Below are 55,913 nucleotides of genomic sequence, written 5' to 3'. Positions count from 1 at the left end.
TGGTCGTTGCGACCAAGGCTGATGCTGCGTGTCACGGCCCTGCCCGCGGCCTTGGCAATATTGTCCTTGTCGATCAAGGCTCCCGCCTCCGCGTCGCTGCCGGCAGCGGCGTCGTTGCCGCCTTTGCCTGAACCCGGCTGGTCGTTGTTTTTTTGCCGCCCGGCATTGGCCACGGCATCTTCAAACGCGCCGGCCGATGCACCACCAGCCTGCTCCTTGCCGCCCGCTCGTCCGCTTCCCGTGCCGACAGGTGTCGGGGGCATGCGCAGGGTGTCCTCAGCCCTCATTTGTCTTCTCCCTTCAGGAGAGCGTCGATCTCTTCGATCTTCGATCGTCCTTTCGCCACGAAGCCATCGTGCTTCGGGTCCGCCACCTCGTCTGCGCCGGATGCGGCCACGGTCTCCGGCGCAACCGCCGGGGTCTGCCCGCTACCAAAGGGGCTCATGCCGCTGCCAGTTTCCTCGCTTGCGGCCGACGCGTTCGCCTCAACCGGTCTATCGGGTTTAGACGCAAACGCTTGCGTGAGGCTTTCACCGACAGGTGGCCGGACGACGGCGTCCGCAACCGCCTTTGCAGCGTCGCGCAAGGCGCGGTCGCGCGGCGAAAGCTCCGCATCCGATATCGCCGCCAGGCTCGCCGTCGCGGCAAACACGTCATTGGAAGGCACCGAGGCCAATCCGGCATAGAAGCTGGCAAGCAGTTTCGGCTGCGGCGCGCCGTCTGCGCCGAGCGCCTCGGCGCGTTCAGACGCGAGCTTTGCGAGTTCTTGCTTGCCGGCGATCGCCGCGCGGCGGGCGACGCGAAGGAAGACTTCGCGCTGGCGCGGCGCGTCCATGAAACCCAGGATCTCCGAAATTCGCCCCTGCGCCCCGCCATCGAAATGGGCGACGGCGAGTTCGACGAAGACATCCGCGAACTGGCTGGCATAGGGGGAGGTCAGGTAGCGGCGGGCATAGGTCAGCGCATAGCGGAAGCCCTTGTCCGCGTCGCCCGCCTGAACCGCGAGGAAAACCGAGCGACGCAGGGCAGCCTCTTCGATGATCGTACCCGGGGCCGCGAGACGGGCCCAGTCGTAGTACTTCATCGCGCCCACAGGATCCTGCTGCGACGTCGCGTTGCCGAGGATGAGGTAGAGATAAGGGCCGATGCGGGCGCTGCGGTACTCAGGCGCGGCCTTGGACAGGCTCTCGACGATCAGGCCGCCCTTGCCATTCAGATATTGCGTCAGCGCCTCGGTGACGCGGGAATCGAAGTTCCCGGCCACATCGTGATCCGCAAGGTACTTCAGCGTCTCCGGATTGCCGCCGCTCATGGCATAGACCAGCGCCGCATCAACGTTGCGCGGATCACGGAAGACCGCCGCGTCGGCCGCACGCAGGCGCTTGTCGATGGCGCCCAGCATGAAGCGCTGCATTTCGATCGCCGAATGGTCGCCAAGGACGACCGAGTCCTGCACATATTGCAGCGACCGGATCATCTTGAAGGGTGCGAGCTCCTCGATATCGTTCGCCCTGGCACCCCCGGTTAAAACGGGGGTCGCCAGCACACAGCAGGCCATCAGAGCGGTTCGCAGGCGTCTCAGCATGGCGCTTAACCCGGAGCCGATTGCAAGAGGATCTCGATGCGGCGGTTGCCCGGGGCGTAGGGATCGCCGGGGATCTGCAGCCGCCGGTCGGCGAAGCCGCTGATCTGGCTGACGCGATCTTCCTTCAGGCCACCGCGGACGAGCATGTAATAGGCGCTCTGGGCGCGGGCGGCGGAGAGGCGCCAGTTATCATAAGTGCCATCCTTGAAGGGACGGCCGTCGGTATGGCCGCGGATTGCAACCGCGCCCTGACGCTCAGCCAGCAGATGGCCGATCTTTTCCATCGCCAGTACCAGTTCCTTCTGCGGCACGGCCGAGCCGATGGCAAACATCTGCGCATCGGTCCGCTCGCTGATCGTCACCATCAGGCCGCCTTCAGCGGGTGTCACGACAAGTCCCTCGGCCAGCTGACCCGCCTCGCCGGCAAGCTGCTTCTTCAGCTCGGCCTGGAGCTCGGCCGCCTGCTCCTTGGCGTCGGCCTCGGCGGCCTCGGTCTTCGGCTTTTCGCCGGCTGCGGCGTCCGCCGGGTCCTTGCCAGCTCCCGTATCGGTGTCCTTGCCGTCACCGGCCTGCTTGTCGGCCGCTTCTTGCGGCTCCTGCGACGCGTCCGCCTCAGACTTCTTGACGGCCGGCGTCGCGCCTGCGGGCTCCGTCGACTTGTCGGCAAGGGCAGCAACGGTTTCGGCCGTGTTGCCGGCGTCCTTCACTTCGACCTGCTTGGTCCAGAAGTCCGGATCGAACGGGTCACGATAGGCTTCGCCGCCATCGGCGCCGGTGGCCGGGCCGGACTGCGCCGCACCGCCCTCGCCCTTGACGCTGATGTTGGCCTGCTGGCCGACCTCGCGCGCAATCTCGGAAAGAACGGAATAGGGGTTTTCGAAGAAGTCGGCGTCGGAGTACTTCGTCTCTTCGCCCGATGTCGCCGTCAGCTGATCGCCGGTTTTGGCCGAGCCACCGGACTTTTCCTGCTCGCCATCAACCTTCGAACGCTGCTGCGTTTCTTCGCCCTGCGCATCCTTGGCCGGGTCCTTCAGGCCACGTTCGGCAGGCTTCTGGTCGGTCAATTGCACCGGGTTGAAATAGGAAGCGATCGCCGCCTTCGTCTCTTCGTTGGCGGCATTGATCAGCCACATCACGAGGAAGAAGGCCATCATCGCCGTCATGAAGTCGGCATAGGCGATCTTCCAGGAGCCGCCGTGGTGACCATCATGGCTGCCGCTGTGGCGCTTGACGATGATGATCTCGTGCTTGCCGTTGTGGTGGTTTTCGTCGCTCATGCGAGAACTTTCCGAACTGTATCGGCCCAGGCGGCCATGCGCGTCACGAGGATGGTGCCATCCATCTCGACGGCGAGATCGACATCGTCGGATTCGACGTGCCGCAAGGACGGCATGTCTTCTCCGAGCTGGCGCTTCAGCGCCTCAAAGAGAGACGCCGGGCCTTTGACGACGATGGTGCAGCCTTCGCCGGCCACAAGTCCCTGGCGCAGCATCTGCGCCATATCGGCAACGGCGCGCTGCATGAGGGCATCGCCCATGACGGGCGCGAGCACGCGGGCGGCCTGATCGCCGAGTGCGACGGCAAGCCCCTCGGTCATTTCGTCGATGCGCAGCGCGAGACGGTTCGCGGTTTCCTCTTCGAAGCGCCGCGTCAGCGCCTCGAGTTCGGCCGCGTGCGCCGCCTGAAGTTCGGCTATCTGCTTTTCGTGTTCGAAGACGAGTTCGGCGGTCGCCTCGGCCCGCCCTTCGGCGAAGGCGCGCCGGCGTTCGGCATCGATATCGATTTCCGGCATGGCTGGTCTCGCGCCGAGGCGCTCGCCATCGGCATAGTCGGTATCCAGATCGGGGAAATACTTCGGAGGCATCAGCGACAGCTCGACTTTCGGTGCGCTGAAGTCCTTGAGATAACGGGAGAGCATTGCACTCATGGCCGGCCCCCTGCAGCGGACCTGCGGCAATGCGGCGATCCCCATCTGCTTGAGAGGCGGCGCTCCCTGGCGCGGACTTCCATTGCTCCTGGCACTGCTGACATGTCTCCCTCGGGCCCGACCGTCGGATACGGCAGACCCAGCATTCTTGACGTACATCAGCGTGATCCGGGGTCGGTTGTTCCCGGAGCGATCTGATGCAGGCGGCGGCGCAAAGGTCATTTTGGCCGGCAGTCATCCGACAGGACTGCGAGGGAAGGCTATTCGGTCAAACTTGTGCGAAAATGAATGTGTTGGACCGCGCCAGGGCAATTAGCGCGGTCCAACCGTTTCCACCGGGTGCCGTGACCGACGACGTGGCAGAACTCAAAGTGCCGTTACCCGCATGCGGGGTGATGGGCTCAGTTTGGCGGATCGGCGGCCGCTTCCGGCCGCTGTCCTCCGCTGCGCCTTACTGCTGGAACAGGCGCAGGATATTTTCGGAATTGGTGTTGGCGATCGAGAGCGCCTGGATGCCCAGTTGCTGCTGCGTCTGCAGCGCCTTCAGCCGTGTCGATTCCTCGTTCATGTCGGCATCGACGAGACGACCGACGCCCTTGTCGATCGTATCCATCAGGTTGGCGATGAAGCCCTCCTGCAACTCGATGCGCTTGGTGATGGCGCCGAGCGTGGAGCCGGCGTCCGTCAGCTGGTTGAGGATACGTTCGACGACGCTGATCATATCGGCCATTTCGGCAGGCGTCGTCGATGCGGTCAGCTTGACTTCCGCCGTCGTACCGATTGGCGTCGTCGCCGGTGCGCCGATCAGGTGGTACAGGCGCGCGCCCGCCGTGCCGGGCGGAGAGGTGAGCTGGGAGGCGTCGTAGTTCCTGGTCAGGATGCCTCGGCTCGCATTCTGCTTGTCGATCAGCATCGACTGCGAGGTGTCGAAGTCGAGCGTCGTGACCGACACATTGCCGTTGGCGTCACGGTTGAACGAGGCCACGACGGACTTCGTGCCGACCGGAGCTGTGGCGGCGTTGTAGAGCCAGTTTTCGCTGGAGAAGGATGCGGACTGGGCGGCCGAGATAAGCTGGTTCTTGAGCTCGGTGATTTCCTTGTCGATCTTCAGCTTGTCGACGCCCGGCTCACTCGCCGCGACGAGCTTGCTCTTGATCGCGCTGACGACCTCGATCGACGAATTCATTGCCGCATAGGCCGTGTCGATCTTGGCGGCGCCGAGGCCGAGGGCGTCCTGAACGGTGGAGAGCGCGGCATTGTCGGAGCGCATGGTGGTCGCGATCGACCAATAGGCGGCGTTGTCGGCAGCCGTCTGCACGCGGTAGCCCGAGGAGATGCGGTCCTGGACTTCCGCCATGTCGGAGTTGATCGAACGCAATGTCTGGAGAGCCGCCATGGCGGCGGTGTTGGTCATGATGCTTGTCATTGGTCACCTGTCCCGAATGAATTCCTAAGGACATTCCGGAGTGTTACCGGCAGCGATGGGACTGGCATCATGCGAATCGCCCCTGTTTTGCCCTGGAGGCGACCCTTCGCTCTTAACCAAGATGTAACGATCTCATAGTTAACAAATGGTTAATGCCGTTAGGAAGTCGGTAACAAAGGTGAACAAAAATAAGGGAAGATGGACGAAGCGTTAAGATGCGTACCGTCACCCATGGAACGAATACCGGTGGCATGCGGCACGCCTGGCGGCCATTGAATACCGGAGCGCAAAACGAAAAAGCCGCACGATCCACGGGGGATGTGCGGCTTCTTTTCGAAGTGACGGGAGAGGATCGCCCGTCATGTTCGGTCGATCGATTAACGGAACAGCGACAGGATGTTCTGCGAGTTGGTGTTAGCGATCGTGAGTGCCTGGATGCCGAGCTGCTGCTGCGTCTGCAGGGCCTTCAGGCGGGTCGATTCCTCGTTCATGTCAGCGTCGACGAGACGGCCAACGCCCTTCTCGATCGAGTCCGAGAGGTTTTCGACGAAGCCCTTCTGCAGATCGATACGGCTGTTGAGCGCACCGAGGTCGGCGGCAGCGTCGGTCATCTGGGTCAGGATGGAGTCAACACCCGACAGAGCCTGCGACAGAGCGCCGCCCGTCATGTTGGTGATGTCGAGCGTCATGACGCTGAAGGTCAACGCTACGGTCGCACCGGTCGTGTCGGTGTAGGAGATGTTGCTGGAGAGCAGGCCCGTGCCGGTCGTGACGAACGCGCCGGAAGCGTTCATTTCGATCAGCGAGCTCTTGTTGGTGTCGTACTGCAGCGTCGTCAGGCTGACATTGCCCTTGGCGTCGCGGTTGAACGAACCAACGACCGACTTCGTGCCGGCAGCGTTGTTCGGGTCGGTGAAGACCCAGTTTTCGCCGGAGAACGAGGCCGACTTGGCAATGCTCAGAAGCTGGTTCTGCAGCTCCTTGATTTCCTTCTGGATCTTGCTCTTGTCAACGCCCGGCTCGCTGGCGGTTACCAGCTTCTTCTTGATTTCGTCGACGACGTCCTTGGAGTTTTCCATGGCCGACGAAGCAACGTCGGTCTTGGCAGCGCCGAGGCCGAGGGCGTCCTGAACAGCCGAGAGGGCCTTGTTGTCCGAACGCATGGTGGTCGCGATCGACCAGTAAGCAGCGTTATCAGCCGCGGTGGCGACGCGCAGACCCGAGGAGATGCGCTCCTGGGTGGTTTCCATCGAGGAGTTGATCGAACGCAGGGTGGCGAGTGCGCCCATGGCGGAAGAGTTGGTCAGAATGCTCGTCATTGGCTGAGTGCCCCTTGTTGGCAAAGATGAAATGGAAAGGGACATTCCGGGATTACCGGGAAACGACGGTCAGCCTCATGCCTGCTGACGCTTTAATCTGTTCGGGTCAACCCGTCGTTTCGATGGTTACAACAAACACCATCGTGGTTAACGAACCCTAAAACCCAGAGAAACTTTTCGAAGTTTTATCAGTGCATTGGCGACAAAGAAAAACCGCGCCTCTTGTGAAGCGCGGTTTCGTATCTTGCATCGGGTGCGGACCGTGGCCCGCCCCGTTTCAACCCGTCGATTAACGGAACAGCGACAGGATGTTCTGCGAGTTCGAGTTGGCGATCGACAGTGCCTGGATGCCGAGCTGCTGCTGCGTCTGCAGAGCCTTCAGGCGGGTCGATTCCTCGTTCATGTCAGCGTCGACGAGACGGCCAACGCCCTTCTCGATCGAGTCCGAGAGGTTTTCGACGAAGCCCTTCTGCAGATCGATACGGCTGTTGAGCGCACCGAGGTCGGCGGCAGCGTCGGTCATCTGGGTCAGGACCGAGTCAACACCCGACAGAGCCTGCGACAGAGCGCCGTTCGTCATGCTGGTGATGTCGAGCGACAGAACGCTGAAGGTCAGCGATACGGTCGCGCCGGTCGTGTCGGTGTAGGAGATGTTGCTGGAGAGCAGGCCCGTGCCGTTGGTGACGTTGGCACCCGAAGCGTTCACTTCGATCAGCGAGCTCTTGTTGGTGTCGTACTGCAGCGTCGTCAGGCTGACATTGCCCTTGGCGTCGCGGTTGAACGAACCAACGACCGACTTCGTGCCGGCAGCGTTGTTCGGGTCGGTGTAAACCCAGTTTTCGCCGGAGAACGAGGCCGACTTGGCAATGCTCACGAGCTGGTTCTGCAGCTCCTTGATTTCCTTCTGGATCTTGCTCTTGTCAACGCCCGGCTCGCTGGCGGTTACCAGCTTCTTCTTGATTTCGTCGACGACGTCCTTGGAGTTTTCCATGGCCGACGAAGCAACGTCGGTCTTGGCAGCGCCGAGGCCGAGGGCGTCCTGAACAGCCGAGAGGGCCTTGTTGTCCGAACGCATGGTGGTCGCGATCGACCAGTAAGCAGCGTTGTCAGCCGCGGTGCCGACGCGCAGACCCGACGAAATACGCTCCTGGGTGGTTTCCATCGAGGAGTTGATCGAACGCAGGGTGGCGAGTGCGCCCATGGCGGAAGAATTGGTGATGATGCTCGTCATTAGAGTGTCCCTTGATTACTTTAGACGATTTAGGGGACATACCGGACTTCCCGGTGATGGCGGATCGGCTTCATGCCACTCGGTTCCAACTATCTCGGAAGAAACCAAACCCGTCATGTGAAAGGGACTATCGCGTGCAAAGCTTGCGAATTGATTAAATGCCCAAGGCAGCTTGGGCCGAGATAACTTATACTTAACAAGACTTTAATGCTGCCACGGATGCAGAGATCACAGCCCCGCTGCCGCCAGCAAAGATGTGTCGGAGGGTGGTTCGCTCCTGCCTGAGGCAAGCTCCCCCGGGTAAACTCGGCTTCGAACAAGGACTAGCAAGCCGGCGCCGGTCGCCGCGCCTCTTCGACGGAGCTCTTAGTGAACGCCCAAGCCATCTTTTCGACCGCCTCCCGGCAATACCAGAAGGGGCAGTACACGGACGCGCTCAACCAGCTGAATGTGCTGATGGAGATCAACCGCGACACCAAGACCTATGTGCTTCTGGCGAAGGTCCTCGTGAAACTCGGTTTCAAGGCTGAGGCGGCCCGTGCCTACCAGCTCGCCGGTGAAGCCGGCGGCTCGCGGGCGGAAGATTACCTCACCGACGCCATGAAACTCTACTTCGCGAACGGGCAGGAGGACGAGGCACTGAGCATCGGACTGCCGCTTCTGGAGAAGGCCAAGACAGATGCCGAGATCGCCTTCATCATCGCCTCGATCTTCCTCAAGCGCGGCGAAAAGGAAATCCTGGGGCTTTTCAAGGCGCCGCTGACCCTGAGCACCAACCGTCTGCACAATGCGCTTGCCTTCAAGCTGTTGACCGCCGAAATCAACGACCTGCAAGATCGTGACGCGCTCGCCAATCTCTTCCGCAACAACCCGAAGAACACCACGCTGCGGTCGGCCCATCTCGTCTATGCGCGTGAGGCCAACGACTATGCCGAGGTCGAGAAGCACGAACGCGACATCCAACGGGCACTGAAAGCCGGGCAGACCGAAATTCTTGCAGCTGAAGCGCCCTACTATCACGCGACCTGGTGTGGCGACGAAAGCTTCAACCGGGTCGCCGGCGCACAGCTCAACCCGTTCCCGAGCAGCCTGACGGAAGTACGCCGCGCCGCGCCGCACCGCTGGGGCGAGCGCATTCGCATCGGTTATGTTTCCGCCGACTTCTGGGACGACCATGCGACGATGAAGCTGCTGAAGGCGGTGTTGATGGCGCACGACAAGACGCGCTTCGACGTCACCCTCTTCTGCCATACCAAGAGCGCGCTTGCGGCGCGCGACCAGGACATACGCGCAAGATGGGGCAGGATCGTCGAGATCGGCCACCTCACCGACGACGAGGCTGCGCATGTCATTCGCCAGGAAAACATCGACATTCTCGTCGACCTGAAGGGGCATACGCTCGAAAGCCGAGTCTCCATCTTCAACCGGGCCGCAGCTCCCGTGCAGGTGGGCTGGCTGGGCTTCCCTGGGACCACCGTCAACGTCGATCTCGACTACATCATCGGCGACCCTTGTGTGCTTCCGGACAGCAGTAGGGCGCATTATTATGAAAAATACTGCCGCCTGCCGGAGACCTACCAGCCCAACGATCCCTACGAGCGCGCCCGGCCCCGGGCGATGTCGCGCAAGGATGTCGGCCTTCCCGAGGATGCATTCGTATTTGCCTCCTTCAACGCAAATCGCAAGATTTCGCTTCAGACGGTCAATCTCTGGATCGACATCCTTCGCCAGACGCCCGGAAGCCTGCTGTGGGTGCTGTGCGACAGGGCGGATGCACGCACAAATCTGCTGGCCAAGTTCAAAAGCGCCGGCATCGATACCAAGCGCATCGTCATCTGCGGCAAGTTCGCCTACCAGAACCACGTCGACCGCGTTCCGCTCGCCGATCTCGGCCTCGACACCTATCCCTATAACGGCCACACGACCACATCCGAACAGCTCTGGGCAGGCCTGCCGGTGCTGTCCTTCAAGGGCACGAACTTCGCTTCACGCGTGAGCGAGAGCCTGCTGAACGCCATCGGCGTGCCGGAACTCGTGGCCACGGGGCCGGAGGACTATGTCAAGGAAGCTGTCGCGCTTTACAACAACCGTGACAAGATCGCCGACTATCGAAAGAGGCTGGACGAGAACCGGTTCCGGATGCCGCTATTCGATGCGGAGCGTTTTTGCCAGCACCTGGAAACGGGCTACGAAATGATGGCCGACCGCGCCAAGCGCGGACTGGCACCTGATCACATCGACGTTCCGGCATTGCCGCCGCGCATCGGGTCGTTCGAACGCTGAACGGCGATCATCCCTGAAAGACAAAAGGCAGCGCCGCGGCGCTGCCTTTTTTGTTGTCCCGTTTCGAGGATCGCAAAGCCCGATGGCGCGGATGATCCGGAGCGCCATGCGCCGAGGGCAAGCGCATCGCGGTTTTCGGGATGCGCGTCTTCTCTTTGAGCTTTTGATTTGTCGCCGTCGCTAGCGCGCCGCGCACTCTCCGTGCGACAGCTCTAACTGAAGGAGCGCACCAGACTGCCGACGAGGAGGTTCCAGCCGTCAATCAAGACGAAGAAGAGAATCTTGAACGGCAGCGAGATCGCCGTCGGCGGCAGCATCATCATACCCATGGCCATGGTGATGGTAGCGACGATCAGATCGATCACCAGGAACGGCAGCATGATCAGGAAGCCGATTTCGAAGCCGCGGCGAATTTCCGAGATCATGAAGGCCGGCACGACCGCGCGCAGATCGACCTTGTCGTCGACGACGACCGTCTGGCCCTTTTCCTTGGCTATGTCGATGAAGAGCTGCAGGTCCTTGTCGCGCGTGTTGGCGAGCATGAAGTCGCGGAAAGGCTCGGTGATCCGGGGGATCGCCTCCGCCTCGGTGATCTGGTTCTTCATCAGCGGGTCGATGCCGTCCCGCCAGGCGCGATCGAAGGTCGGCCCCATGACATAGAAGGTCATGAACAGCGCCAGCGAAACCATGATCATGTTGGATGGCGTGGTCGCCAGGCCCATGCCGGTGCGCAGGATCGCAAAGGCAATCACGAAGCGCGGAAAGCTGGTGACCATGATCAGGATGCCGGGGGCCACCGACAGCACGGTCAGAAGACCGAAGGTGCGGATGATCCACGAGGCGGCAGAGCCGTCGATAGGCGTATTCAGGATATCAGAGGGGAAGCTCTGGGCGCCGGCAATACCGGACATCGCCATCATGGCAACTATAAAGGCGACTAGCCGGACCATTTATCGAATCATTGGATGACGAAGGTTCTGAACATCACATTGGTTACGCGCCCATCGGAGCGCAGGTCAACCCGCTCCTGGATGTCATCCCGGAGATATTGAAAGCCGCGTGGTCCCTGGATTTGTTGCAGGGAAACGGTTTTCAGGTAGGCGGCGATATCCTGGTGGATCTGCTCGGCGAGTTTGGGGTCAGGCACACCGTCGAACTGCAGCGCCACTTCCAGGCGGATCCAGTTTTCAGAGGGATAGGCAAGGTTGGTGGTGATCGGGTCGAGTTGGACGACGCCGTTCGCTTCGGTCGCTACCTTCGGCAGGCCTTCTTCGCCGGTCGCATTGGCGGCCGGCTCCTTGGTTGCTTCCACCTGCTCCTTCGGAGGCGGTGGTGCGAGCAGGCCGCCGACCAGCCAGCCGCCGCCGCCGGCAACCAGCGTCAGCACGGCGATGGCCGCGATGGTCAGCACCTTCGACGGCGGCTTCGGAGCGTTGGAATCGAGTTCTTCCATCTTGCCGTTCCCTGCCGATCAGATCGGCGAAAATAGATCCATGAACTGCTGGCCGTAGGGCGGCTGCTGCACTTCGGTCAGGCGACCACGGCCGCCATAGGAGATGCGCGCCTCGGCAATGCGGTCGTAGGAGATGACGTTGTCGGCATCGACGTCCCGCGGCCGGACGATACCGGCGACGTTCAGGATGCGCAGCTCGTGGTTGACGCGCACTTCCTGCGAACCGCTGATCAACAGGTTGCCGTTTTCGAGAACGCCGGTGACAACGGCGGCAACGAGCACCCGCAGCTTTTCCGAACGCTCCGTCGTGCCGTCACCTTCGGTCTTGGTATTCGAGCCGTATTTCAGGTCGCCGGACCAGCCGAAATCGCTCGTCTGAGACTTGCCGCTGGCGCCGACGTTGAAGCCACTCGAGTTCTTGCGGCTACGGTCCGTCTTGTTGTCGAAGGTTGCGCCTTCGTTGATCTTGATGTCGACCGTCAGGATATCGCCGACATTGATCGCGCGCGCGTCCTTGAAGAGCGCTGCCTGCTGGTCGTTCCACAACGAATAGCCATTCACCATCTGGCGCGGCTGCTTCGGATACATGGCGAGCTGCGGCGTCTGCGAATATTGCAGACCGCTGCCGATCGGGCTCATCGACGGCGCGCGGCCGATTTCGTTGAGCGCTTGGTTCTGACATCCCGCAAGGAGGGCGGCCCCGGTCAGTATAGCCGTTAGACGCGTTTTCATGATGGTTCCTTCGAGGTGTTCGGGTCGCTGGCGCTCGAGATGATGTTGGTAAGGATCGCCGCCTTCTCATCGCTCATTTCGCTCAGGATCAGCGATGACTGGCGCGGTGGCAGCTGCATGACGATGGCGGCGGCAATCTCGGGCCTCACCATCTCAAGCTTGCCGGCGGCTGCGTCCGGCTTCATCGTCTTGTAGATGCCGACGAGGTTGAGTTCCGCCTGTTTCAGAAAATCGTTGCGGCGGTTCAGCCAGTCTTCGTATTCCTCGCGGCGCTTTTCGAGCGTGGCGATGCGCTCGTCGATGCTTGCCTGCAGCGTTTCGAGATCCTTGCGCTGCAGCACATAACGCTGGTCGCGCGCGGCGTCGGCGATGTTGGTGCAGAACTGCTGGATCTCGTTCTGGGTCGCGTCGCTTGCGGGCGGCGCCGTGACGTCCTGGGCAAAGGCGCCCGGCATCGAAAGCATGGACGCGACAGCCGCCGCGGCGAGCAGCAGCCTGCGGGTCCGGCCGAGAGAATGATTGTCGTTTGCGATCATTGCAGCACGAGCTCCGCCTGGAGGGCACCGGCCGTCTTGATGCTCTGCAGGATGGCGATGATGCCGTCCGGCTTGACGCCGATGTTGTTGAGTCCGGCGACGAGCGAGCGAAGGCTCGAACCGTTGAGGATCGCCACCGTGCCGCCGTCGGACTGCGCGTTGATCGTCGTGTTCGGTTCCATCGCCGTCTGCCCGCGCGAGAAGGGCAGCGGCTGCACCACTGTCGGCGTCTCGCTGACTTCCACGGTCAATGTTCCGTAGCTGACCGCCACCTCGTTGACCCGGACATCCTGGCCGATGACGATCGTGCCGGTGCGTTCGTTGATGACGACGCGCGCAGGCACGTCGGTCTCGATGACGATGTTTTCGATGTCGGCCATCAGCCGCGCGAGGTCCGCCATCTTCGGCTTTTCGACGAGAACGGCCTGGCTGTCGCGCGCTTCCGCAATGCGGCCGCCATATTGCTGGGCCGCGTATTTGTTGATCGCTGCGGCCATGCCGACGGCGGTCGAGAAATCAGGATTGCGCAGCTGCAGCACGAGGTTGAAGCCGTCCTTGAACTTCGACGGCAGCTCGCGCTCGATGATGGCGCCGTTCGGCACGCGACCGGACGTCGTGACACCCTGGTTGAGGGTTGCGGCGTCGCCCTGCGCGTTGAAGCCGGTGACGACGACGGAGCCTTGCGCGACCGCATAGATCTGGCCGTCCGCACCCGAAAGCGAGGTCATGACCAGCGTGCCGCCGCGCAGCGACGTGCTGTCGCCGAGCGAGCCGACGGTCACGTCGACGCGGCTGCCGGGGCTGGCGAAGGGCGGCAGGTTCGCCGTCACCAGCACGGCCGCGACGTTGCGCGTCCGGGACTCGCCGCCCTGGGTGGAGATGCCGAGATTTTGCAGCATCGCGCGGATCGACTGGTCGGTGAACGGCGACGAGCGCAGGCTGTCGCCCGTACCCTGCAGGCCGACGACGAGGCCGTATCCGATAAGCTGGTTGTCACGGCCCGCCTGAAGCGAGGCGACGTCCTTGATCCTGGATGCGCCGAAGGCGGGCGTCAGCGCCATGGAGAACGCGACAGCCAGCGACAGGAACCATTTGCATGCAAGCATTTTCATTTCGCCACCACATGGACAGTGCCGTCGGCCATCACCGTTCCGGAAACGATGACGCCGGTATCGATGTTGCGCGCCCGGATCAGTTCGCCGACGGCGGCGTCCTGGAGCGGCGATCCGGCAGCGCTGATGGTCAGGCCGCCATTGCTGAAGACGAGGCGCACGGTCGAACCGCGCTCGACGGCATATTGCTCGCGAAGCGCGCTCGCGAGGATCACCCGGCCGGGAAGAAGCGTGCGCTTGGTGACCTTGCCGTCGATCTCGCCCAGGGTTCTGATGTAGCCGTCGGCGAGATCAGGGTTGGTGACGTCGACGACTTCGACGCGGCTCGCATCGACGGTTTCGCCCGGATAGATGGTCTGCGTGGGGATCACCGCCGTCAGCCGTTCCGCATAGCCTGCCGAAGGCAACAGGAAAGCGGCGGCGAAGAGCGCGCCAGCCGCCAGCCGCCGCGCGCTGGCGCGGCCGGCCTTCGAAGCCTTGATGTCTGCGGATCGGCGAAACGTCATGTTTGCCCCCTCTTTCGTTACCTGAGGTTCTTGCTCACCGTGGCCGCCATTTCATCGGCGGCCTGAATGATCTTGGAGTTCATCTCGTAGGCGCGCTGCGCCGAGATCAGGTCGGTGATTTCCTTGACCGGATCGACGTTGGACGCTTCGAGATACTTCTGCTTGATCTGCGCGAAGCCCGGATCGGCAGGCGTGCCGACGATCGCGTCGCCGGAGGCCGGCGTCTGCTTGAAGAGGTTTTCGCCCTGCGGCTCGAGGCCCGCCTCGTTGACGAAGTTGGCGATCGTCAGCTGGCCGATTTCCTGCATGGCGGGGTCGTTGCCGATGCGCACCATCACCTGGCCGGAGCTCGTGAAGACGATGTCGGTCGCGTCCTGCGGAACGGTGATGCCCGGAACAACGGTGTAGCCGTCGATCGTCACGAGCTGGCCTTGCGCATTCTTGTTGAAGGCGCCGGCACGGGTATAGACCGTCTCGCCATCGGGCGTCTCGACCTGGAACCAGCCGCGACCGATCAGCGCCAGGTCGTACTCGTTGCCGGTCGAAACCATGCTGCCCTGGATGTGAAGGTTGCGTACGGCCGCCGTCTGCACGCCGAGACCGATGATCGCGCCTTCCGGAACGATCGCCTGGTTGGAGCGGTTCGGCACGCCCTGGGCGCGTTCGGTTTGATAAAGCAGATCGGAGAACTCGGCGCGCGCACGCTTGTAACCCGTCGTGTTGATGTTCGCGATGTTGTTCGCGATGACTTCGAGGTTCAGCTGCTGGGCGTTCATGCCGGTGGCGGCAATGGAAAGGGCCTTCATGTCTCGTTCCTTCAGATCTGCATGCGCGCGATTTCGAGGTAGGCGGTGACCACCTTGTCACGGATCGCGATCGCGGTCTGCAGCGACTGTTCGGCGCTCATCACCGCATCGACGACCTCACGGGTGTTTGCCTGGCCGCGAATGCCGTCGAGTGACATGCCTTCGGCCTTCTTCATGGCGCCGATGGCGTCGCTCGCCATGTCGCCGAGAACCGAAGCGAAGCTCTGCCCCTGCGGCACGCCCTGGGTGGCGGCCGGCATGCCGAAGATCGACGACGAGGATGACGTGGAGTGGGTGCCGTCGGTCTCTTTGGTGACCGAGAACGCGCCGAGGGATTTAACTGCATCGATCATTATTGCGAGGCTCTCAACAGGTCGATTGTCTGGGAAATCAGGTCGCGGGACTGCTTGATGGTCTGGAGGTTCGCCTCATAGGCGCGGTTGGCTTCGCGCATATCGGCCATCTCCACCAGGATGTTGACGTTCGGCAACTTGACCATGCCCTTTTCGTTGGCGGCCGGATTGCCCGGATCGAACTCGATGTTGAAATCCGAATCGTCCGTGCCCTGCCGCTCGATCTCGACCAGCGAGGCGCCGCTTGCGCGGTCCACTTCGGCAGCAAAGCTGATGGTCTTGCGGCGATAGGGATCCGCGCCCGGCGTATCGCCGGTGGAGCGGGCGTTGGCGATGTTTTCGGAGACGATGCGCAGGCGGGTCGATTCCGCCTGCAGGCCGGAGGCCGATACCTTGAGGGCCGAGGTCAATGGATCCATGGTTCTTACTTCCGTACCGCCATTAGCATCATTCGGTGAAAGGCCTTCACAAGGCCGGCGGAGAGCTCGTAGTCGCGCTTGATTTCGCCGGTCTTCATCATTTCCTGCTCGATCGCGACGCTGTTGCCGGATTGCTGGATCTGCACACCGTCGACCATGCCGACTTCAGCCACCTGAGAGGCTGCGAGGCCGTCCGTGAAGTGCATCTTGTTGGTCGCCGCCATCTGGATGCCGGCGTCCTGCAGCACGCTTTCGAACGGCTTGACGTCCTTGGCCTTGTAGTGCGGCGTGTTCGCATTGGCGATGTTGCCGGCCACCACGTTCTGGCGAACGGTCAGCCACTGGGCCTGCCGGGACGCGAGTTCGAAAAGCTGAATCGGTTGCATCAAAAGCTCCATGCTTGGTGATGCGAACCTAGGCCGGTAATCTTGCGTGGGACTTTCGTCGGAAAGCGATGCCCAAGGGATCGGGGCCTCTGCTGCCGGAGATTGCCTGCAAAAGACGGAAAGCCGCGTCATCCGTCAGAGATGGCGCGGCGGTCACGGGCAAGGAATGCGGGTCTACGTCAGTTGGCCTGGTACATTTCGCCGGACGAGGTGATCATCACCCAGTGGCCATCCCGCTGCTCGAGCGTGGCAAGACGCGTGTTGTCGGGCAGAACCGAGCCGATGCGCACGATATACATGCCGCTGGCATCCTCGATCAGCGCCCGGCCGTTGGCGACATGCATCAGCTTGAAGCCGGACTTGCCGGGAAAGGGCTGCGACAGCCCCTCTTCGGCAGCCGTACCTTCCGGTCCCGGACCAGCGCCGATGCCCGGCACGGTCGCCGTCGTCAACTGGTCGATGGCGGCCACGGTGTCGCCGTCCGCGTCGGGCATGGCGAGCGGAGAAACCGAGACGACGTTGCGCGCGGCGCGTTCCGGCAGATCACGGGTAGAGCCCTGCCACAAAGGCGGCATGGTGAACTTGTCCTGGTGGAAGAAGGCATACCAGGGAAAGAAGGTCGCGAACGCGGCAAGCGCCACGCCGGTCGCGGCCAGGAACTTGTCGGTCATCGGCATGCGGCTGCGCTTGCGCTGATGCACCATCTCGTCCGCATCATAATCGGTCATGGTCATCACCTCGCTCTCGCACCCGGCTGATTGCCCATCGCCGCCGCCTTCAGCGCGTTGGCGAGGTCGGAAAAGGCATCCTGCGCCGGGCGCTCACCGGCGGTCTGCGTCAGTACCTCGTAGATGACCGGCACCTGCTTGATCGCCATGTCGAGATCCGGATCGCCACCCGGGCGATAGCCGCCGATCAGGCGAAGGTCGCGGGTCTCTTCGAAGCGGTGGATCAGCGCCTTCAGGCGTGAGACCAGCTTCTCCTGGTCGGGGGTCCAGGCCTTGCGCGCCAGGCGCGAGATAGAGGCGAGCGGATTGATCGGCGGATACCGCCCCTCCTCCGCAAGACTGCGCTCGAGCACGATGTGCCCATCGAGGATACCGCGCGTCGAGTCGGCGACCGGATCGTTGTGGTTGTCGCCGTCGACCAGGATGGAGATGATCGCCGTGATCGTGCCGGCGCCTTCGGTGCCGGGGCCGGCGCGCTCCAGAAGGCGCGGCAGTTCGGTGAAGACCGAGGCCGGATAGCCGCGCGCGATCGGCGGCTCGCCGGACGCGGTTGCGACCTCGCGGATCGCGTGGGCGAAGCGGGTGACGCTGTCGACAATCAGAAGAACATTGTCGCCGTTGTCACGATAATGCTCGGCGATGGTGACGGCGGTCAGCGGCGCCATCTTGCGCAGCATCGGGCTTTCGTCGCTGGTCGCGACGACCGCGACGGACTTCGCCAGATTATCGCCCAGCGTATCCTCGATGAATTCGCGCACTTCGCGGCCACGTTCGCCGACCAGCGCGATCACCACCTTGTCGAAGGCATCGGCGCGCGCCAGCATGGAGAGCAGCGTCGACTTACCGACGCCCGAACCGGCAAAGATGCCGAGACGCTGGCCAAGGCAGAGCGGCGAAAAAATGTCGATCGCGCGCACGCCGGTCAGGAAGCCCTTTTCGACTCGCTTGCGTGTCATCGACGGCGGCGCGGTGTTGGTGATCGAGCGGCGCACGTCGCCCTGCTGGAGAGGTCCGAGACCATCGATCGGCTCACCGAGCGCATTGATCGCGCGGCCGCACCATTGGTCGGTCGGCGCGACACGGAAGGCGCCCTTGCGAATGACCGTGTCGTGGATGCCGATCGGATCGCCGGGCTCGATCGGGCAGACGACCACCCGCTCCGGCTCGACCCGAACGACCTCGCCGAGATGGGTTCCGGTGACGCTCTTGTGGGCGACGAAATCGCCGAGCCGGACATGCCGCGACAGGCCAGTCACCGTGTAGTGGCCAGGCGAGATCGTCTGGACGTGACCGCCGGGCGCGATCGAGAATTCGGGTTTGGCATAGCGTTCGACCAGGCCGGCAAGTGCCGCCAGAGATGTCGATCCCGTGCTCGTTTTCTGGCCTTCGCTTTGCATGCCGATGTCCGTCACAGATTAGCGGCTGCCGCCAAGCGTCTTGACCGCTTCTTCGAGCGATCCTTCGCTGTCGCGCAGCAGGGCGGTGATGTTGTCGAAGGCGCGGGTGACCATGATCAGCTGCGACATTTCCTGAATGGCATTGACGTTGGACTCCTCGAGGAAGCCCTGCATGACGCCGACATCGAAACGGTCGACGACCGGCTCGACCTGTGCCGCCGGCTGGACGGCGCTGTTGTCGAGACGGATGAAACCCTTACTGAAATCGGCCTCGTAAAGGCCGAGCGAGGCGACCGCGACACCGTTCTGGTGAAGCGCACCATCGGCGCCGACGGTGATGTCGCCGCCGTTGCCGTTGAGCTGGATCGGCGCGCCGCCGGCGTCGAGAACCGGATAGCCGCGAATGGTGACGAGTTCGCCGGTATCCGTCAGCGTGAACCGCCCGTCGCGCGTCAGCGCCGGGCCGGCGGGCGTCTCGATTTGGAACCAGGCATCGCCCTTGACGGCGAAGTCGAGCGCCGAGCCGGTGCGCGTCAGCGAACCGTTGCTGGTGTTCAGGAACTCCTCGCCCTTGTTGACATAGGCAACCTTGGTCGGCTTGGTGTCGCCGAGCATCTCGTTGAACTTCACCTCGGTGCCGCGGAAGCCGACGGTGTTGGCGTTCGCGATGTTGTCGGCAAGCGTATTGAGGCGCTTTTCAAGCGCCATCTGCGACGAAATCGCGACGTAGAGACCGGTTTGCACGCTCAGTTTCCCCCGAGTTTCAGGCTGTTGATGGACAGGAGAAGATCGGAAGAAATGCCGTAGCCGCTCGATGAGCCGAAGACCGCGAGCGGATCATAACCGTCCGTTGAATTTTTGGTTTCCCAGAGCGCGGTGAACCGGTCGAGAAACTCGGCTACCTTGGTCGGGTCCTGGAAGTCCTTGAAATCGAGCGCCTGTTCATAGGTCTCGGCCTGGCGATCGACATTGGTCGCTGCGAATTCGTCGGGCAGCTGCAGCGCCGTGCGCACCACCTGGGCAATCGCCTCATCGGCGATGATGGCGTAGCCGCTGTTGATCGTCGGCGCCATGCGCGAAAAATAAAGGGCAAGCCTGACGCCGGCATTCTCTTCGCCTGCGTCCTGTTCCAAGGTCTGGCGCGTGTATTTTTCTGCGACGCCCTTCTGCGCACGGTCGAAGGATGTGGCGGCCGCGCCGTGGGCGGCAAAATTCAGCGATTCGACGAGCTGCTTGTAACGGTTGTCGGTCAGCTTGTTGGCAAAGGCATCTTCGTTGTCGACGCCTTCGGTCAGCACCTTGCGCATGAAGGCCTTGGCATAGGCCATGTCTTCCAGGCCATGCGCCTTCATCGCGTAATTGTAGAGGCGGGTATCGGCAAAGAAGTCGTCGATCGTTTTGACGTCGCCGATCTTCGACAGATAGTACGCGGTCTCGCGCGCCACATCCGGCTGCTCGGCAACGCGGGCCAGCGACTTCGTCAAGTCGGCCGTAATCAGCTTGTAGCTCGTATAGGTCGTGGTCACGATCGCTCCGCCCCTGCCGGAATGAGACAGGCAGCCCCTGAGCCTGCCCTGACAAATCCTGACCGGACAGCCTTGCGCGAACCTGTTCCGCCAGGTGGCCTTGTCGCCAGGACCGGCCAGCCTCACGCAAGGATGAAACCGTATCCCGTTAGCGGAAAATAAGATCGCGGCAGGTATCGAAAATGAATATCATCATCGGGCTTCTTGTGACGTTCGGCTGTATCCTCGGCGGCTATCTGGCGATGGGCGGCCACATGGAAGTCCTCAACCAGCCCTTCGAACTGTTGATCATCGGTGGCGCCGGCGTCGGCGGTTTCATCATGGCCAACTCCATGAAGGTGGTGAAGGATACCGGCAAGGCGCTCGGCGAAGCCTTTCGCCACAAGGTGCCGAAAGAGCGCGAATATCTCGACACGCTCGGCGTTCTCTATTCGCTGATGCGCGACCTGCGCACCAAGTCGCGCAACGAGATCGAAAGCCACATCGACAACCCCGAGGAATCTTCGATCTTCCAGTCGGCCCCGACGGTTCTGAAGAACAAGGAACTGACCGCTTTCATCTGCGATTACGTGCGCCTGATCATCATCGGCAACGCCCGTTCGCACGAGATCGAAGCGCTGATGGACGAGGAAATCCAGACCATCACCCACGACAAGATGAAGTGCTATCACGCGCTGAACACGATGGGCGACGCCTTCCCGGCGATCGGTATCGTCGCAGCCGTTCTCGGCGTCATCAAGGCGATGGGTGCTATCAGCGAGGCGCCGGAAGTTCTGGGCGCCAAGATCGCGGCCGCCCTCGTCGGCACCCTGCTCGGCGTGTTTCTCTCCTATTCGATCGTCGCGCCGCTGGTCGCCAACGTCAAATCGGTGCGCGAAAAGCAGAACCGCCTCTACATCATCGTCAAGCAGACGCTGCTTGCCTACATGAACGGTTCGGTTCCGCAGGTTGCTCTCGAATATGGCCGCAAGACCATCTCGGCCTACGAGCGTCCGTCGATCGACGCAGTCGAGCAGGAAATGATGAACCCCGGTGGCGGCGGCGAAAGCAAGGCGGCTTGATCTGATGACCTCCAACGTTCACGCATTCGACCGTAAACTTCTGGCGCGCATGACCGGCGCGCTCGGCGACGACCGGGTGATCGGCCGACTGGCCCTCGAACTCGGCCAGGTCTTCGGCGAATTCCTGCCAGATATCTGCCGAGCGGAGACGGGTCTCGACATCACCATCGGCTATGCCGGCCATCGGACAGGCATGCGCCGCGAATTGATCTCGTCGATGGGCACCGGCGTGCTCATCAGCGAGGTTTCGCTGCGTAACTGGTGCACGGACTTTCAGATCGGCTGCGACAGCCCGATCATCATCGCTCTGGTGGAGGCGCTGCTCGGCGCCGAGCCCGCCGGCATCGAAGAGCCGCAGCCGCGCGCGCTCTCCCAGATCGAGATCGACGTGGCCGTGCCGCTGTTCGAGAAGATCGCCGATGTGCTCAGGACCGCCGTCAATGCCCCCGGCGGTTTCGAGCCGATCGTCGAACGCCCGCTCAACAGCGTGGCGCGCCCCAAGCCCGATCCGATGATCGAGGACGTTCACGCCGGCGCCATCGACATGACGATCGGCTTCGGCCCCGTGCTTTCCACCTTCTCGATCATCGTTCCGCAAAGCGTGCTTCTGAAGACAACGATCGTCTTCCCCAAAGGAAGCGGACAGCAGCGCAAGGCGAAGGCCGAGTGGACCGAACAACTGGAAGAACAGGTTCGCCGTTCCGCGGTGACGATCGAGGCGCGCATCCGGCTCGAAAGTCTGACGCTCGACACGATCAGCCGCCTGCAACCGGGCGACGTCATTCCCTTCCTCGACGCCCAGGACGTTCGCGTCGACGTCAATGCCAATGGCCGCGACCTCTATGTCTGCGAATTCGGGCGCGCCGGATCGAAATATACGGTTCGGGTCAAGGATACGCACGGATCCGAACAGGACATCCTTCGCCACATCATGAGTTAAATCGGCCTGCCGCGCGCTCGCAGCATGCCTGAGGCAAGCTTCAACTGGAATAGTTCTCACATGGCACCCAAAAAAGCACCCATCAACGAACAGGCCGAAGTCGCTGTCGGAGACATGGAACTCGACCAGGCGATCAATGACCTGCGCGGTGTCCTGAAGCAGGATTCCGACACGCCTGATGCTTTCGGCTCCGAATTCGGTGCCGAAACGCTTGGCACGACCGATTTCGGCAGTGATTTTAGCGCACCGGCCGCTGGCGGCCTCGACGCATTCGGCGGCGATTTCGGCTCCAGCGACTTCGGCGCCGATCTCGGCGGCGCGGCCGCGACGAGCGACTTCGGCGGCACGGATTTTGCCGCGACGTCCTTCGACAGCGCTGATGTGGCCGTCGATACACCGCCCGGCAGCGGCATGAACGCCAATCTCGACCTGATCATGGACATTCCGATCGACGTCCAGATCGTGCTCGGATCGAGCCGGATGCAGGTTTCGGGCCTCATGAACCTCAGCGAAGGCGCAACGATCGCGCTGGATCGCCGCATCGGCGAGCCGGTGGAGATCATGGTCAACGGTCGCGTGATCGGCCGTGGCGAAATTACCGTTCTCGAAGGCGACGATACCCGCTTCGGCGTCAAACTCATCGAGATCAAGGGCAATAAGAAGTCGTAGGGCCCAATGATTGGGCGAAGGATGAATCCATGATGGATTTCGAAAGTTTCGAGGCTCAGGCGCTATCAAGGCCGCTCAGCCAGACGGACAAGGCAGCGGCCGTTCTGCTTGCCATGGGCAAGGGCGTCGCCAGCAAGCTGTTGAAGTTCTTCACCCAGAGCGAGCTGCAGTCGATCATCGCCTCGGCGCAGTCGCTGCGCGCCATTCCGCCGCATGAGCTCGAAGCGCTCGTCAACGAGTTCGAAGACCTCTTCACCGAGGGTGCCGGCCTCATGGACAACGCCAAGGCGATCGAGAGCATTCTCGAAGAAGGCCTGACGCCGGACGAAGTCGATGGCCTGCTCGGCCGACGCGCCACCTTCCAGTCCTACGAAGCCAACATCTGGGATCGCCTGCAGGAGTGCGACCCGGTTGCCGTTTCCGTCCAGCTTGCCAAGGAACATGCGCAGACGATCGCTTACGTGCTGTCGATGATGCCTTCCAGCTTCGGCGCCAAGGTGCTGCTGCAGCTGTCGGAAGAACAGCGCCCGGACATCCTGAAGCGCGCCGTCAACATGAAGGACGTCAACCCGAAGGCCGCTGCGATCATCGAAAACCGCGTCATGGAAATGATCGGCGAGATGGAAGCGGAACGCAATTCGGCGGGCCCGGCCAAGATCGCCGAAGTGATGAACGAACTCGACAAGCCGCAGGTCGATACGCTGCTCGCCTCGCTCGAATCGCTCAGCACCGCCTCCGCCAACAAGGTACGCCCGAAGATCTTCCTCTTCGACGACGTGCTCTACATGCCGCAGCGCAGCCGCGTTCAGCTCTTCAACGACGTGTCGACCGACATCATCACGATGGCGCTGCGCGGCTCGACGTCGGAACTGCGCGAATCGGTACTCGCCTCGATCGGCGCGCGCCAGCGCCGCATGATCGAGTCCGATCTCGCCATGGGCGATGCCGGCATCAATCCGCGCGATATCGCCATCGCACGCCGCTCGATCACGCAGGAAGCCATCAGGTTGGCTGCGAACGGACAGCTCGAACTCAAGGAAAAGGACGTGCAGGCGGCCTGAGGCCTGCCTCCGTCTGACGAGCCGCACAAAGCGGCCGGGCTACCGCTCCCCAAAGGGTAATTTCTGTTGAGCCCCGGCGAATGCCGGGGCTCAACTCTTGCCTGGTTCCCGCGCTCGGTCCACTACAGGAGGCGCAATGCAGGGCGTATGTCCGCCGGACGCGCGTCGCTGTAGAGGAACCGGGAGCCGTCCTGTCTCATGTCGGACGATCAGGATAAAGACAGCAAAACAGAAGCCCCGTCAGAGAAGAAGATCTCCGACGCCGCCGAAAAGGGTAACGTTCCCTTTTCTCGTGAAGCCACGATGTTCGCATCGACGCTCGCGATCTACATCTTCTTCGTCTTCTTCCTGACCGACGGCGTCGCCACCCTCACCGAGGCGCTCAAGGATATCTTCGAGCAACCGGAGGCCTGGCGGCTGGAAAACGCCACCGACGTCGTGGCACTGATCACCCATCTCATCTGGAAATCGACAGCCCTGGTTGTCCCGGCTTTCGTCCTGCTCATCGTCTTCGGCGTCGGCGCCTCCATCTTCCAGAACCTGCCCGTGCCGGTTCTCGACCGCATCCAGCCAAAGCTCAATCGGGTTTCGCCGATGGCGGGGCTCAAGCGGATCTTCGGCATCCAGGGCCTGGTCGAATTCGGCAAGTCCCTGTTCAAGATCATCATCGTGTCGGTCGTCGTCGTTCTGGTGCTCTGGAACGACTATTTCGCCACGCTCGACCTGATGTTTTCCGATCCGGTCACGATGTTCTCGACGATGGCGAGCGACCTCAACGAGATCATGATCGTCATTCTGCTGTCGACCGCAGTGCTGGCGATCGCCGACCTCTTCTGGTCGCGGCACCATTGGTACACCGAACTGATGATGACCAAGCAGGAAGTGAAGGAGGAAATGAAACAGGCGCAGGGCGACCCGATCGTCAAATCGCGCCTGCGATCGATGCAGCGCGACCGGGCGCGCAAGCGCATGATCTCGTCTGTGCCGCGCGCCACGCTCGTCATCGCCAACCCGACCCACTATGCCGTCGCCTTGCGTTATGTCCGCGAGGAGAGCGACGCCCCCGTGGTCGTCGCAATGGGCCAGGACCTGGTTGCCCTCAAAATCCGTGAAATTGCGGAGAAAAACGGTGTTCCGGTCTTCGAAGATCCGCCGCTTGCACGCTCCATGTTTGCACAAGTCTCGGTCGATAGTGTGATTCCACCGGTGTTTTACAAGGCTGTTGCCGAACTCATTCACCGGGTGCATGCGTCGCAACCAAAACGGATGACATAACTCCGATGAAAAAGTGCGAATTCTCCGAGAAGCGGGAACAGATCGTAGCTGAAGCAATTCGCCCCGTGGCGACCGAACTGCGTCTCATCGACGCCGCCGATTTCATCGCGCTATTACGGTTCGAGTCCTATGCCAGCCTCGCTGACCTCGTCGAATCGGCAGCGGAGCTCTATTTTCTGCCCGGCACGGTCAATTTCGGCCTCGGCGGCAACTACAATCTGGATTGGGACAGCGAGCCGGAAATCGTGCTCGACCTCGAACTGAAACCCCGCGGCGTGACCATCTATGTCCGCCTGTCGCTCGGCAACGAGACGGCCGGGATCGAGATCAGCCACATCAATTTCCAGAACCCCTCGTCCGACCCGGACGAGAACACGGCCTTCCTGGCTCGGAGCCTGGCAGAGGCGAAATTCATCAAGTCCTATGAGTTGCCGCTGGCGAGCTGAAAGCACCGCTCCGACGGGTCTCGTGCGGACGTGCGATTGACGCCGGCAGGTTAAATTCCGTCGGCGTCGCTGCTCAAAAGGCCGGAGCGATCCGTCTAGTTCAGAGTCAGCTGATGTAGCCGAGGCGGATTGCCTTGGCGATCGCCTGGATGCGGTTGACCGAATCGAGCTTCGTCGTCGCCGCGCCCAGATAGGCGTTGACCGTGTGGACCGAAAGTCCCATGCGCTCGGCGATCTCTTCGCTGATGTGACCGTCGCCCGCCATCTGCAGGCAGGCGATCTCGCGGTCGCTCAAGGTTTCCGCCGGTGCGACACGCTTCTCGTCGGCCGCCAGCAGATCGGTCATGATCATGCAGCTGCGGCCGTGCAGATCGACCACCTGCTCGGTGGAGGCATCCACATAGCTGCCTGCGAAGACGACATAGCCGTTGCCCTGGGCGCCGAGCCTGACGGGAAAGGCGATGCCGGAATAGGGAAGCTTGCGGCCCTTCAGGCGATGCGCGAAAGGCGCCAGCTCGGAAAGCTCTGCCGCTTGGTGTTCGCCGGCGCCGTCCCAAAGGACCGGCAGCAGCGACTGGTCGAGATGAGCGACGAGTTCTTCGCCATAGGCATTGACGAGATCATGGGCGTTCGCTTCGGCAGCGACGCCCCAGTTGTCGAGGACGCAGGTGAGCTTTCGGGTGCTGCCGGTTCCCTTGCCGTTGAGCCGCAGGACTGCAAAGTGCTTGGCGTTGATCTGACGCTGCATGGCTTGCAGGCGCGTGACCAAGGTGGCCGCTCGCGCGGCGCGGTTGCCGTTCCTCGCGAGCTTCTGCTCGTCCTCGATCCGCCCGCCGCCAAGAAAATGCGTCATCGCGCCCGTCCCTTACACAAGATTGTTGCGCACCGCGTAGGCAATCGCTTCCGACCGCGTCCTGGTCGCAGTCTTGCGCATGACGCTGGTGATGTAGTTGTTGATGGTGTTGCGCGAAATGCCGAGGATCACTGCGATCTCTTCGCTCGTCTTGCCTTCGGCAATCCAGAACAGGCACTCGAGTTCGCGCTCCGTAAGCTCGAAATCGCGGTCATGGCGGACTTCGGCGCGCGTGGTGAAGCTTGCCAGATAGCCCGCCAGCAACGTCACGTCACGCAGGCTCTCCTGCGACAGGATCACGTCTTCCGGGACCAGGAGCATCAGGGAGAAACGCAGGCGCCCGACATTGAAGGTGATCGCGCAATATTCGCGGCTGATGCCGCGCGGAAGCTCGGTATTGTCTGGCAGCGCATGAAAACACGGCTGCAACACTGCGAGGCACTTTTCCAGTTCGGTGGTCTTGGCATGAAGCGCGGTGATCACGCCGGAAAGCCGCCGGACGACGTCGAAAGGCCAGTCCGAGCAGACCACATGGTCGAGACCGCTGTCCTGTGACAGATCATAGCGCGCCAACAGATAATGGCTTGCGCCGACATATTCCGTCAGCGCCGAAAGGCCGCTTCCGAGAGCACCGCGCCCGGCGACTTCGCCCAGTCGTCGCAAAAGCTGCTCGCGCGAAAACCCGCCGCCGCGTGCGCGTGTCGGTGCCGTCGGCAAAGGCCAGACAGCAATGTCTGCTTGCGAAATGTCCATGAGTTCAGCCCCTGTGCCGGATCCACATCCCGGAACTGCATTTGCGCTGCCGCCGCCAACAGCCGGCCGAAGCCGAATATCACCACCAGTCGCAGATCAGGACACGAATCAACTGCTAAAAATGTACATCGACGCGAGAAAAAAAACATCGCCCTCTTCTGGCTATTTACTTCGTGCCGCTGGCATGTCGCGATTCGTGATCAGTCACCCCTGCCAACGCCCCTGCGCCACTGCCAGAACCGGCGCGGCATCGCAACACATTGAAAAGCAGAGATTTTTCTCCTGAAAATCCACAATTTCCCCGCCTCAGGCGGGATCCGATGCAGCGTTGCAAGTGGAAAGCACCGGAATTTCATCCCAAAAAAGGACGGTTCTGCGCGTTCAGAGAATTTCGAATTCGCACGATATTATACTTTGTTTTCATAGCTGTTGCTCAAATGCACCAGCCCATTTTCAGACAACGCTCATTTTACCGATATATAAATTGTGAAATCCATAGAATTAATTTCGGCTATAACAAAGATATATTTCGATTGAACTCTGTATTGCTCGAAACCGTCATAGTAGATGACACAGCACAATGCACGTCATGCGGGCGCGCGGAATCTATAAATTAAGATATCGTTAAAACATTACCATCCGGGATTCCACCGGGACTCACGCGAGCTCCCTTCGAAACTTGAAGCAATTTTGAAGCCAGATGAAAACCGGCGGCCGGACTCCCGCAATATTTGCTCCCAACATCGAAATCCACCGCAAGCGCGATCACAGGCAGCGGGGACAAGAAAAATCCCGCCACGAGGGCGGGATTTGCAAGAAATTCCAAAGCTGTTTTCTGAGTGTCAGGCCGCCTTGTCGAGAGCCCACTTGCGCAGGATCTTCGCCGCGCGCTCTTCGCTGATCTCGACCATGCGGGCCAGGCGCCGTTCCGGCCCTTCCTTGACGCGGCGGTTGAAGCCGCCGCTGTCGTCGCCCATGCTGAGCAGGTCGTCGGTGCTGTCGAAGCCGAAGTCCGAGCCGAAGCCGTCCATGAGCGCGCCACCGGCACCGGCATTGGCCGGAGAGAAGTCGGGCAGTTCGAGGCCGGCTGCTTCGCCCTGGATCTGACCGGCACCGCCACCGAGACCGAGCTGGCGTGCCAGGGGCCGCATGCCCATCCAGACCACCAGGAAGGCGACGACGATGAAGGCGAGCGCGTTGATGATACCGCCGAGATTGCGAGTGAGCGTCTCCATCACACCGGGACCGGCCACCGCCTGGTCGAGCAGCTGCGTCTCGACGAAGTCCATGGCGGTCAGGGTCACGACGTCGCCGCGGTTGGTATCGAGGCCGGCAGCCGAAGCGACGATCTTCTGCATGTCAGCGAGATAGGCGTCGATCTTGGCCTGATCGGCCGGTTCGCCGACCATCGCTGCCAGGCGGCCGCGGTTGACGACGACGGCAACGGAGAGCCGCTCGACCGTATAGCTGTTCTTGACGGTGGCGATCGTCTTGCTGTTGATCTCGTAGTTGGTCTGCTCTTCCTTCTTCTCGGCCTGGTCGCTCGACTGCGGGCCGGCACCGCCCTTCGGGGCGGCCTGAGGAATGTTCTGCTGCACCGTCGCTGCATTGTCCGGTTGCTGTTGGCTGGACTTCTGCTCTTCCTTGGTCACGCGGGTAGAGCGTTCGACCCGCGATTCCGGATCGAACACCGTTTCCTGGATCTGCTGCGTGTCGGTGTTCAGACGTGCCGTGACGCTCGAACGGAAGTTGTCCATGCCGAGGAACGGAGCGAGCGCGTTGTCGATCTTCTTCTCAAGCTCGGTCTGGACGTTCTGGACGACGCCGAGCGACTGGTTGAGGGCGCTGTTGGCCGGATCGTCGCCCGATGCGAGAAGCTGGCCGGTCGAATCGAGCACGGTCACGTCATCGACGTCGAGCCCCGGTACGGACGAGGCGACGAGATGACGGATCGAAGCGGCGGCGCTGCGGCCGACCGTGGCGCTGGCGCGAATCATGACCGAGGCGGTGGGGTTCTGGTCTGCCTTGCGGAAGCTGCCGCGCTCCGGCATCACGATGTGGACGCGGGCGGCGGCGATACCGGAAATCTGCTGGATGGTGCGGCCGATTTCGCCTTCGAGGGCACGCACGCGGGTCACTTCCTGCATGAAGGAGGTGAGGCCGAGCGAGCCGACATTGTCGAAGAGTTCATAACCGGCATTGGCGCTGCTCGGCAGGCCACGCTCGGCGAGCAGCAGGCGCGCCTTGCTGGTCATGCCAACGGGAACCTGCAGACTGGCGCCGTCAGCCCCGACATTGAAGTCGATGTTGGCCTCGGCCAGCGCGATGCTGATCTGAGTGACATCGCTGCGTTCGAGCCCGACATAGAGCGTCTCGAACGAGGGTCTGTTGACGTAAATTCCAGCCCCGAGCACCATGCCGACCGCGACAATGCCAGCCGCCGCCAACGCGATCAGCTTGCCTTGCCCGAGACTGCTCAGGTTCTTCGTGAACGTCGAGAGTTGATCCAACAGACTCATTCTGTTTCCGCACCCAGTATCGCAAGGTCAACGGGCCGATCATCGGCCGAGCGCCCTGCGCAGTTCCAACATTCGGGTTTTCTGGGTATCGACATGCCGAGTATCGACTTCCAATGCGCGCGAATCCACCAGTCCCGATCCGGACCGTAGGAAACGAAACTTGCGCGAACTTGGCTTGATGCGCCCGACCGAAGCGGCGGAGGCGCCGCCGCAAAACTTATGCACTGGGGCGAAATGGACCGTCGGACGCAGCCAAACCTGCGCGCAAAGTCGCGGCCGCGTCAGAATTCTGCACAGCAAGTCATTGATTTTAAATGGATGTTTCTTGAACCCGCGTCCTGCGAGGCTCTCTGGGAGCGTCAGAACGCTTCGAAATCACCGGCCGCCTTCGTCAGCGGTTGGGAGTGGCCGTGGCGCAACATGCCGTTGCCAAGTGCCTTTTTCATATCGGCAAGCTTTACCAGATTGACGGCCGTGGTGACGTCGACCATCCAGGCGTCCGGGATCGATGCGGTAATCGTGTCGATGAACTCGGCCAGCCCGCGGGTCTTCTGCACGGCAAGGTCGATGCCCTGCAGCACCATCATCTTGTCGGGATTGGCAAGCGCATCGGCGCCGTGGTCACCGGCCAGTTGCGGCTCGATCCGCTCGATCAGATAGGCGACGTCATGCAATTCGGTGACGATGCGCATCAGCACTTCGGGGAGCGCTTCTTCCACGTGCGGCATGTGGCCCAGGTAGTCGGTCTGCATGTGTATGTCTCACGTGGCTCGGGGCTGCGGTAGAAGTCGTATTTCAGGCCTGCAAGGCGTCTGCCTCGCAGCATCAGAAGAATTCGATGGAGCTTTCGGCCGGCTTCGGCGCGACGATCGGGCGTTCCTCCAGTTGCACCGTGCGCTGCGTCTCGACGCCGGTCAGGGCGTATTGCCGGGCGCGGCCAGACGACGGCCAGTATTCGAGCTTGCGGCCGTGCTCGCCGCCCGTGCTCTCGCCGACGATGCGTATGCCCTCGTCGAGCAGGAACTGGCGCGCGAAGGCGGCGTTCTGTTCGCCGACATTGGAAAACCGCGCGATCGTCTTGGCGCCGCCGAAGATCTTGGCTTCGAGACGATCTCGCCGGGCGCCCTGTTTCAGGAGACCGTTGATGAGCAATTCCATGAGGTGGACCCCGTAGCGGGTCGCGTCGCCGCCGGACATGGGCGACGTCGCGGAACCTGGCAGCAGGAAGTGATTCATGCCACCGACGCCGGCCACGGGATCGCGCATGCAGGCTGCCACACAGGAACCGAGAATGGTCGACAGCACGATGTTCGGATCGTTGAAGACCTTGTACTCACCCTGGATGACATGCACGCGCTTGCCGGCGGCTTCCATGTTCATTTGAGCGCCCCGAATACGGCTTCGATCGCAGCCTTCATCTTTTCGATGGTGAAGGGCTTGGCCAGAACGTTGTTGGCACCGAGGGCCGCTGCCTTCTGAACCAGGGCACGGTCGCCCTGGGCCGTCAGGATGATGAAGGCCGCCTTCTTGGTCGCCGGGTTCGAACGGACCGCCTGCAGCAGGCCGAGCCCGTCCATCTTCGGCATGTTGAAGTCGGAGATCACGAGGTGGTGCGGGTTCTGAGCCATGATCTTCATGCCCTGCTCCCCGTCACCGGCGGCGGTGATCTGCTTGAAGCCGAGCTGCTGCAGGGCGTCACCCAGGAGCAGGCGGCTCGTCACCTGATCGTCGACGATCAGAACTTTGATTTTTTCGGCGATGGACATTATTCGCTTCCTTCCTTGCGGAGCGCCGCTGCTTTCAGGACCTCCTCCCCGATGGATCCGAGGGGGAGCTGGGTTTCAACGGCGCCCAATTCATAGGCGACTCTCGGCATGCCGTAGACGACACATGTCTTTTCGTTCTGGCCGAAGGTCTTTGCTCCGGCATGCCGCATTTTCAGGAGACCGGAGGCGCCGTCGCGCCCCATGCCGGTCAGAATGACACCGATCGCATTGCGTCCGGCAAGCTCGGCGACCGAATCGAACAGCACGTCGACCGAAGGCCGATGCCCGTTGACCGGGTCGCGGTCCACCAGGCGGCAGCAGGGTGCCGTCGGGTTGGCGACCTGCAGATGGCGCTCGCCACCGGGCGCCAGGTAGACCTTGCCGATTTCGAGCCGCGCGCCGTCCGTCGCCTCCTGCACCGCCGGCGCGCAGAGACGGTTCAGCCGCTCCGCGAAGCTCTTGGTGAAGGTGTGCGGCATGTGCTGCGTGATGACCGTCGGCGGGCAATTGGCTGGGAACTTCTGCAGCAGCGTGATCAAGGCTTCAACGCCGCCTGTCGAGGCGCCGATGGCGATGATCTTGCGGCCGGCCCGGTACTCGGACGCCGTATTCGCATTGGCCGGAGCCGGCGCCGCGACCTTATTGCCGGTGATGATGAACTTGCGCTGCGAGCGAGCGGCCGCCTTTACCTTGTCGACGAGGCCGGCAAAGGGATGGGGATCGCCCGGATGCGGCTTGCCGACACAATCGAAGGCGCCGATCTCGAGTGCTGCGATCGTGGCTTCAGCGCCCTTGTGGGTAAGCGTCGAGACCATGATGACCGGCATCGGCCGCAACCGCATGATCTTGTCGAGGAATTCGAGGCCGTTCATGTTCGGCATTTCGATGTCGAGGGTGACGACATCGGGATCGAGTTGCTTGATCGCCTGGCGCGCTTCCATGGCGTCGGCCGCCTGGCCGACGACGGTCACGTCTGGATCCGCGTTGAGCACGGCCGTAATCAGGCCACGCATTGTGGCGGAGTCGTCAACGACGAGAACGCGAGCGGGAGTGGTCATGCCCGTCCTCCATGAAATTTGCCGGTGTGGCGGTAGGTGGTGATGCCGATGTTGTCGAAGTGCGCCTTCGCGTCACCGGACACCCGTTCGGAATGGCCGATATAAAGGTGACCGTCGGTGTTCAGCATGCCGGCGAAGCGCGACCAGATCTTCATCTGCGTCGGCTCGTCGAAATAGATGACGACGTTGCGGCAGAAGATAACGTCGAACGGCCCCTTGAACGGCCATTGCGCCATCAGGTTCAGTTCGTTGAAGGTGATCAGCCGCTTGACCCGATCGTCGACCTGCCACTTGAAGCGGCCGCCGCTGTTGACCTCGGAGAAATATTGCTTGCGCATGGCCGGATTGACGGTTTCGAGCGCGGTTGCGTCGTAGGCACCGGCGCGGGCGAGCGCCAGGATCTTCGGGTCGATGTCGGTTGCCAGGATCCGGAAGTCGTAGTCGGCCGCATTCGGCAGCAGCGACAGAACCGTCAGCGCAATCGAATAGGGCTCCTGGCCGTCCGAGCAGGCGGCCGACCAGATGCGCACCCGGCCGCCGGCCTTAGCGCGCGCGATGAGCTCCGGCAGCACGTCGGTCTTCAGGTGCTCGAAGTGATGGTTCTCGCGGAAGAACCGCGTGAAGTTGGTGGTCAGATGCGAAAGCATGTCGCGCCGCGCAGCCGCACCGGCGGGCGAAGCGACCAGCTGGCAATATTCGCGGAAGCCCTTGAGCCCGAGATTGCGGATATGCTTCGACAGCCGCGAATAAACAAGCGACGCCTTGGTCTCGTTGAGATAGATGCCGGCATCCGCATAGATCATCGCAGCGATCTCGGTAAGATCGCGGCGGGTCAACGGATACTCGCCGCTCGCCAGGCACTCGTCCGGCGACAGTTTCTGTTCAGCGATGGGCTGACTTCTCATGCGGCTTCCCTTTCTTCCTGCGGGAAGATCGCTTCGAGTTCAATGAGACAGATCATCCGGCCTTCGATCGCAAGCACACCGCGCGCGAAGCTCTTTTCGAACTCCGACGAGATGACATCCGGCGTCGGCTGGATCTTGTCGTCTGTAATCGTCAGGATGTCGGAGACGGCGTCGACCAGAAGGCCGACGACCTGGCTCTTGACCTGCGCGACGATGATGACGTGACGCACGGTCGGGTCGGCCGGTGTCATGCCGAGCCGGGCCGAGAGATCGACGATGGGCAACACCGCACCGCGAAGGTTGATGACACCGAGCACATAGGATGGCGCATGCGGCATGGATGTCGCAGGCGTCCAGCCACGGATCTCGCGCACCTGCATGATGTTTACGCAGAATTCCTGATCGCCGACGCGGAAAGCGATCAGCTCCCGTCCGTCCGTGGTCAGATTTTTTGCGGCATAGGTCATTGTCATTATCCGACTGCAGCCAGTGACATTTCAGGTTTCAGCGAATGCCCGCGCGAGGCGGCGACGATCGCGTCGACATCGAGGATGAGCGCCACGCGGCCGTCGCCGAGAATGGTCGCCGCGGCGATGCCCGGCACGTGGGTGTAGTTGGCCTCGAGGCTCTTGATCACCACCTGGCGCTGGCCCTGGATCGCATCGACCATCAGGGCGCGCTGGCCGCCACCTTCCGATTCGACGAGCAGGGCGACGCCTTCGACCGGGTTCGCCTGGATGGCACGGAAATTCAGGATCCGGCCGACGTCGACGAGCGGGCAGAAGGAGTTGCGGATCGAGATCAGCCGCTGGTTGGAACCGAAGGAATGGATCGCTGCGGCTTCCGGCTGCAGCGTTTCGACGATTGCCGTCAGCGGCACCACCAGTGTCTGGTTGGCGACGGTGACCACCATGCCGTCGAGCACGGCGAGCGTCAGCGGCAGGCTCATGGTGAAGACCGAGCCGTGGCCCGGCTTCGAGGAGATGTTGATGCGGCCGCCGAGCGCCTGGATCGAGCGCTTGACCACGTCCATGCCGACGCCGCGGCCGGAGATGTCAGAGATCTTGTCGGCCGTCGAGAAGCCGGCGTGGAAGATCAGGTTGTCGATCTCTTCGTCCGAGAGGTTGGCGTCAGCGGCAATCAGGTCGTTGTCGATCGCCTTCTGGCGCACCTTCTCACGGTTGATGCCGGCACCGTCGTCAGCAAGCTCGATGACGATGCGGCCGGAACGGTGCTTCGCCGTCAGGCGCACAGTGCCTTCGGCGCTCTTGCCGGCGGCAAGGCGCTTCTCCGGCGTTTCGAGGCCGTGGTCGACCGCGTTGCGGATCATATGGGTCAGCGGCTCGGCGAGCTTGTCGATGACGGTCTTGTCGACTTCGGTGTTCTCGCCTTCGGTGATCAGGCGGACCGACTTGCCGGTCATGTCGGCGATTTCGCGAACGATACGCGACATGCGCTGGAAGACAGGCTTCACCGGCTGGGCGCGGATCGCCATCACCGAATCCTGGATCTCGCGGGTGAGCTGCTGCAGCTCTTCGAGGCCCATGTTGATCGAGGACGTGCCGTTGGTGTCGTTCTCGACGACGCTCTGCGAGAGCATCGCCTGGTTGATCACGAGTTCGCCGACAAGGTTGATCAGGCGGTCGACGCGATCGAGATCGACGCGAATGGTCGGCGTTGCAGCCGACGCGGCGGCCTGCTGGGCGGCAGCGCTCTGGGCGGCGGCGCTGGCCGCGGGAGCTGCCTTCTCAGCCGGTGCGCGGGCGGCGGACTGCGCCATCTGCAGCACGTTGCTGGCCGTGCCGGCGGCTGAAACCGCGGCGTCGCGATCCTGCTGCTGGGAGGCAAGCTGTTCTTCTTCCTCGACGACACCGACCGATACCGCCGGTTCGTCGTCAAGGATCGACAGGTCGAAGGGAACGGGCTGCATCGGCAGCTCTTCGCCCGACTGCGTCGCCTCGTCTTCGACCAGCGAAATCTCCAGGTCGCAATCCCACTCGGCGAATTCGAAAACCGTACGGATCGCGTCCTCGCCCTTGTCGGTCTTGAGCGAGATCTTCCAGAAGAAATAGGCGCTCTCCGGGCTCAGCCGATCGAGCGTCGGCAGTGCGCCCATGTCGCAATGGATGCTCATCTCGCCAAGGCGCGAGAGGTCGCGCAGAAGCAGCGTTGCCTCGTTGCCCTTGGCGTAGAGATCGGACTTCGGCTTGAAGACGATCTCATATGTGGGCTTTTCCATCAGCGGCGGCTCTTCAGCCGCGTCGAAGTCATCGAAGGAGAAGGCGACCGGCTGGAAGCCTTCGTCGTTGACCGGCGGCGGAGCCACGGCAGCGACGGGCTTGGCAACCGGTTCGGCCGGCGCTGCCGACGCCTGTGGAACTTCGCCGTTTGCGAGCGCCTCGAGTTCCTTGATCAGCTGGCGGCTGCGCGCCTCGTCGACGCTGCCGCCATCGCGCGCAGCGTTGGTGAGGTCGGCGAGTACGTCGGCCGACTTCAGCATCACCTTCAGAACTTCCGGTCCGGGATCGAGCCTATTGGAACGAACGCAATCAAGGGTCGTCTCGAACACGTGCGCGAAGGAGACGAGGTCGTCCAGCCCGAAGGCGCCGGCGCCACCCTTGATGGAGTGCACCGCACGGAAAACGGCATTGACCGTTTCCGGGTCGCGGTCGCCATCATTGAGCTTCAGCAGACCCGATTCCAGTTCGGCGAGTTGTTCCTCGCATTCCTGGAAGAAGATCTCTTTGATTTCGTTCATATCCATTGGAGGCTATCCCCGGACTTCAGGCCGTTACGCGCTCGATTGCATCGATGAGTTTGGTCGGGTCGAACGGCTTGACGATCCAGCCGGTTGCACCCGCCTGACGCGCGCGGTTCTTCTTCTCCGCGTCGCTTTCGGTGGTCAGTACCAGGATCGGAATGGCGCGGTAGCGATCGTTCTTGCGCACGCCTTCGATGAAGCCGAAGCCGTCGAGACGCGGCATGTTGATGTCGGTGACGATCACGTCCGGATTGGCTTCTTCCAGGACCTCAAGGCCCTCGACGCCGTCTTCGGCCTGAATCGTTTCGAAACCGGCATTGTTCAGCGTAACCAGCAGCATGTTTCGGATCGTCCGGGAGTCGTCGACCGTCAGAACTCGCTTCTTCATTTTCTCAAATCTCCTTTGCCATCAGGTGGTCGATCTCGACCCCGATGAGCTGTGTCGTTTTCTCGAAAGCGTCCGACACCTTGCTGAAGGTGAAAGACAAATGTTCCTCTTTCCAGGTCTTGGCGCCGGCCATCAGCACCTGGACACAAAGCGTCCCGACCCGCTCGACCGCGGAAGCGTCGATCACGATATCGCTGCCCTTGAGCGCGAGCAGCTTCTCGTGCAGTGCCGTTGCCTCATTCAGGTCCAGAACCGGAGCGAGGCTAAGCGTCTTCTGGGCGGTCTTCTTGCTGGCCATTTCTGTCTTCCTCGACTGCTAACTCTCTACTGCCCTTGATATCAGCGCTGCCAACCGGCGAGCTGCCGCTGCAGCCCGTCGTCAAACAACGGTGCGGCCGGCTCTTCGGCAACGACGGCGGATGTGTGACGGAAGGGCTCGCGGCCGGCACGCGCCGATGCGGCCGGATGGCGACGCTCCAGGCGGAACTGGCGGATGGTCTCGCCGAGCTCGACGATGACCGTATGAAGATCGTCCGACGAACGGACGGTTTCGCCGGCCAGCGCGGCACTTGCCTCGACACCCCTGGAGATCGTGCCGATCTCGGTCGCGACGCCGCGGAGGTCGCCGACCTGCTGCTCCGCCTCGCGGGCGATGCCGGAGACGGCGGAATTGATCGACGTGACCTGCTCGACGATGCTGCTGATCGCGTCCTGGGTGCGGCCGACAATCTCGACGCCGGTCTCGACCTGCGCCTTGGTGCCGGAAACGAGCTGCTTGATTTCGCGCGCCGCTTCGCCGGAGCGCTGTGCCAGCGCACGCACTTCCTGGGCGACGACGGCAAAACCGCGACCGCTGTCGCCGGCGCGCGCCGCTTCGATGCCGGCGTTGAGCGCCAAAAGATTGGTCTGGAAGGCGATCTCGTCGATGACGCCGATGATCTGGCCGATCTTTTCGGCCGACGCCTCGATGTCGGCCATGGCGGAAATCGCCTGGCCGGCGATCTCGCCGCTGCGCTCGACGGCAATGCGGGTCTCGTTGGCCTTCGTTTCCGTGGCGCTGATCCGGCCCGAACCGGTCGCCATGCGTCCGGCCATGCCGGAGAGCACGGCAAGCTGCCCGGAAAGCGCGTCGGCTTCAGCGCTCGCCTTGTCCGTGAAGGCTGTCGCGCCGTCGCGCATGCGGTCGACCAGTACCCCGGCAGCCTGGCTGCGCTGATCGGAGGCCTGAAGACTTTGCTGGATCTGTTCGAGTGCCGCGTTCAGGCTCGCCACGATGGGCTGATAGGCTTCGACCGCCGTTTCCGGCAACCGCGCGCCGAGATCACCCTGGCTCACGCCTTCGGCAAAGTCGCCGAAGAGCGCCTTGACCTCCAGCTCGTCGGCGCTGCGCTGCTCGGCGAGCTGCCGCTGGTGCTGTTGGCGGAGGGCGTTGAAGCGGAGCGAAACGCCGATCTCGCTGTCGACGAAGGTCGTGCGCACCAGAGCGGCGACGAGCTCGCAAAGTTCGCGGCGGCGCGCCTTGCCCATCGGCAGGAAGGATCGCGGCCAGGCGTCTTCGATCAGTCCGACGATGAGATGTTCGAGCACGACGGCATGGCTTGCCATCTGCCAGCGCGGGTCGAGGCCCATGCGGCTTGCGGTGTCTGCGAGCACCTTGATGCGCTCGGCATAAAGCCCGTCAAAGCGTGCGTCGGTCAGCACGTTCCAGTGCGACGACTGAAGATCCTGAAGGCGGTCGATCTGGCGGTCGCTGTCGAAATGGCGGGCGGCGTCCGGATAGGTCTGGAGGCGCTGGAAGAGGTCGCGAAGCGCCTGATCAATCCGGGGAGAAAGCTTTTGCCTGTGATCGCGGACGCGGTTGCAGCTCTCGTCGTCGAGCCCGGCAAAGCGCAGGCGCTCCAGCAGGCTGCCTGCCTGGCCCTTTTTTGCCTGTTCTGACGATGCTTCCTGCCTCAACGCTGATCCCCGGTGCTGCACGTTCGGAACTTGCCTGGGGAGCATCAGGGAGAGCCACGGTCCACCGGACGTGCACGCCACATCGATGAGATCAGCCTCCGCCGAAAAGCGTCTGCTGTCGTTCATCCCGCAAGTAAATTCGGTGAAGAATGGATACCGGACCGGAACCGGTACGGCGGGGCGGCATCATGCCTTGAGGAGACTTGTGAATTATCCCATTCCGACGTGTGGGACCATGTTTATGGTTAATTCCTTGCTTGAAGGTTAACGGTCCCTCGCCTCTAATCGGAATCACTAAAATTCACAGGGTGTTTTCACGCGCCGTTTTTGCGCTGCAACAAAACTGTAATAAACACGCCTGAAACCAACAGGTTCTCAATCACAAGAGTTTAGAATTGTACTTCGACTTGCGCTCGCGTATCGAAGCGAAAGTGAAGTGGGCGCTGCATGCGCGAAGAAACCTTCGCATCACGCAAAGCGACATCATGACGATGCGCTTACAGGAAACGAACAATGATTGTTCTTGGCATTGGCGCCGCACTCACAGCAATCCTGACAATGATGGCAGTATCGATCGTGCTCAACATCGAGCACAACCGGTCGGCAAAGCGCAGCTCTGTGTTTTGATCGGGCGTTAGCCCGTCTCTTACTGACACAACCAGGCATCTCTGCGGCCGGGGACGGATGTTCTACGGCCGCTTTTCTTTGCACACATGGTCCTGCGTCGCCTTTTGCCATGCCTGCGCATAGGCGGTGAGGCTCTCCGCGATCTCGCCCGCAAGCGGCTCGACCCCGGTCCTGACCGCGGATCCCTTAACCAGACACGCAGCACCGAGGCTCGTACCCGTGATATTGTGGGGATCGGCAAAGACCGGCCGGCCCGTCGCTGCGGCGAGCATGCGCAGATAGGTCCTGTTGGAAGCAAAGGGCCCTTCGACGACGATATCGCCGCGCGCGCCGATCAGGTCGAGACAGGTGGCTGTCATCAGCGCCAGATGGAACGAGACGACGACAAAGCGTTCGGCGGGGCCAAGCTCCCGTTCGTCCGTCGTCCAGATCGCTTTTGCGGCCGGAAAGGGACCGGATCCCTCGGGAATGGACGGCAGCAGCATGTGGCCGGCCCCGGCCACGGCCTCTTCCGTTCGCGGCGACACAGGGGGCGCCCCCTCCCCCAACAGAAGCTGGAAGGCGCGGCCGCCCATGAAGCGGGCGGAGGGTACGGGATCGCCAAGCGCGTTGACGTTGATCAGCGTGTCGCGGTGTTCATCGAGCACCTTCGCCTCGGCACCGACCGCAAGCATCACCACCCAGGTGCCGGTTGAGATCACCGAGAAGGGCGAGGTACGTGTCAGGAGATGCGGCAGCAGCGAGGCGTTGGAATCGTGAATGCCGCAATAGACGGGGGTCCCTGATGCAATGCCCGTTGCCGAACAAAGCTCTGGCAGTAGCGTTCCGGCAATATCGCTCGCCTTCAACACCGGTGCGAAGAGGGGCGTCCAGCCCTGGCTTTCGACAAGAGACGAGAATGTCCCTGCCCGTGGGTTCCAGAGATCCGTGTGGCAGCCGAGCGAGGTCAGCTCGTTACAGAGCGTACCTGTCAGTCGATAGGTCCAATATTGCGCATAGGTCAGGACCGAGGCGACCCTGGCGAAGTCGTCGGGAAAGGTCTTCTGCTGCCAATAGAGCTGGGCGCCGACATTGAGGCCCATCGGCAGGCGCGCGGAGCCGGTCTCGGAAAAGGGCGGCCTGACATTATCATACTCGGCGGCGAGGCTGTCGGGACCGGCGTGCTCATAGTCCAACACCGGAAGCGCCAGGTTGCCTGATGCGTCGAGCACGACGGCGGTCGCGCCGTGGGTGGTGATCGAGATCGCCTCGAAGACGTGTTCGGCATGGAGTGACGCGAGGCTTTCGAGCAGGAAGGCCCAGAGACGCTCGACATCGAAATGCGGATAAGGACCATCAATCAGCACCGCATTCGCCGTCTTGCGGACGGCGATCTCCTCGAAACGGTCGAGATCAACGGCTGCGACCTTGGCATTGGTCTTGCCGATATCGATAACGCCAACAACCCGCATCTTATCAGTCCAAATGGAAAACGGTCGTCAGCGGCACCGCCACCGGTTCGTTATCGCCATGGGTTTCCATGATATCTGCCATATAGGCCCACCATTTCTGCATGATGGGATGGGACGGCAGGTCGGCCATGCGGTGATCGTCGGTCCGCCAGAGCACACCGAAAAGCAGACTGGTCTCCTCGTCCAGATGGATGGAGTAGTCGGAGACGCCGGCCTCCTTCAGCAGGGTGGCCAGTTCCGGCCAGATGGCATCGTGCCGCGCCCTGTATTCGGCGGCCATGCCTGGGTTCAGGCGCATACGGAACGCGTATTTTTCCATCGGATCCTCAATGTGCGAGACGCTGACGGGCGCGCCGCCAGAGAATGGGTAGCGCGATCACCGAGATCAGCAGCAGGCCGATGAAGATCGACATGACGATGCCCGGCACGTTGAGCAGGCCGAAACCGAAGGTCACCATACCCATGATCAGGGCGGCCAGCACGACGCCCGGGATGGTGCCGGAGCCACCGAGAATGTTGACGCCGCCGAGTACCACCATCGTTACCACCTCCAGCTCCCAGCCGAGCGCGATCGACGGGCGCGTCGAGCCGAGGCGCGAGGTCAGGCAGATCGAGGCAAGCCCGGCCATCAACCCGGTCAGGAGGAAGAGGATGAATTTGATGCGCGCAACGCGGATGCCGGAGAAGAGCGCCGCCGTCTGATTGTTGCCGATGGCATAGACCGCGCGGCCGAAATTGGTCTTGTGCAAGACGACGCCGTAGACGACCGCGAGGGAAACGAAGAGCGTGAACTCGAAGGAGAACACCCACCAGACATAGCCTTGGCCGAACCACGAGAAGCTGTCGGGATAACCGGTGAAAGCCTGGTCGCCGAGGATGATGAAGGAGAGACCGCGGAAGAGGCTCATGGTGCCGATGGTCACCACGATCGAGGGCAACCCGAGACCGGTGATCAAGAGGCCGTTGATCGCACCGCAAAGAAGCCCGACAGAGAGACCGATCACCACCAGCGCCGGCGTGTCGAAGCCAAGTTGCACGGCATAGCCCATCGCCGTCGAGGCGAGCGCGATGATCGAGGCCACCGACAGATCGATCTCGCCGGAAATGATCACCAGCGCCATGGCGAAGGCAATCATCGCCTTTTCGGTGAAGTTGAAGGTCGCGTCCGAGAGGTTCCACGGGTCGAGGAAGTAGGGCGAGGCCAGCGAGTTGCCGAGAAAGATGAGGCAGGCGACGACAAGCAGCAGGCTTTCCCAGCTCTTCAGCAGGCGCGCGCCGCGGCCTTCCAGCCGATCGGGGATATGTCGTGGGGTAAGGTGGGTCTCGGCCATCAGACAGCCTCCGCCTTTCTCAAGATGACGCGGCCCTTGCGCCGCTCGGCGCGAGCGTTGACGGCAACAGCGACAATGATGACCATGCCCGAAATCGCCAATTGGGCGAAGGGCGAGATATTGATGACCGGCAAGGCGTTCTTGATCACGCCAAGGAACAGCGCACCGAGCACCGCGCCTGCTACCGTGCCGATGCCGCCGGCGATCGATATGCCGCCGATGACGCAGGCCGCGATGATGTCGAGTTCGAAGCCGGCGGCGATGTCGACATAGGCGACGGCATAACGCGACACCCAAAGATAACCCGAGAGCCCGGCAAGCGCGCCGGATAGGCAATAGGCCGAGAAGCGGGTGCGGCCGACGTCGATGCCGGTATAGACCGCCGCGTGCGGATTGCCGCCGACCGCATAAAAGGCGCGTCCGAGCGCCGTGCGGCTCATCAGCAGGAAAACGAGCGCGATCATCACCAGCGAGAGCCAGGAGAGAACCGGAAAACCAAAGAGCTCGTCGCGCGGCAATGCCTTGAAGGCGTCGCTCATCTGGTGGGCATTGATCCACTTGCCGCCGCTCAAGAGAAAGATCAGGCCGCGATAGATTGTGAGCGTGCCGAGGGTTACGACGATCGGCGGAATGTCGAGCTTCCAGACGAGCGCGCCGTTGATCATGCCGAGCAAAGTGCCGAGCGCAACTGCCGCAAGGATGATCAGTGGGATCGGCAGGCCCGGAAAGGCGGCGTTCAGCATCGCCGCCACCATGCCCGAGAGCGCAAGGTTGGCGGCCATCGAAAGATCGATGCAGCGCGTCAGGATCACCGCCATCTGGCCAAGCGCCAGAATGATCAGGATCGACGTGTCGTTGTAGACGCGCCCGAGGTTCGCGGGCGCGACGAAGGGCGGGAAACGCCAGGTGATCAGCGCCAGCAGCACGGCGATCGCACCGACCAGCAGCAGTTCGCGATTCCTGAGGATGTTTGCCATCACGCGGCCTCCTGAATGCCGGCGGCGGCACGCACCAGCTTTTCCGCCGTCAGTTCGGCGCGCTCGAAGCGCCCGGCGATCCGCCCCTCGCGCATCACGATGACGCGGTCGGACATGCCCATGATCTCCGGGATTTCCGAGGAGACCATGATGACGCTCAGGCCCTGTGCCGCCAACTCGCTCATGAAGGCGTGCACGGCGGCCTTGGAGCCGATGTCGATGCCTTTGGTCGGCTCGTCGAGAATGATCACCTTCGGCTTCGTCGCCAGCCACTTGGCGATCACGACCTTCTGCTGGTTGCCGCCCGAAAGCGTGCCGACATCCTGATCGAGCGAGGCGGCGCGCAGGTCGAGGCGCGTGGTATATTCGCGGGCAAGCGCGAACTCGTTGGCAAGCTTCAGGAAGCCCGAGCGCGAGGTGCGCGACAACGACGGCAGCGTGACGTTCTGAAAGATCGGCAGGCCAATGATCGCACCCTGGCGGCCGCGCTCTTCGGGCACATAGACGATGCCAGCCCGGATCGCTTCGGACGGGCTGCGGATCACCAGCACCTCGCCATCGAGCCGGACAGCACCGGCCGATGGCCGGGTGACGCCGATCAGCGACTGCATGAACTCGGAACGGCCGGCGCCGACCAGGCCGTAGAAGCCGAGGATCTCGCCGCGGCGAAGCTCGAAGTTGATGTCCTCGAACTCGGTCGGGTGGCGGTAGCCGGAGACCGTGAGCACCGGTTCGCCGATCGCCACATCCTTCTTCGGGTAAACCGAACCGACAGCGCGGCCAACCATGAGGCGCACCAGTTCGTCCTGGCTGACATCGGCGATCAGCCCTTCGTCGACCATCGTTCCGTCGCGAAACACCGTGTAGCGGTCGGCGATGCGGAAGATTTCATCGAACTTGTGGCTGATGAACAGGATCGCCTTGCCGTCTGCCTTCAGCCGTTCGACGAGGGCATAGAGTTCGTGGATTTCCTTGTGCGACAAGGCGGCCGTGGGCTCGTCCATGATCACCACCTGCGCATCGATCGACAGCGCGCGGGCGATCGCGACCAGATGTTTCTTGGCGATACCGAGATCGCGCAGGCGGATGGTCGGATCGAGATCGGCACCGGCGCGCGAAAGCAAGGCACGCGCATCGGCATTGAGCTTCTTCCAGTCGATCAGCCCGAAGCGATTGCGCGGGGCGTGGCCGAGGAAAATGTTCTCGGCGACCGAGAGCTCATCGAAGAGCACGGTTTCCTGATGGATCGCGGTGACGCCGGCGCGTGCGGCCGCCAGCGCCGTCGGGAAATGAACCTCCTGATCACCGACGGAGATCGTGCCCTCGTCCGGTTGGTAGATGCCGGTCAGGATCTTCACCAGCGTCGATTTCCCGGCGCCGTTTTCGCCGATCAGCGCGGTCACCGACCCCGGATAGAGCGCCAGCGAAACATCAGAGAGCGCCTTCACCCCGGGAAAGGACTTCGAGATCCCTTCGAGCGCAATGGCGGGCTTCATCCGCGATGTGAGCGTATCCTGCAGCAAGAGACAGTCCACCATTCAGTCGTTTCGATAACGCGAAGTCGTTCGGGCCTCGTATGCCCTCGTATCCGCCCGCGCGGGTTGCCCCTCACCCTAACCTTCTCCCCGCATGCGGTGAGAAGGCACCGGCATGCCGCTCTCTTCCCTCCTCGTCGGGAAGGGGGGGCAAACCGTTGCCGCTTGTCCCTTCTCCCCGCAAACGGGGAGAAGGTGGCGGCAGGCGGATGAGGGGCTTTCGCCGGATCAGAAGATCTTGGCGAATTCCTCGACATTCTTGGCATCGTAGACGAACGGGTCGGCCATCGCGCCTTCGTTGTTGTCGTCGAGCTTGACGGCACCCATGCGGCCCATCTTCAGTTCAGCACCCGGCTTGGCTTCGGCACCGTTGATCAGGTCGTAGGCGACCATCGTTGCGGAGTAGCCGAGGTCGATCGGGTTCCAGATCGCGAAAGACTTGGAGGCGCCCGACTTCACGTGGCCGGCCATTTCCGAGGGAAGGCCGAGACCTGTGACGTTGATCTGGCCGATCTTGCCGGCGTCGGTGACGGCCTGGGCGGCGGCAACGATACCGACCGAGGTCGGCGCGATGATCGCCTTCAGGTTCGGATAGGACTGAATAAGGCCCTGCGTTTCGCGGTAGGACTTGTCGGCGAGGTCGTCACCATAAACGGTCGCGACGACATTGATGCCCTTGTAGTTGCCCTGGACCTTCTTCATCTCGGCGATCCAGGTGTTCTGGTTGGTCGAGGTCGCCGTTGCTGAAAGCACCGCGACATCGCCGCCCTCAGGCAGGTTGTCGGCGGCGAGCTTGATGATCATGTTGCCGATCAGCGGGCTCGACGATGGGTTCAGGTGCATCAGGCGGCCATCCTTGGCGACGCCTGAGTCCCAGGAGATGACCTTGATGCCGCGATCCATCGCCTTCTTCAGCGCCGGAACGAGGGCGTCGGTGTCGTTGGCGGAAACGGCGATGGCGTCAACCTTCTGGGCGATCAACGAGTTGATCACCTCGATCTGGCCTTCGGCGGTCGTCGTCGTCGGGCCGGTATAGATCACCTCGACGTCGCCGAGCTCCTTGGCGGCTTCCTGCGCGCCCTTGTTGGCGGCTTCGAAGAAGCCGATGCCGAGCGCCTTGACCACGAGCGCGATCTTCTTGTTTTCCGCATGCGCGGCATTGGCCATCAGCGCCAGCGAAACGGCGGCCGTAACCATCAGTGACTTCAGGATCTTCATGCTCATTTCCTCCCAATGACCGGCACGCGACAAGCGTCGCCGGCGCGATTTCCTCCATTGGCGATGCCCCGGCCCCTCCGGCCGTGAGCGTCACCTTCCCCTCTCCTCGCCCACGCCTCAGGCGGACGAGGACATGTTCTCCGCATCTGTGCCGGCTCTCGAGCTGGCAACGACCAGCCGCACACCGGCATTTTCAAGCATCGCGGCATGCCTGTCCTCGATGCCCGAATCCGTAATGACAGTGGCGATCCGCTTCAGCCCGCAAAGGATGAGGCTCGACCGCTTGTGAAACTTCGAGGAGTCCACCAGCACGACGAGTTCGTCGGCCTGGTCGATCAGTTTCTGCTCCGCCTGGATCAACAGCGGATCTGCCTCCATCAGGCCGAGCGGGCCTAAGCCCTGCGCCCCCATGAACATGCGGCGCGCATAGAAATTGCGCGTCACGTCATTGTCGAAGGGGCTGAGGATAATGTTCTGCTCGCGGTAGATCGTGCCGCCCGACAGCATCACCGTGTTCTTCGAATGCTTCAAAAGATGCTCGGCGATCGGGAAGGAATTGGTGAAAACCTGCATTCGCCGATTGCTGAGGAAATGCACCATCTGAAAGGTCGTGGTCCCGCCATTGATGATGATCGGCTCGCCATCCTCGCAGAGCGCCACCGCCTCCTTGGCGATCGCCTGCTTTTCGCGGGCGTGCAGGCCCTCGTTGACCTTGAACGGACGACCGGCAAGGCCGACGAATTGCGGCGGATTGATCGCCTCGGCGCCGCCGCGCACCCGTCGCAGCTTCTTCTGCACGTGGAGGGCTGCAATATCGCGCCGGATCGTCGCCTCGGAACTGTCGGTCAGATCGACCAGTTCCTGGACGGTGACGACGGGTTTTTCCTGAACCGCCGACTGAATGATCCGGTGTCTTTCTTTCTCGTGCATGCGTTCCTCCGATGGCGTTCATGCTTCCATCACGATCGACCATTGTCAATCACAAACAATCATATTTTTTCATTGTGCAGCGCAATATGCGCGAACTTGATCGTTTTTGATTGACTTTAACGCTCAAGTCCTGTGATCTGATGCCAACCACATCTCTGCGCGGTCGCCAAGCCGCGCGATATCAGACCGGGAGGAAATTCGAGATGCTCGACAAGCAGCAGGGTGCGCGACTTGCAAACCTTTGGGACGAGGCAAAGGCTGCCGGCATGAGCGAATCCGAGCGCCTGCTCTATCGCTCCAACCTGCTCGGCTCCGACAAGCGCATCACCAACTACGGCGGCGGTAACACCTCGGCCAAGGTGATGGAGAAGGATCCGCTTGGGGGCGGCTCGGTCGAGGTGCTCTGGGTCAAGGGTTCGGGCGGCGACGTCGGAACGATCAAGCTCGACGGTTTTGCCACTCTCTACATGGAAAAGCTCAACGCGCTGAAGTCGATTTATCGCGGTGTCGCGTTCGAAGACGAGATGGTCGGCTACCTGCCGCACTGCACTTTCAACCTCAATCCACGCGCCGCCTCGATCGACACGCCGCTGCATGCCTACGTGCCGAAGAAGCATGTCGACCACATGCATCCCGACGCAATCATCGCGATTGCCGCGGCCAAGAACAGCCGCGAGCTGACGGCAAAGATCTTCGGCGACGACATCGGCTGGCTGCCGTGGAAGCGCCCGGGCTACGAGCTCGGCCTGTGGCTGGAAAAGTTCTGCCTGGAAAACCCGCGCGCACGCGGTGTGGTGCTTGAAAGCCATGGCCTCTTCACCTGGGGCGACACGGCCAAAGAAGCCTACGAGACGACGGTCGAGATCATTAACAAGGCGATCGCCTGGTTCGAGGCCGAGAACACCAAGCCTGCTTTTGGCGGCGCGGTGAAGCCGGCGCTCGACGCGGCCGCCCGCGCCGACGTCGCCCGCAAGCTGATGCCGGTCATCCGCGGGCTGATCAGCGCCGACGAGAAGAAGGTCGGCCATTTCGACGACAGCCAGGCCGTGCTCGATTTCGTCACGTCGAAGGATCTGAAGCCGCTGGCCGCTCTTGGCACCAGCTGCCCCGACCATTTCCTGCGCACCAAGATCCGGCCGCTGGTGGTCGATTTCGATCCGGCCAGTCCCGATGTCGACAAGACGCTGGCAGCGCTGCCCGAAGCGATCGCCGCCTATCGCGCCGACTATGCGGCCTACTACGAGCGCTGCAAGCACGAAGACAGCCCCGCCATGCGCGACCCGAACGCGGTCGTCTATCTCGTGCCCGGCGTCGGTATGATCACCTTTGCCAAGGACAAGGCGACCGCCCGCATCTCCGGCGAGTTCTACGTCAACGCCATCAACGTCATGCGCGGCGCCTCCGGCGTTTCCACCTATGTCGGCCTGCCGGAACAGGAAGCCTTCGACATCGAATACTGGCTGCTGGAGGAAGCAAAGCTGCAGCGCATGCCGAAGCCGAAGAGCCTCGCCGGCCGCATCGCCCTCGTTACCGGCGGCGCCGGCGGTATCGGCAAGGCGACGGCCAACCGGCTGATGCAGGAAGGCGCCTGCGTCGTGCTCGCCGATATCGATGAGACCGCGCTTGCGGCGGCTGAAGGCGAACTGTCCAAGCGCTACGGCAAGGATTTCGTCCGCTCCGTCAGCATGAACGTCACCAGCGAAGCGGCGGTCGAGGGCGGTTTCGCCGACGCGCTGCTTGCCTTCGGCGGCCTCGACATTCTCGTCTCCAATGCCGGCCTCGCCTCGTCGGCCGCGATCGAAGACACGACGCTGGCGCTCTGGACCAAGAACATCGACATCCTGACGACCGGCTACTTCCTCGTCTCGCGTGAAGCCTTCCGCATCTTCCGCCAGCAGAAGGCCGGCGGCAACGTCGTCTTCGTCGCCTCCAAGAACGGCCTTGCCGCCTCCCCCGGCGCATCTGCCTATTGCACCGCCAAGGCGGCCGAAATCCACCTCGCCCGCTGCCTGGCGCTCGAAGGGGCTGGCGCGCAGATCCGCGTCAACGTCGTGAACCCCGACGCGGTGTTGCGCGGCTCGAAGATCTGGACTGGCGAGTGGAAGGAACAGCGCGCCGCCGCCTACAAGATGGATGTGGACGACCTCGAGGCGCATTATCGCGAGCGCTCGATGCTGAAGCTCAGCGTCTTCCCCGAGGATATCGCCGAGGCGATCTATTTCCTCGCCTCCGACATGTCGGCGAAATCGACCGGCAACATCATCAATGTCGACGCGGGCAATGCCCAGTCCTTCACCCGCTGATCGAGGAGAGTTTCATGACGACCACCATGATCAGCCAGGCGACCGTCGAGGCCGAGAACGAAAGCCGGCTCACCGCACTTCGCCGGGATTATGAGAGCCTCGGTGAAAGGCTCAGCCGGCGCGGCATCGCGATCGACGAGATCAAGCGGAAGGTCGCCGCCTACGGTGTTGCCGTCCCTTCCTGGGGTGTCGGCACCGGCGGCACGCGCTTTGCCCGCTTCCCCGGCAAGGGCGAACCGCGCAACATCTTCGACAAGCTCGAGGATTGCGCGGTCATCCAGCAGCTGACCCGGGCGACGCCGACCGTCTCGCTGCATATCCCGTGGGACAAGGTGAGCGACATTTCCGAACTAAAGGAGAAGGGCACGTCGCTCGGCCTCGGTTTCGATGCGATGAACTCCAACACCTTCTCCGACGCGCCGGGCCAGGAACATTCCTACAAGTTCGGCTCGCTGTCGCATGCCGACGCCGCCACGCGCGCCCAAGCGGTGGAGCACAATCTCGAATGCATCGAGATCGGCCGGCAGCTTGAGTCCAAGGCGCTGACGGTCTGGGTCGGCGACGGCTCCAACTTCCCCGGCCAGAGCAACTTCACCCGCGCTTTCGAGCGTTATCTCGACGCGATGAAATCGGTCTACGCGGCGCTGCCGGATGACTGGCGCGTTTACACCGAACACAAGATGTTCGAGCCGGCCTTCTATTCGACCGTCGTCCAGGACTGGGGCAGCAACTACCTGATCGCCCAGGAGCTCGGCCCCAAGGCCTTCTGCCTCGTCGACCTTGGCCACCATGCGCCGAACGTCAACATCGAGATGATCGTCGCCCGCCTCATCCAGTTCGGCAAGCTCGGCGGCTTCCACTTCAACGATTCGAAGTATGGTGACGACGATCTCGACACCGGTTCGATCGATCCCTACCGGCTGTTCCTCGTCTTCAACGAACTCGTCGATGCGGAGACCCGCAAGGCCAAGGGGTTCGAGCCGGCGCACATGCTCGACCAGAGCCACAACGTCACCGACCCGATCGAAAGCCTGATGACGAGTGCCACCGAGGTCTGCCGCGCCTATGCCCAGGCGCTGATTGTCGACCGCCAGGCGCTCGCGGGCTACCAGGACGACAACGACGCGCTGATGGCGAGCGAGACGCTGAAGGTAGCCTTCCGCACCGACGTCGAGCCTATTCTCGCGATGGCGCGTCTCGAAAGCGGCGGTGCAATCGCACCTGTCGCGGCCTATCGCAAGAGCGGTTACCGCGCGAAAGTCGCGGCTGAGCGCCCGGCCGTTGCCGGCGGCGGGGGCGGTATCGTCTGACACTGAAACGAGCCGCGCCGGGCTGCCATTTGAGGCCCGGCGCCGCATCCCACGCTCGACAGCTCAAAAAATCGCTGCGCGATGAAATTGCCCCCTATCTGATTTCAATTCCTGATCTATCTTTCCCTTGGAGATTCAACGGAAAGGGACCCGTTCATGGGAATTGAAAGCATTCTCGTCTTCCTGATCGTCGGCGCGGTCGCCGGCTGGCTCGCCGGCCTCATTGTCAAGGGCGGCGGTTTCGGCCTCATCGGCAATATGGTCGTCGGCATCATCGGCGCCTTCATCGCCGGCTTCCTCTTTCCGGCGATCGGCATCAGCCTCGGCACCGGCATCCTTTCAGCGATCCTGCACGCGACGATCGGTGCCGTCATCCTTCTGGTGCTGATCCGCATCGTCAAACAGGCCTGACCCATCGTCGGCGGCAGTACCCTTCGCGCCCGGAATATCCCCGGCCGTTCCATCTGGACGCGCGAAGGGGGCTGTAGCACTGTGATCTGCTGGACGGGACATTGCACATAGCCAGACGGAGGCGAGCATGAACGCTCTTTACACCGACAAGATCGAAACGGCGCTCAAGTCGTTCATTGCGGATCACCCGGGAATGCAGACACGGGATCAGGCGATCATCGCGATCCTCGAAAACTGGTTCACCAATCACGGCTACCTGCCACCGCAGCAGGAAGGTCTGCGCCCGGAAGACCTTGACGCTTCCAACGACGATTGAGAGATTTGCGCGCCCGGCACGAAGGACCCTAGCGCTCCTTGCGCCGCGGCGGCCGCCCCTTGCCTTTTCAATAACGTGAACTGTTCGCCATGAGCCTGACCTCCGTCAAAGACTTCTTCTCCCAGCACGCCCCAGATATCGACGTCATCGAGCTACAACAAAGCACCGCCACGGTTGCTCTTGCGGCCGAGGGCCACGGCGTCGAGCCGGCCCAGATCGCCAAGACGCTGGCGCTTCGCGTCGGCGACGACGTGATCCTGATCGTCACGCGTGGCGACGCCCGCCTCGACAACAAGAAGTACAAGGCCCGCTTCGGCACAAAGGCGCGCATGCTTGGTTTCGACGAGGTGGAAGCCGAGACCGGCCACCCGGTCGGCGGCGTCTGCCCCTTCGGTCTCGCCAAGCCGCACAGCATCTATTGCGACCTGTCGCTCAAGGCCTACGACATCGTCGTGCCGGCCGCCGGTGCCACCAATGCGGCTGTGCACATCAGCCCGACCCGCATCGCCGAGCTGACCGGCGCCGAGTGGATCGACGTATCGGAAGCGTAGTTTGCCGTTGCGGATACGGGGCATGCCTTGGAATGGCCACAAAGCTTAACTGAAACCGCAAGCGCGCGCCCGGCAGTGATTTGCCGGGTTGGTCCTTTCCGTTCCCAGGAGTCCGTCAAGCATGAAGCTACTCGCGTACCCGCTCGTCTTCGCCGCCACATTCTCCCCGGCGCTGGCGATGGATCAGTCCCTGGTACGTCAGTTCGAGAAGCTCGACCCCCAGACCCGCCTGGAGCAGCGCTGCGACACCGAAGCGATGGAGCGCATCAACGCCGACAAGTCGAGCTTCAAACCGGACAAGGTGATTGCCTATACTTTCGCCGAACCGGTCGTGAAGGAAGACAAGATGAAGGCGCCGGGCGCTGTGTTCCGCAGCAAGGGCGAATGGTACAAGCTGAAGTTCAAGTGCCGCACCGACGCCGAGCACCTGGATGTCCTGTCCTTCGAATACAAGATCGGTGAGCTTGTGCCGCACGAGAGCTGGGACGAATTCTACCTTTATCCCTGACAGGCGTCGAAGGACGCGGTGGCCTTGAGGGCAGAGAGCCCTAGAGGATGGCCACGAGAAAGAGCAGGGAGCCGAACGAGAGCGCGGCCATGATGCTCATCAGCATTTTCATCATGTCCGTCGCACAAGGGGCGGCGTGAGCCTGATCCGAGAGTGCGCCAGCATGGTTAACAAAGCGTTAACTGCGCTCGACCGGCGCCGAGAGGGGGCCGACATCGCCTATCCAAGACAAGGCTCACACAAGATCGAAGCGGAATAAGGAATGTGCAGGGGGCGTTCCCTGTATGCGCGGGACACCTGCGCCGTGCGGGCAGCGCCAGGGCTGGCGATGCGGGCAACGGCAACGTCCGAAGAGACTGGAAACCGCGCGAGAAAAGCACCATGGAGAGGCGCGTGAGCCAGGTTAAGCTGAGCATTTGCATTCCAACCTACAATCGCGCAGCCTTTCTCGAGAAGTCGCTCGCCTACTTCGTCGACCCTTACCAATTCTCCTATAAGTACGAGATCATCATCTCCGACAACGCGTCTACGGACGACACGCGCGACGTGGCCGAGCGTTTCATCGCCAAGGGCCTGCCGATCCGCTACTTCAGGCAGGCGGAGAACTACGGTTCCGGCGCCAACGTCGTCAGCGCCTTCAGCCGCGCGACCGGCGAATATGTGCTCTATCTCGCCGACGACGACATCCTGATCAATGAAGGCATGCGCGAGGCGATCCGCTACCTGGATCTCAATCCGGAAGTCACCGCCTGCTACGCGCCCTGGTACACGCATGACGAAGTCGAGGAGCGCGATGATCCGCCGTTCTACATCGTCGACAAGGACACGAAGTTCAAGAAGCGCGCTTCCGAGGAAGTGTTCGACTTCCTCTGCGAGCGACACGTGTTTCCGGAAATCGGCATCTACCGGGCGTCGGCACTACGGTCGGCCTGGGTGCCCAGGAACTTCGCCTACTGGGCCTTCGCCTATCTCGCCCATTTTCTGGAGCAGGGCGCCGTCGCCTTCCTGAGAAAGCCGTTCTACCGACAGGTCACCCGTTCGAAGATTGCCCGCGACCGGCCGCAAGCCGGCCATGCCGACGTGCTCACCGCCTGGGACAGCTACCGCGGCGGCCTTGAATATTTTCTCTATTCCGGTGCCAAGCGCGGCGCCGTGCGGCTAACACCGGAGCGCCGGGCCTATCTCGATGCGCAGGTGAGGGATTTCACCATGCTGCGCATGACGGTCGCCCTGCGCATGTGGCTCGCGAAGAAGGACTACATTCGCGCCTATGAGCTTTATACTCGCCTGATGCTCGGCGGCTTCGAACACCATCCCGAACTGCAGCGATCAAAGGGCGTTCTGCCGCTCATGGTCGCCCTGCAGACGGTGATGTGGCACACGAACGCGGTCGCCGAGATCGATCGTCTGGTGCTGCACGGCGTCGAAGACCATGGTGCGATCGAAGAGCTGTTGCGTGACCTTGGCCTGCGCTCCCATATCGCCGTCGTTCCCGGTACAACGGAACTCACGCCGGACGAAATTGCCCGCACTGCCGTCTTCGTCACGGCCGACAGCGATCGCAAGCACTATCTTCGCAAGGGGCACCTGCCGAACCTAGTGATCAGCGAAAGCGACATCCTCAACCACGTTCTGCTTTAAAATATAAAGGGCGCCGCTGGCGCCCTCGTTTGTTTCGCAGGTTATGCCGGGTAGCGCGACGGGCAAAAAGGCCGCTTGACCACGCACGCCCCACGGATACCGCATTACTTGCGCATGATGCCCTTGTAATAGGCGCCGTTGCGCGGCGGCGGGCGGTTCACGACCTTGGCCTCAGGGTTGTACTTCTCGCTCTTGTGGCCTTCGTTGATGGGCGTTGTCGATACGCCCTTGTAGTAGCTTCCGCCGGCAAATGCCGGAGCAACGCCGCCCACGGCGACCGTCGCAGTCACCAAAGCTGCCAGAGAGAGTGTCGCAAGTTTACGCATGTCTAATCCTCGTTGACCCGGCCGCGCCCCCGTTTTTTTTCCGGACGTCGCGGCCTAAATTGTGCGGCGACGAACTGCGCCGCTCAGGTCCTCCCGGGCGCCAGAATAGGCAGAAGCTGCGACACGCCTGTAACGCAGGTGACAGCCGAGGAGCCTCGGCTGGGTTAAGTTCCAGGGTCAGTCGAGGCAGGTCCGCAGAGCGGACGCCGTTCTCCCCTCTTAATCGCGCCCTCCAAATCCACCTCTGCGGCTTGTCTCAGCGGAAGAGCTGCAGGATGTTCTGAGCGTCGGAGTTGGCGATCTGCAAAGCCTGAATGCCGAGCTGCTCCTGCGACTGCAAGGCCTTCAGCCGCGTCGATGTCTCGTTCATGTCGGCATCCACCAGGCGCCCGACCCCCTTGTCGATCGTCGCCATCAGCGTTTGAGCGAAGGTCGTTTGCATGTCGATGCGCGACAGTAGCGAACCGAGCGCCGCTGCACCATCGATGGTCCGCTGCAGGACGACTTCGATGTAGTGGAGATAGGAATCGACCGATTGCGGGTTGGCCGCGATATCGACGTCAAGGAAGTTTCTGCGGGCGATCGGTTCGATGTTCACGTCAATGTTGGTGAAGCCGATAAAGGTTCCGGCACCGGATTTCCGATCGACGGCCGGATCGGACTTTATCAGGGTGCCGCCTGAGCCGTTGTTCTGAATGATGGTGTTCGGCCGGGTGATGAGCGACTGAAGCACCGTCACCATCTCGTCGACCGTTTCGATCTTGCCGGTATCCTTGCCCAGCAGCGCGTTCACCTGATTGCGGTCGAAGGAATGGGTGCTGGGAGCTTCGCCGTTCACCGAAAAATTGAAGGATACGACGACGTCCTTGTAGACCTCGAACTGCTCGAACGTCAGCGTCATCTCCGATCCGCGCTCGCCGAAATCCGAGTTTTCAACGAGACCAGCTCCGCCGCCGCTCGACGTGCTGACGACCAGATTGGCGACCTCGACATAGGACCCGTCGAGGCCGGAATTCTGCTGTGTCATGAAGCCGATTTGATTGATAATGGGGGCGTAAGGCTCATAGGGGTGTCTATATGTCTTGACCGTGGCGCCGGCCCCCGCCTGCTTGACCGCGTGGTCGAGCACTGCTGCATATTGCGTGTAGTCCGATATCACGCCGTTGGCAGCGGCGCCGAGCACCGTGTCGACGGTGGTGCGATCGACGGTGACCGAGGTCGTCTTTCCGGCGTGTAGCGGCAGCGAGAGACCTTGAGAGCTGCTGTCCTTGTCGACGATGACGTCAAACGTGATTTTGTCGCCCGCGTTCGAAAAACTGAGCGGCCCCGTGAAATGGAACACGAATTCGCCAGCCTGACCCGCCCGGTTGTTGTAGTTGCTGTTGGTGGTGTAGCCGTCGACATCGACCGAGGTCACGAAGCGGATCCCGCCGACGGTCCTCAAATCCCGCGTGTCGGCCTGCAGGATGCCGCCGCCGGTGCTGTTGAACAGCGAGGAGTCCCGCAGGAAAAAGTCGGCCGTGTTCAGCGACACGCCGTTTCGGGCGTCTCTCGAAAACGAGGAGGCGACGGACGTGCGATTCAGATCGCTGTCATAGATGTCGGAGACATTGGTTCTCAGCCAGTTCTGTCCGCTGAAGCTCGCCGAGTCCACGATGCTCAAGATCTGCTGCTTGAGCTGGTCGAGCTCCTTCTGGAGCTTGCCCTTGTCGACGCCGGGCTCCCTCGCCGTCACCAGCCTGGCCTTGAACTCGCTGAGAATACCGGTAACGGCATCCATCGCCGCATAGGCCGTCTCGACCTTGGCCGCTCCCAGCCCGAGCGCGTCCTGGACCGCAGACACGGCCTTGGCGTCAGAGCGCATGGTTGTCGAGATCGACCAATAGGCGGCGTTGTCGGCCGCCGTCTGAATTCTCAGGCCCGAGTTCAGTTGCCCGCGGACCTGAGCCATGTCGGAGTTAATCGTACGCAGAGTCTGGAGCGCAGAAATCGCTCCAGCGTTCGTGAGAATGCTGACCATATTAGTGACATCTTAAAATTGAAAAATGCCCTTCATGGGCCGCTGTGATTGTGGCGATACAACCAAATACGTGGTTAACACCGACTTAAGAAACCTCGCCTCGCGGCGCAAATATTGCGTCAGCCCTTCCGATGGTTGGCAATAATTGCGCCCTTGCTCCTCGCCCTGCAGGCGGGGTCAGGCACGCTCGGCCGCCAGCGGCACCGGTTGGGTTACGGGGAACAGGGCTTTCAGGGCGTCGAAGTGCTTTTCCACCAGATGCCAGGAAATCGTCGCGACGATGACCGTGATGGTGCTCATGATGAGGAACGTCATCGGCCCC

Annotated in this window: 58 protein-coding genes (2 of these 58 only partly in view); 14 read left to right on the top strand and 44 right to left on the bottom strand. The window is 62.1% G+C overall.

Annotated features, from left to right (window positions below):
- The 7 genes from IB279_RS03385 to IB279_RS03355 all read right to left on the bottom strand — a co-directional run.
- Positions 1–287 carry the start of a flagellar hook-length control protein FliK gene (locus IB279_RS03385; protein ID WP_113189597.1) on the bottom strand. It extends 1,129 nt beyond the left edge of the window, so the window shows 287 of its 1,416 coding nt (coding positions 1–287); it begins with the start codon at positions 285–287; its stop codon lies beyond the left edge, outside the window.
- Positions 284–1,585 (bottom strand): chemotaxis protein MotC, encoded by a 1,302-nt coding sequence (gene motC, locus IB279_RS03380; protein WP_034800729.1) that lies wholly within the window; start codon positions 1,583–1,585, stop codon positions 284–286. Before motC ends, IB279_RS03385 begins: the two co-directional genes overlap by 4 nt.
- A 5-nt stretch (positions 1,586–1,590) precedes the next feature.
- Entirely contained in the window at positions 1,591–2,862 is a 1,272-nt protein-coding gene (locus tag IB279_RS03375; protein WP_113189598.1) for a MotB family protein, read from the bottom strand.
- Positions 2,859–3,512 (bottom strand): hypothetical protein, encoded by a 654-nt coding sequence (locus IB279_RS03370; RefSeq protein WP_060602188.1) that lies wholly within the window; start codon positions 3,510–3,512, stop codon positions 2,859–2,861. The genes IB279_RS03375 and IB279_RS03370 overlap by 4 nt, the downstream gene beginning before the upstream one ends.
- Before the next feature lie 451 nt (positions 3,513–3,963).
- Positions 3,964–4,938: a flagellin gene (locus IB279_RS03365; protein WP_034800723.1), complete on the bottom strand. Its 975-nt coding sequence runs from the start codon at positions 4,936–4,938 to the stop codon at positions 3,964–3,966.
- 377 nt (positions 4,939–5,315) lie between these two features.
- The gene (locus tag IB279_RS03360; protein WP_064816980.1) at positions 5,316–6,257 is read right to left on the bottom strand and encodes a flagellin; all 942 of its coding nucleotides are present in this window, start codon (positions 6,255–6,257) and stop codon (positions 5,316–5,318) included.
- Between the two features lie 289 nt (positions 6,258–6,546).
- Positions 6,547–7,488 (bottom strand): flagellin, encoded by a 942-nt coding sequence (locus tag IB279_RS03355; protein ID WP_064816979.1) that lies wholly within the window; start codon positions 7,486–7,488, stop codon positions 6,547–6,549.
- 369 nt (positions 7,489–7,857) lie between these two features.
- Here IB279_RS03355 and IB279_RS03350 point away from each other — a divergent pair, with 369 nt between their 5' ends.
- Positions 7,858–9,771 (top strand): glycosyltransferase family 41 protein, encoded by a 1,914-nt coding sequence (locus tag IB279_RS03350; protein WP_089043331.1) that lies wholly within the window; start codon positions 7,858–7,860, stop codon positions 9,769–9,771.
- Between the two features lie 212 nt (positions 9,772–9,983).
- On the opposite strand, the gene fliP is transcribed toward IB279_RS03350, so the two are convergent.
- The 14 genes from fliP to IB279_RS03280 all read right to left on the bottom strand — a co-directional run bounded on the left by fliP (position 9,984) and on the right by IB279_RS03280 (position 19,725).
- On the bottom strand, positions 9,984–10,721 hold the full coding sequence (fliP, locus tag IB279_RS03345; RefSeq protein WP_034796894.1) for a flagellar type III secretion system pore protein FliP: 738 nt from the start codon (positions 10,719–10,721) through the stop codon (positions 9,984–9,986).
- 8 nt (positions 10,722–10,729) lie between these two features.
- Positions 10,730–11,224, bottom strand: a complete 495-nt coding sequence (locus IB279_RS03340) for a flagellar basal body-associated FliL family protein (protein ID WP_113187612.1) — start codon at positions 11,222–11,224, stop codon at positions 10,730–10,732.
- An 18-nt stretch (positions 11,225–11,242) separates the two neighbouring features.
- Positions 11,243–11,956, bottom strand: a complete 714-nt coding sequence (gene flgH / locus IB279_RS03335) for a flagellar basal body L-ring protein FlgH (RefSeq protein WP_034796898.1) — start codon at positions 11,954–11,956, stop codon at positions 11,243–11,245.
- A complete protein-coding gene (locus IB279_RS03330) occupies positions 11,953–12,492 on the bottom strand; it encodes a MotE family protein (protein WP_034796899.1) in 540 nt (179 codons plus the stop codon). Before IB279_RS03330 ends, flgH begins: the two co-directional genes overlap by 4 nt.
- Positions 12,489–13,604 carry a flagellar basal body P-ring protein FlgI gene (locus tag IB279_RS03325; protein ID WP_043613025.1) on the bottom strand — a complete coding sequence of 372 codons (1,116 nt, stop codon included), beginning with the start codon at positions 13,602–13,604 and terminating at the stop codon, positions 12,489–12,491. The genes IB279_RS03330 and IB279_RS03325 overlap by 4 nt, the downstream gene beginning before the upstream one ends.
- On the bottom strand, positions 13,601–14,110 hold the full coding sequence (gene flgA / locus IB279_RS03320) for a flagellar basal body P-ring formation chaperone FlgA (protein WP_060581898.1): 510 nt from the start codon (positions 14,108–14,110) through the stop codon (positions 13,601–13,603). Before flgA ends, IB279_RS03325 begins: the two co-directional genes overlap by 4 nt.
- A 17-nt stretch (positions 14,111–14,127) precedes the next feature.
- A complete protein-coding gene (gene flgG / locus IB279_RS03315; protein ID WP_034796905.1) occupies positions 14,128–14,916 on the bottom strand; it encodes a flagellar basal-body rod protein FlgG in 789 nt (262 codons plus the stop codon).
- An 11-nt stretch (positions 14,917–14,927) separates the two neighbouring features.
- A complete protein-coding gene (locus tag IB279_RS03310; protein ID WP_034796908.1) occupies positions 14,928–15,269 on the bottom strand; it encodes a flagellar hook-basal body complex protein FliE in 342 nt (113 codons plus the stop codon).
- Entirely contained in the window at positions 15,269–15,688 is a 420-nt protein-coding gene (gene flgC, locus IB279_RS03305; protein ID WP_034796910.1) for a flagellar basal body rod protein FlgC, read from the bottom strand. The genes IB279_RS03310 and flgC overlap by 1 nt, the downstream gene beginning before the upstream one ends.
- A 5-nt stretch (positions 15,689–15,693) precedes the next feature.
- Positions 15,694–16,074: a flagellar basal body rod protein FlgB gene (gene flgB, locus IB279_RS03300; RefSeq protein ID WP_034797574.1), complete on the bottom strand. Its 381-nt coding sequence runs from the start codon at positions 16,072–16,074 to the stop codon at positions 15,694–15,696.
- A 179-nt stretch (positions 16,075–16,253) separates the two neighbouring features.
- Positions 16,254–16,808, bottom strand: coding sequence for a hypothetical protein (locus tag IB279_RS03295; protein ID WP_060581897.1), 555 nt, complete (start codon positions 16,806–16,808; stop codon positions 16,254–16,256).
- Entirely contained in the window at positions 16,808–18,199 is a 1,392-nt protein-coding gene (gene fliI / locus IB279_RS03290; RefSeq protein WP_034797576.1) for a flagellar protein export ATPase FliI, read from the bottom strand. The genes IB279_RS03295 and fliI overlap by 1 nt, the downstream gene beginning before the upstream one ends.
- 18 nt (positions 18,200–18,217) lie before the next feature.
- Positions 18,218–18,943 (bottom strand): flagellar basal-body rod protein FlgF, encoded by a 726-nt coding sequence (flgF, locus tag IB279_RS03285; protein ID WP_034796916.1) that lies wholly within the window; start codon positions 18,941–18,943, stop codon positions 18,218–18,220.
- A 2-nt stretch (positions 18,944–18,945) separates the two neighbouring features.
- The gene (locus tag IB279_RS03280; RefSeq protein WP_034796919.1) at positions 18,946–19,725 is read right to left on the bottom strand and encodes a DUF1217 domain-containing protein; all 780 of its coding nucleotides are present in this window, start codon (positions 19,723–19,725) and stop codon (positions 18,946–18,948) included.
- Between the two features lie 182 nt (positions 19,726–19,907).
- Between IB279_RS03280 and motA the strand changes: the two genes are divergently transcribed.
- From motA to IB279_RS03250, 6 genes are all read left to right on the top strand, one after another.
- Positions 19,908–20,786 (top strand): flagellar motor stator protein MotA, encoded by an 879-nt coding sequence (gene motA, locus IB279_RS03275; RefSeq protein WP_034796921.1) that lies wholly within the window; start codon positions 19,908–19,910, stop codon positions 20,784–20,786.
- Positions 20,787–20,790: 4 nt separating this feature from the next.
- On the top strand, positions 20,791–21,726 hold the full coding sequence (locus IB279_RS03270) for a FliM/FliN family flagellar motor switch protein (protein WP_113187626.1): 936 nt from the start codon (positions 20,791–20,793) through the stop codon (positions 21,724–21,726).
- Positions 21,727–21,750: 24 nt separating this feature from the next.
- Positions 21,751–22,395 (top strand): flagellar motor switch protein FliN, encoded by a 645-nt coding sequence (fliN, locus tag IB279_RS03265; RefSeq protein WP_113187613.1) that lies wholly within the window; start codon positions 21,751–21,753, stop codon positions 22,393–22,395.
- Between the two features lie 29 nt (positions 22,396–22,424).
- Complete coding sequence (fliG, locus tag IB279_RS03260) at positions 22,425–23,456, top strand: flagellar motor switch protein FliG (protein WP_034796925.1); 1,032 nt, start codon at positions 22,425–22,427, stop codon at positions 23,454–23,456.
- 198 nt (positions 23,457–23,654) lie between these two features.
- A complete protein-coding gene (flhB, locus tag IB279_RS03255; protein ID WP_034796927.1) occupies positions 23,655–24,731 on the top strand; it encodes a flagellar biosynthesis protein FlhB in 1,077 nt (358 codons plus the stop codon).
- Between the two features lie 5 nt (positions 24,732–24,736).
- Entirely contained in the window at positions 24,737–25,177 is a 441-nt protein-coding gene (locus tag IB279_RS03250) for a hypothetical protein (protein ID WP_043613045.1), read from the top strand.
- 106 nt (positions 25,178–25,283) lie between these two features.
- Here the strand turns inward: IB279_RS03250 and visR are convergent, their stop codons facing one another.
- The 20 genes from visR to IB279_RS03150 all read right to left on the bottom strand — a co-directional run bounded on the left by visR (position 25,284) and on the right by IB279_RS03150 (position 46,205).
- The gene (visR, locus tag IB279_RS03245; protein ID WP_060607043.1) at positions 25,284–26,030 is read right to left on the bottom strand and encodes a transcriptional regulator VisR; all 747 of its coding nucleotides are present in this window, start codon (positions 26,028–26,030) and stop codon (positions 25,284–25,286) included.
- Between the two features lie 12 nt (positions 26,031–26,042).
- Positions 26,043–26,783: a transcriptional regulator VisN gene (gene visN / locus IB279_RS03240; RefSeq protein ID WP_034796931.1), complete on the bottom strand. Its 741-nt coding sequence runs from the start codon at positions 26,781–26,783 to the stop codon at positions 26,043–26,045.
- 842 nt (positions 26,784–27,625) lie between these two features.
- Positions 27,626–29,302 carry a flagellar basal-body MS-ring/collar protein FliF gene (gene fliF / locus IB279_RS03235; protein WP_034796933.1) on the bottom strand — a complete coding sequence of 559 codons (1,677 nt, stop codon included), beginning with the start codon at positions 29,300–29,302 and terminating at the stop codon, positions 27,626–27,628.
- A 359-nt stretch (positions 29,303–29,661) separates the two neighbouring features.
- Complete coding sequence (locus tag IB279_RS03230) at positions 29,662–30,054, bottom strand: hypothetical protein (protein ID WP_034796935.1); 393 nt, start codon at positions 30,052–30,054, stop codon at positions 29,662–29,664.
- A 73-nt stretch (positions 30,055–30,127) separates the two neighbouring features.
- Positions 30,128–30,682, bottom strand: coding sequence for a chemoreceptor glutamine deamidase CheD (cheD, locus tag IB279_RS03225; RefSeq protein WP_034796938.1), 555 nt, complete (start codon positions 30,680–30,682; stop codon positions 30,128–30,130).
- Positions 30,679–31,068, bottom strand: a complete 390-nt coding sequence (locus IB279_RS03220; protein WP_025425902.1) for a response regulator — start codon at positions 31,066–31,068, stop codon at positions 30,679–30,681. Before IB279_RS03220 ends, cheD begins: the two co-directional genes overlap by 4 nt.
- Positions 31,068–32,126, bottom strand: coding sequence for a chemotaxis response regulator protein-glutamate methylesterase (locus IB279_RS03215; protein WP_192339088.1), 1,059 nt, complete (start codon positions 32,124–32,126; stop codon positions 31,068–31,070). The genes IB279_RS03220 and IB279_RS03215 overlap by 1 nt, the downstream gene beginning before the upstream one ends.
- Positions 32,123–33,031 (bottom strand): protein-glutamate O-methyltransferase, encoded by a 909-nt coding sequence (locus IB279_RS03210; RefSeq protein WP_060581896.1) that lies wholly within the window; start codon positions 33,029–33,031, stop codon positions 32,123–32,125. Before IB279_RS03210 ends, IB279_RS03215 begins: the two co-directional genes overlap by 4 nt.
- On the bottom strand, positions 33,028–33,498 hold the full coding sequence (locus tag IB279_RS03205; protein WP_034796948.1) for a chemotaxis protein CheW: 471 nt from the start codon (positions 33,496–33,498) through the stop codon (positions 33,028–33,030). Before IB279_RS03205 ends, IB279_RS03210 begins: the two co-directional genes overlap by 4 nt.
- 5 nt (positions 33,499–33,503) lie before the next feature.
- Positions 33,504–35,795 carry a chemotaxis protein CheA gene (locus IB279_RS03200; RefSeq protein ID WP_113187614.1) on the bottom strand — a complete coding sequence of 764 codons (2,292 nt, stop codon included), beginning with the start codon at positions 35,793–35,795 and terminating at the stop codon, positions 33,504–33,506.
- 19 nt (positions 35,796–35,814) lie between these two features.
- A complete protein-coding gene (locus tag IB279_RS03195) occupies positions 35,815–36,180 on the bottom strand; it encodes a response regulator (RefSeq protein ID WP_025425897.1) in 366 nt (121 codons plus the stop codon).
- A 4-nt stretch (positions 36,181–36,184) separates the two neighbouring features.
- The gene (locus tag IB279_RS03190) at positions 36,185–36,478 is read right to left on the bottom strand and encodes an STAS domain-containing protein (RefSeq protein WP_113187615.1); all 294 of its coding nucleotides are present in this window, start codon (positions 36,476–36,478) and stop codon (positions 36,185–36,187) included.
- Between the two features lie 41 nt (positions 36,479–36,519).
- Positions 36,520–38,136, bottom strand: a complete 1,617-nt coding sequence (locus IB279_RS03185; protein WP_113187616.1) for a globin-coupled sensor protein — start codon at positions 38,134–38,136, stop codon at positions 36,520–36,522.
- 689 nt (positions 38,137–38,825) lie between these two features.
- Positions 38,826–40,214, bottom strand: a complete 1,389-nt coding sequence (locus IB279_RS03180; protein ID WP_113187617.1) for an FGGY-family carbohydrate kinase — start codon at positions 40,212–40,214, stop codon at positions 38,826–38,828.
- A 4-nt stretch (positions 40,215–40,218) separates the two neighbouring features.
- Positions 40,219–40,533: an L-rhamnose mutarotase gene (gene rhaM, locus IB279_RS03175; RefSeq protein WP_034796960.1), complete on the bottom strand. Its 315-nt coding sequence runs from the start codon at positions 40,531–40,533 to the stop codon at positions 40,219–40,221.
- A gap of 7 nt (positions 40,534–40,540) precedes the next feature.
- Entirely contained in the window at positions 40,541–41,545 is a 1,005-nt protein-coding gene (locus tag IB279_RS03170; protein ID WP_060522257.1) for an ABC transporter permease, read from the bottom strand.
- Positions 41,545–42,525 (bottom strand): ABC transporter permease, encoded by a 981-nt coding sequence (locus tag IB279_RS03165; RefSeq protein ID WP_089043323.1) that lies wholly within the window; start codon positions 42,523–42,525, stop codon positions 41,545–41,547. Before IB279_RS03165 ends, IB279_RS03170 begins: the two co-directional genes overlap by 1 nt.
- Positions 42,522–44,018, bottom strand: a complete 1,497-nt coding sequence (locus tag IB279_RS03160; protein WP_060522259.1) for a sugar ABC transporter ATP-binding protein — start codon at positions 44,016–44,018, stop codon at positions 42,522–42,524. Before IB279_RS03160 ends, IB279_RS03165 begins: the two co-directional genes overlap by 4 nt.
- Before the next feature lie 267 nt (positions 44,019–44,285).
- On the bottom strand, positions 44,286–45,275 hold the full coding sequence (gene rhaS, locus IB279_RS03155; RefSeq protein ID WP_060522260.1) for a rhamnose ABC transporter substrate-binding protein: 990 nt from the start codon (positions 45,273–45,275) through the stop codon (positions 44,286–44,288).
- Positions 45,276–45,392: 117 nt separating this feature from the next.
- Positions 45,393–46,205 (bottom strand): DeoR/GlpR family DNA-binding transcription regulator, encoded by an 813-nt coding sequence (locus IB279_RS03150; RefSeq protein WP_034796966.1) that lies wholly within the window; start codon positions 46,203–46,205, stop codon positions 45,393–45,395.
- A 203-nt stretch (positions 46,206–46,408) separates the two neighbouring features.
- Here IB279_RS03150 and IB279_RS03145 point away from each other — a divergent pair, with 203 nt between their 5' ends.
- From IB279_RS03145 to IB279_RS03115, 7 genes are all read left to right on the top strand, one after another.
- A complete protein-coding gene (locus tag IB279_RS03145) occupies positions 46,409–48,508 on the top strand; it encodes a bifunctional rhamnulose-1-phosphate aldolase/short-chain dehydrogenase (RefSeq protein ID WP_192339086.1) in 2,100 nt (699 codons plus the stop codon).
- A 14-nt stretch (positions 48,509–48,522) separates the two neighbouring features.
- A complete protein-coding gene (gene rhaI, locus IB279_RS03140; protein WP_113187620.1) occupies positions 48,523–49,818 on the top strand; it encodes an L-rhamnose catabolism isomerase in 1,296 nt (431 codons plus the stop codon).
- A 156-nt stretch (positions 49,819–49,974) separates the two neighbouring features.
- Entirely contained in the window at positions 49,975–50,229 is a 255-nt protein-coding gene (locus IB279_RS03135; RefSeq protein WP_034796969.1) for a GlsB/YeaQ/YmgE family stress response membrane protein, read from the top strand.
- 127 nt (positions 50,230–50,356) lie between these two features.
- The gene (locus IB279_RS03130) at positions 50,357–50,545 is read left to right on the top strand and encodes a hypothetical protein (protein ID WP_034796970.1); all 189 of its coding nucleotides are present in this window, start codon (positions 50,357–50,359) and stop codon (positions 50,543–50,545) included.
- An 89-nt stretch (positions 50,546–50,634) separates the two neighbouring features.
- On the top strand, positions 50,635–51,096 hold the full coding sequence (locus tag IB279_RS03125; RefSeq protein ID WP_034796972.1) for a YbaK/EbsC family protein: 462 nt from the start codon (positions 50,635–50,637) through the stop codon (positions 51,094–51,096).
- Positions 51,097–51,217: 121 nt separating this feature from the next.
- A complete protein-coding gene (locus IB279_RS03120; RefSeq protein WP_043613096.1) occupies positions 51,218–51,604 on the top strand; it encodes a DUF930 domain-containing protein in 387 nt (128 codons plus the stop codon).
- Between the two features lie 393 nt (positions 51,605–51,997).
- Positions 51,998–53,245: a glycosyltransferase family 2 protein gene (locus IB279_RS03115; RefSeq protein ID WP_113187627.1), complete on the top strand. Its 1,248-nt coding sequence runs from the start codon at positions 51,998–52,000 to the stop codon at positions 53,243–53,245.
- A 104-nt stretch (positions 53,246–53,349) separates the two neighbouring features.
- Here IB279_RS03115 and IB279_RS03110 read toward each other — a convergent pair whose 3' ends face one another.
- The 3 genes from IB279_RS03110 to IB279_RS03100 form a co-directional block, all read right to left on the bottom strand.
- On the bottom strand, positions 53,350–53,571 hold the full coding sequence (locus IB279_RS03110) for a hypothetical protein (protein WP_034796981.1): 222 nt from the start codon (positions 53,569–53,571) through the stop codon (positions 53,350–53,352).
- A gap of 256 nt (positions 53,572–53,827) precedes the next feature.
- On the bottom strand, positions 53,828–55,591 hold the full coding sequence (locus IB279_RS38110; RefSeq protein WP_113187621.1) for a flagellin: 1,764 nt from the start codon (positions 55,589–55,591) through the stop codon (positions 53,828–53,830).
- A 177-nt stretch (positions 55,592–55,768) separates the two neighbouring features.
- Positions 55,769–55,913, bottom strand: the 3' end of a protein-coding gene (locus IB279_RS03100; RefSeq protein ID WP_034796993.1) for an acyltransferase. 902 nt of this gene lie beyond the right edge of the window; the window shows 145 of its 1,047 coding nt (coding positions 903–1,047); its start codon lies beyond the right edge, outside the window; its stop codon occupies positions 55,769–55,771.

Source organism: Ensifer sp. ENS06, assembly GCF_014852205.1.
GTDB lineage: Bacteria > Pseudomonadota > Alphaproteobacteria > Rhizobiales > Rhizobiaceae > Ensifer > Ensifer adhaerens.
The sequence above is the reverse complement of the archived record's forward strand: the minus strand, read 5'-3'. Positions and strand labels throughout refer to the sequence as shown.

Bases quoted from the DNA above. Each gene is read 5' to 3' on its own strand.
- IB279_RS03125 (WP_034796972.1), top strand. From the start codon at position 50,635: ATGAGCCTGACCTCCGTCAAAGACTTCTTCTCCCAGCACGCCCCAGAT.
- IB279_RS03250 (WP_043613045.1), top strand. From the start codon at position 24,737: ATGAAAAAGTGCGAATTCTCCGAGAAGCGGGAACAGATCGTAGCTGAA.
- IB279_RS03200 (WP_113187614.1), bottom strand. From the start codon at position 35,795: ATGGATATGAACGAAATCAAAGAGATCTTCTTCCAGGAATGCGAGGAA.
- IB279_RS03135 (WP_034796969.1), top strand. From the start codon at position 49,975: ATGGGAATTGAAAGCATTCTCGTCTTCCTGATCGTCGGCGCGGTCGCC.
- IB279_RS03330 (WP_034796899.1), bottom strand. From the start codon at position 12,492: ATGATCGCAAACGACAATCATTCTCTCGGCCGGACCCGCAGGCTGCTG.
- IB279_RS03110 (WP_034796981.1), bottom strand. From the start codon at position 53,571: ATGCGTAAACTTGCGACACTCTCTCTGGCAGCTTTGGTGACTGCGACG.
- IB279_RS03365 (WP_034800723.1), bottom strand. From the start codon at position 4,938: ATGACAAGCATCATGACCAACACCGCCGCCATGGCGGCTCTCCAGACA.
- IB279_RS03270 (WP_113187626.1), top strand. From the start codon at position 20,791: ATGACCTCCAACGTTCACGCATTCGACCGTAAACTTCTGGCGCGCATG.
- cheD (WP_034796938.1), bottom strand. From the start codon at position 30,682: ATGAACATGGAAGCCGCCGGCAAGCGCGTGCATGTCATCCAGGGTGAG.
- IB279_RS03190 (WP_113187615.1), bottom strand. From the start codon at position 36,478: ATGGCCAGCAAGAAGACCGCCCAGAAGACGCTTAGCCTCGCTCCGGTT.
- IB279_RS03160 (WP_060522259.1), bottom strand. From the start codon at position 44,018: ATGAAGCCCGCCATTGCGCTCGAAGGGATCTCGAAGTCCTTTCCCGGG.
- IB279_RS03360 (WP_064816980.1), bottom strand. From the start codon at position 6,257: ATGACGAGCATTCTGACCAACTCTTCCGCCATGGGCGCACTCGCCACC.
- motC (WP_034800729.1), bottom strand. From the start codon at position 1,585: ATGCTGAGACGCCTGCGAACCGCTCTGATGGCCTGCTGTGTGCTGGCG.
- fliP (WP_034796894.1), bottom strand. From the start codon at position 10,721: ATGGTCCGGCTAGTCGCCTTTATAGTTGCCATGATGGCGATGTCCGGT.
- IB279_RS03325 (WP_043613025.1), bottom strand. From the start codon at position 13,604: ATGAAAATGCTTGCATGCAAATGGTTCCTGTCGCTGGCTGTCGCGTTC.
- flgG (WP_034796905.1), bottom strand. From the start codon at position 14,916: ATGAAGGCCCTTTCCATTGCCGCCACCGGCATGAACGCCCAGCAGCTG.
- IB279_RS03145 (WP_192339086.1), top strand. From the start codon at position 46,409: ATGCTCGACAAGCAGCAGGGTGCGCGACTTGCAAACCTTTGGGACGAG.
- IB279_RS03120 (WP_043613096.1), top strand. From the start codon at position 51,218: ATGAAGCTACTCGCGTACCCGCTCGTCTTCGCCGCCACATTCTCCCCG.
- flgB (WP_034797574.1), bottom strand. From the start codon at position 16,074: ATGCAACCGATTCAGCTTTTCGAACTCGCGTCCCGGCAGGCCCAGTGG.
- rhaI (WP_113187620.1), top strand. From the start codon at position 48,523: ATGACGACCACCATGATCAGCCAGGCGACCGTCGAGGCCGAGAACGAA.
- IB279_RS03195 (WP_025425897.1), bottom strand. From the start codon at position 36,180: ATGAAGAAGCGAGTTCTGACGGTCGACGACTCCCGGACGATCCGAAAC.
- motA (WP_034796921.1), top strand. From the start codon at position 19,908: ATGAATATCATCATCGGGCTTCTTGTGACGTTCGGCTGTATCCTCGGC.
- IB279_RS03205 (WP_034796948.1), bottom strand. From the start codon at position 33,498: ATGACCTATGCCGCAAAAAATCTGACCACGGACGGACGGGAGCTGATC.
- IB279_RS03220 (WP_025425902.1), bottom strand. From the start codon at position 31,068: ATGTCCATCGCCGAAAAAATCAAAGTTCTGATCGTCGACGATCAGGTG.
- IB279_RS03215 (WP_192339088.1), bottom strand. From the start codon at position 32,126: ATGACCACTCCCGCTCGCGTTCTCGTCGTTGACGACTCCGCCACAATG.
- rhaS (WP_060522260.1), bottom strand. From the start codon at position 45,275: ATGAAGATCCTGAAGTCACTGATGGTTACGGCCGCCGTTTCGCTGGCG.
- IB279_RS03375 (WP_113189598.1), bottom strand. From the start codon at position 2,862: ATGAGCGACGAAAACCACCACAACGGCAAGCACGAGATCATCATCGTC.
- IB279_RS03150 (WP_034796966.1), bottom strand. From the start codon at position 46,205: ATGCACGAGAAAGAAAGACACCGGATCATTCAGTCGGCGGTTCAGGAA.
- IB279_RS03130 (WP_034796970.1), top strand. From the start codon at position 50,357: ATGAACGCTCTTTACACCGACAAGATCGAAACGGCGCTCAAGTCGTTC.
- IB279_RS38110 (WP_113187621.1), bottom strand. From the start codon at position 55,591: ATGGTCAGCATTCTCACGAACGCTGGAGCGATTTCTGCGCTCCAGACT.
- IB279_RS03340 (WP_113187612.1), bottom strand. From the start codon at position 11,224: ATGGAAGAACTCGATTCCAACGCTCCGAAGCCGCCGTCGAAGGTGCTG.
- fliI (WP_034797576.1), bottom strand. From the start codon at position 18,199: ATGCAAAGCGAAGGCCAGAAAACGAGCACGGGATCGACATCTCTGGCG.
- IB279_RS03210 (WP_060581896.1), bottom strand. From the start codon at position 33,031: ATGAGAAGTCAGCCCATCGCTGAACAGAAACTGTCGCCGGACGAGTGC.
- flgA (WP_060581898.1), bottom strand. From the start codon at position 14,110: ATGACGTTTCGCCGATCCGCAGACATCAAGGCTTCGAAGGCCGGCCGC.
- IB279_RS03180 (WP_113187617.1), bottom strand. From the start codon at position 40,214: ATGCGGGTTGTTGGCGTTATCGATATCGGCAAGACCAATGCCAAGGTC.
- IB279_RS03355 (WP_064816979.1), bottom strand. From the start codon at position 7,488: ATGACGAGCATCATCACCAATTCTTCCGCCATGGGCGCACTCGCCACC.
- fliF (WP_034796933.1), bottom strand. From the start codon at position 29,302: ATGAGTCTGTTGGATCAACTCTCGACGTTCACGAAGAACCTGAGCAGT.
- IB279_RS03170 (WP_060522257.1), bottom strand. From the start codon at position 41,545: ATGGCCGAGACCCACCTTACCCCACGACATATCCCCGATCGGCTGGAA.
- fliN (WP_113187613.1), top strand. From the start codon at position 21,751: ATGCCTGAGGCAAGCTTCAACTGGAATAGTTCTCACATGGCACCCAAA.
- flgH (WP_034796898.1), bottom strand. From the start codon at position 11,956: ATGAAAACGCGTCTAACGGCTATACTGACCGGGGCCGCCCTCCTTGCG.
- fliG (WP_034796925.1), top strand. From the start codon at position 22,425: ATGATGGATTTCGAAAGTTTCGAGGCTCAGGCGCTATCAAGGCCGCTC.
- rhaM (WP_034796960.1), bottom strand. From the start codon at position 40,533: ATGGAAAAATACGCGTTCCGTATGCGCCTGAACCCAGGCATGGCCGCC.
- IB279_RS03310 (WP_034796908.1), bottom strand. From the start codon at position 15,269: ATGATCGATGCAGTTAAATCCCTCGGCGCGTTCTCGGTCACCAAAGAG.
- visR (WP_060607043.1), bottom strand. From the start codon at position 26,030: ATGACGCATTTTCTTGGCGGCGGGCGGATCGAGGACGAGCAGAAGCTC.
- IB279_RS03370 (WP_060602188.1), bottom strand. From the start codon at position 3,512: ATGAGTGCAATGCTCTCCCGTTATCTCAAGGACTTCAGCGCACCGAAA.
- IB279_RS03230 (WP_034796935.1), bottom strand. From the start codon at position 30,054: ATGCAGACCGACTACCTGGGCCACATGCCGCACGTGGAAGAAGCGCTC.
- flhB (WP_034796927.1), top strand. From the start codon at position 23,655: ATGTCGGACGATCAGGATAAAGACAGCAAAACAGAAGCCCCGTCAGAG.
- IB279_RS03295 (WP_060581897.1), bottom strand. From the start codon at position 16,808: ATGACCATGACCGATTATGATGCGGACGAGATGGTGCATCAGCGCAAG.
- visN (WP_034796931.1), bottom strand. From the start codon at position 26,783: ATGGACATTTCGCAAGCAGACATTGCTGTCTGGCCTTTGCCGACGGCA.
- flgC (WP_034796910.1), bottom strand. From the start codon at position 15,688: ATGGATCCATTGACCTCGGCCCTCAAGGTATCGGCCTCCGGCCTGCAG.